General features: G+C 38.4%; 50 protein-coding genes, 3 tRNA genes and 1 riboswitch (2 of these 54 cut by a window edge). Of the genes, 31 read left to right on the forward strand and 22 right to left on the reverse strand.

Annotated elements, in window-relative coordinates; genetic code table 11:
* On the forward strand, window positions 1-1836 hold the 3' portion of the coding sequence (gene dnaE, locus H4K35_RS00265) for a DNA polymerase III subunit alpha (protein WP_182625394.1). 2706 nt of this gene lie to the left of the window's left edge; only the last 1836 of its 4542 coding nucleotides appear in the window; its start codon lies beyond the left edge, outside the window; its stop codon occupies window positions 1834-1836.
* Between the two features lie 51 nt (window positions 1837-1887).
* Here the strand turns inward: dnaE and H4K35_RS00270 are convergent, their stop codons facing one another.
* Window positions 1888-2397, reverse strand: a complete 510-nt coding sequence (locus H4K35_RS00270; protein ID WP_182625395.1) for a MepB family protein — start codon at window positions 2395-2397, stop codon at window positions 1888-1890.
* A gap of 238 nt (window positions 2398-2635) precedes the next feature.
* Between H4K35_RS00270 and trxA the strand changes: the two genes are divergently transcribed.
* The 8 genes from trxA (at window position 2636) to H4K35_RS00310 (ending at window position 10534) form a co-directional block, all read left to right on the forward strand.
* Window positions 2636-2953: a thioredoxin gene (trxA, locus tag H4K35_RS00275; protein WP_158961697.1), complete on the forward strand. Its 318-nt coding sequence runs from the start codon at window positions 2636-2638 to the stop codon at window positions 2951-2953.
* 378 nt (window positions 2954-3331) lie between these two features.
* Window positions 3332-3405: transfer RNA gene (locus H4K35_RS00280), tRNA-Asp, on the forward strand.
* A 113-nt stretch (window positions 3406-3518) separates the two neighbouring features.
* Window positions 3519-3595: transfer RNA gene (locus H4K35_RS00285), tRNA-Asp, on the forward strand.
* Window positions 3596-3804: 209 nt separating this feature from the next.
* Window positions 3805-3986, forward strand: a riboswitch (cobalamin riboswitch).
* Window positions 3987-4088: 102 nt separating this feature from the next.
* A complete protein-coding gene (locus tag H4K35_RS00290) occupies window positions 4089-6161 on the forward strand; it encodes a TonB-dependent receptor (protein ID WP_220497634.1) in 2073 nt (690 codons plus the stop codon).
* A 4-nt stretch (window positions 6162-6165) separates the two neighbouring features.
* Entirely contained in the window at window positions 6166-7344 is a 1179-nt protein-coding gene (locus H4K35_RS00295) for a YncE family protein (protein ID WP_182625396.1), read from the forward strand.
* A 1-nt stretch (window position 7345) separates the two neighbouring features.
* On the forward strand, window positions 7346-8275 hold the full coding sequence (locus tag H4K35_RS00300) for a PKD domain-containing protein (protein ID WP_182625397.1): 930 nt from the start codon (window positions 7346-7348) through the stop codon (window positions 8273-8275).
* 26 nt (window positions 8276-8301) lie between these two features.
* Window positions 8302-9399 carry a DUF4465 domain-containing protein gene (locus H4K35_RS00305; protein WP_182625398.1) on the forward strand — a complete coding sequence of 366 codons (1098 nt, stop codon included), beginning with the start codon at window positions 8302-8304 and terminating at the stop codon, window positions 9397-9399.
* 262 nt (window positions 9400-9661) lie between these two features.
* Complete coding sequence (locus tag H4K35_RS00310) at window positions 9662-10534, forward strand: DMT family transporter (RefSeq protein WP_182625791.1); 873 nt, start codon at window positions 9662-9664, stop codon at window positions 10532-10534.
* On the opposite strand, the gene H4K35_RS00315 is transcribed toward H4K35_RS00310, so the two are convergent.
* Window positions 10526-11032 (reverse strand): DUF456 domain-containing protein, encoded by a 507-nt coding sequence (locus H4K35_RS00315; protein ID WP_182625399.1) that lies wholly within the window; start codon window positions 11030-11032, stop codon window positions 10526-10528. The genes H4K35_RS00310 and H4K35_RS00315 overlap by 9 nt on opposite strands.
* A gap of 51 nt (window positions 11033-11083) precedes the next feature.
* Between H4K35_RS00315 and H4K35_RS00320 the strand changes: the two genes are divergently transcribed.
* Window positions 11084-11563, forward strand: a complete 480-nt coding sequence (locus tag H4K35_RS00320) for a hypothetical protein (RefSeq protein ID WP_182625400.1) — start codon at window positions 11084-11086, stop codon at window positions 11561-11563.
* Window positions 11564-11657: 94 nt separating this feature from the next.
* On the opposite strand, the gene H4K35_RS00325 is transcribed toward H4K35_RS00320, so the two are convergent.
* Window positions 11658-12596, reverse strand: coding sequence for a hypothetical protein (locus H4K35_RS00325; protein WP_182625401.1), 939 nt, complete (start codon window positions 12594-12596; stop codon window positions 11658-11660).
* A 58-nt stretch (window positions 12597-12654) separates the two neighbouring features.
* Here H4K35_RS00325 and ruvC point away from each other — a divergent pair, with 58 nt between their 5' ends.
* The 4 genes from ruvC to H4K35_RS00345 are packed head-to-tail and all read left to right on the forward strand — an operon-like array spanning window position 12655 to window position 15487.
* A complete protein-coding gene (gene ruvC / locus H4K35_RS00330; RefSeq protein ID WP_182625402.1) occupies window positions 12655-13209 on the forward strand; it encodes a crossover junction endodeoxyribonuclease RuvC in 555 nt (184 codons plus the stop codon).
* Window positions 13209-14342 carry a radical SAM family heme chaperone HemW gene (gene hemW / locus H4K35_RS00335; protein WP_182625403.1) on the forward strand — a complete coding sequence of 378 codons (1134 nt, stop codon included), beginning with the start codon at window positions 13209-13211 and terminating at the stop codon, window positions 14340-14342. Before ruvC ends, hemW begins: the two co-directional genes overlap by 1 nt.
* A 4-nt stretch (window positions 14343-14346) precedes the next feature.
* Complete coding sequence (locus H4K35_RS00340; protein WP_182625404.1) at window positions 14347-15117, forward strand: cyclase family protein; 771 nt, start codon at window positions 14347-14349, stop codon at window positions 15115-15117.
* A gap of 10 nt (window positions 15118-15127) precedes the next feature.
* On the forward strand, window positions 15128-15487 hold the full coding sequence (locus H4K35_RS00345; RefSeq protein ID WP_182625405.1) for an MmcQ/YjbR family DNA-binding protein: 360 nt from the start codon (window positions 15128-15130) through the stop codon (window positions 15485-15487).
* An 81-nt stretch (window positions 15488-15568) separates the two neighbouring features.
* Here H4K35_RS00345 and H4K35_RS00350 read toward each other — a convergent pair whose 3' ends face one another.
* From H4K35_RS00350 to H4K35_RS00360, 3 genes are read right to left on the reverse strand one after another with little or no spacing between them, the layout of a single operon-like run.
* Window positions 15569-16348 carry a hypothetical protein gene (locus H4K35_RS00350; RefSeq protein WP_182625406.1) on the reverse strand — a complete coding sequence of 260 codons (780 nt, stop codon included), beginning with the start codon at window positions 16346-16348 and terminating at the stop codon, window positions 15569-15571.
* A 19-nt stretch (window positions 16349-16367) separates the two neighbouring features.
* Window positions 16368-17618 (reverse strand): M56 family metallopeptidase, encoded by a 1251-nt coding sequence (locus tag H4K35_RS00355; protein ID WP_182625407.1) that lies wholly within the window; start codon window positions 17616-17618, stop codon window positions 16368-16370.
* A 4-nt stretch (window positions 17619-17622) separates the two neighbouring features.
* Entirely contained in the window at window positions 17623-17988 is a 366-nt protein-coding gene (locus H4K35_RS00360; RefSeq protein ID WP_182625408.1) for a BlaI/MecI/CopY family transcriptional regulator, read from the reverse strand.
* Window positions 17989-18246: 258 nt separating this feature from the next.
* Here H4K35_RS00360 and H4K35_RS00365 point away from each other — a divergent pair, with 258 nt between their 5' ends.
* Window positions 18247-18780 carry a hypothetical protein gene (locus H4K35_RS00365; RefSeq protein WP_182625409.1) on the forward strand — a complete coding sequence of 178 codons (534 nt, stop codon included), beginning with the start codon at window positions 18247-18249 and terminating at the stop codon, window positions 18778-18780.
* 31 nt (window positions 18781-18811) lie between these two features.
* Here H4K35_RS00365 and H4K35_RS00370 read toward each other — a convergent pair whose 3' ends face one another.
* On the reverse strand, window positions 18812-19393 hold the full coding sequence (locus H4K35_RS00370; protein WP_182625410.1) for a tRNA-(ms[2]io[6]A)-hydroxylase: 582 nt from the start codon (window positions 19391-19393) through the stop codon (window positions 18812-18814).
* Window positions 19394-19483: 90 nt separating this feature from the next.
* Between H4K35_RS00370 and H4K35_RS00375 the strand changes: the two genes are divergently transcribed.
* Window positions 19484-20746, forward strand: a complete 1263-nt coding sequence (locus H4K35_RS00375) for a glycosyltransferase family 4 protein (RefSeq protein ID WP_182625411.1) — start codon at window positions 19484-19486, stop codon at window positions 20744-20746.
* A gap of 29 nt (window positions 20747-20775) precedes the next feature.
* On the opposite strand, the gene H4K35_RS00380 is transcribed toward H4K35_RS00375, so the two are convergent.
* Window positions 20776-22164: a dipeptidase gene (locus H4K35_RS00380; RefSeq protein WP_182625412.1), complete on the reverse strand. Its 1389-nt coding sequence runs from the start codon at window positions 22162-22164 to the stop codon at window positions 20776-20778.
* A gap of 148 nt (window positions 22165-22312) precedes the next feature.
* Between H4K35_RS00380 and H4K35_RS00385 the strand changes: the two genes are divergently transcribed.
* Window positions 22313-22394: transfer RNA gene (locus tag H4K35_RS00385), tRNA-Leu, on the forward strand.
* A 262-nt stretch (window positions 22395-22656) separates the two neighbouring features.
* Here the strand turns inward: H4K35_RS00385 and H4K35_RS00390 are convergent.
* Window positions 22657-23466, reverse strand: coding sequence for a hypothetical protein (locus H4K35_RS00390; protein WP_182625413.1), 810 nt, complete (start codon window positions 23464-23466; stop codon window positions 22657-22659).
* A 243-nt stretch (window positions 23467-23709) separates the two neighbouring features.
* Here H4K35_RS00390 and H4K35_RS00395 point away from each other — a divergent pair, with 243 nt between their 5' ends.
* Window positions 23710-25020, forward strand: coding sequence for a DEAD/DEAH box helicase (locus H4K35_RS00395; protein WP_182625414.1), 1311 nt, complete (start codon window positions 23710-23712; stop codon window positions 25018-25020).
* A 71-nt stretch (window positions 25021-25091) separates the two neighbouring features.
* Here H4K35_RS00395 and putP read toward each other — a convergent pair whose 3' ends face one another.
* Together putP and H4K35_RS00405 are read right to left on the reverse strand one after the other, a co-directional pair.
* Entirely contained in the window at window positions 25092-26621 is a 1530-nt protein-coding gene (gene putP / locus H4K35_RS00400; protein ID WP_182625415.1) for a sodium/proline symporter PutP, read from the reverse strand.
* A 201-nt stretch (window positions 26622-26822) separates the two neighbouring features.
* Complete coding sequence (locus H4K35_RS00405; RefSeq protein ID WP_182625416.1) at window positions 26823-28610, reverse strand: hypothetical protein; 1788 nt, start codon at window positions 28608-28610, stop codon at window positions 26823-26825.
* A 342-nt stretch (window positions 28611-28952) separates the two neighbouring features.
* Between H4K35_RS00405 and H4K35_RS00410 the strand changes: the two genes are divergently transcribed.
* The gene (locus H4K35_RS00410; RefSeq protein ID WP_182625417.1) at window positions 28953-29789 is read left to right on the forward strand and encodes a mechanosensitive ion channel family protein; all 837 of its coding nucleotides are present in this window, start codon (window positions 28953-28955) and stop codon (window positions 29787-29789) included.
* A 52-nt stretch (window positions 29790-29841) separates the two neighbouring features.
* A complete protein-coding gene (locus H4K35_RS00415) occupies window positions 29842-30741 on the forward strand; it encodes a glycoside hydrolase family 25 protein (protein ID WP_182625418.1) in 900 nt (299 codons plus the stop codon).
* A 5-nt stretch (window positions 30742-30746) separates the two neighbouring features.
* Here H4K35_RS00415 and H4K35_RS00420 read toward each other — a convergent pair whose 3' ends face one another.
* Entirely contained in the window at window positions 30747-31832 is a 1086-nt protein-coding gene (locus H4K35_RS00420) for an ABC transporter permease (protein WP_182625419.1), read from the reverse strand.
* Window positions 31833-31844: 12 nt separating this feature from the next.
* Window positions 31845-34073 carry a carboxy terminal-processing peptidase gene (locus tag H4K35_RS00425; protein ID WP_182625420.1) on the reverse strand — a complete coding sequence of 743 codons (2229 nt, stop codon included), beginning with the start codon at window positions 34071-34073 and terminating at the stop codon, window positions 31845-31847.
* Between the two features lie 183 nt (window positions 34074-34256).
* Here H4K35_RS00425 and surE point away from each other — a divergent pair, with 183 nt between their 5' ends.
* From surE to H4K35_RS00450, 5 genes are read left to right on the forward strand one after another with little or no spacing between them, the layout of a single operon-like run.
* Complete coding sequence (gene surE, locus H4K35_RS00430) at window positions 34257-35027, forward strand: 5'/3'-nucleotidase SurE (protein WP_182625792.1); 771 nt, start codon at window positions 34257-34259, stop codon at window positions 35025-35027.
* Window positions 35028-35306, forward strand: coding sequence for a hypothetical protein (locus H4K35_RS00435; protein WP_182625421.1), 279 nt, complete (start codon window positions 35028-35030; stop codon window positions 35304-35306).
* A complete protein-coding gene (gene lpxB, locus H4K35_RS00440; RefSeq protein ID WP_182625422.1) occupies window positions 35307-36419 on the forward strand; it encodes a lipid-A-disaccharide synthase in 1113 nt (370 codons plus the stop codon).
* Window positions 36420-36447: 28 nt separating this feature from the next.
* On the forward strand, window positions 36448-37053 hold the full coding sequence (locus H4K35_RS00445; RefSeq protein WP_182625423.1) for a C40 family peptidase: 606 nt from the start codon (window positions 36448-36450) through the stop codon (window positions 37051-37053).
* A gap of 48 nt (window positions 37054-37101) precedes the next feature.
* Window positions 37102-39114: a ComEC/Rec2 family competence protein gene (locus H4K35_RS00450; RefSeq protein WP_182625424.1), complete on the forward strand. Its 2013-nt coding sequence runs from the start codon at window positions 37102-37104 to the stop codon at window positions 39112-39114.
* 2 nt (window positions 39115-39116) lie between these two features.
* On the opposite strand, the gene H4K35_RS00455 is transcribed toward H4K35_RS00450, so the two are convergent.
* The 6 genes from H4K35_RS00455 to H4K35_RS00480 all read right to left on the reverse strand — a co-directional run bounded on the left by H4K35_RS00455 (window position 39117) and on the right by H4K35_RS00480 (window position 49166).
* Entirely contained in the window at window positions 39117-39569 is a 453-nt protein-coding gene (locus tag H4K35_RS00455; RefSeq protein ID WP_182625425.1) for a thioredoxin fold domain-containing protein, read from the reverse strand.
* A gap of 18 nt (window positions 39570-39587) precedes the next feature.
* Window positions 39588-41696: a peptide MFS transporter gene (locus tag H4K35_RS00460; protein ID WP_182625426.1), complete on the reverse strand. Its 2109-nt coding sequence runs from the start codon at window positions 41694-41696 to the stop codon at window positions 39588-39590.
* A gap of 102 nt (window positions 41697-41798) precedes the next feature.
* Window positions 41799-43433 carry an MFS transporter gene (locus tag H4K35_RS00465; RefSeq protein WP_182625427.1) on the reverse strand — a complete coding sequence of 545 codons (1635 nt, stop codon included), beginning with the start codon at window positions 43431-43433 and terminating at the stop codon, window positions 41799-41801.
* Window positions 43434-43582: 149 nt separating this feature from the next.
* Window positions 43583-45121 (reverse strand): peptide MFS transporter, encoded by a 1539-nt coding sequence (locus H4K35_RS00470; protein ID WP_182625428.1) that lies wholly within the window; start codon window positions 45119-45121, stop codon window positions 43583-43585.
* A 38-nt stretch (window positions 45122-45159) separates the two neighbouring features.
* A complete protein-coding gene (locus tag H4K35_RS00475) occupies window positions 45160-46932 on the reverse strand; it encodes a peptide MFS transporter (protein WP_182625429.1) in 1773 nt (590 codons plus the stop codon).
* Between the two features lie 68 nt (window positions 46933-47000).
* Complete coding sequence (locus H4K35_RS00480; protein ID WP_182625430.1) at window positions 47001-49166, reverse strand: S9 family peptidase; 2166 nt, start codon at window positions 49164-49166, stop codon at window positions 47001-47003.
* A gap of 606 nt (window positions 49167-49772) precedes the next feature.
* Here H4K35_RS00480 and H4K35_RS00485 point away from each other — a divergent pair.
* A complete protein-coding gene (locus H4K35_RS00485; protein ID WP_182625431.1) occupies window positions 49773-51089 on the forward strand; it encodes a hydroxymethylglutaryl-CoA reductase, degradative in 1317 nt (438 codons plus the stop codon).
* Between the two features lie 5 nt (window positions 51090-51094).
* Window positions 51095-52006 carry a GYDIA family GHMP kinase gene (locus H4K35_RS00490; protein ID WP_182625432.1) on the forward strand — a complete coding sequence of 304 codons (912 nt, stop codon included), beginning with the start codon at window positions 51095-51097 and terminating at the stop codon, window positions 52004-52006.
* A 530-nt stretch (window positions 52007-52536) separates the two neighbouring features.
* Here the strand turns inward: H4K35_RS00490 and H4K35_RS00495 are convergent.
* Together H4K35_RS00495 and H4K35_RS00500 are read right to left on the reverse strand one after the other, a co-directional pair.
* Entirely contained in the window at window positions 52537-52938 is a 402-nt protein-coding gene (locus H4K35_RS00495; RefSeq protein WP_182625433.1) for a hypothetical protein, read from the reverse strand.
* Entirely contained in the window at window positions 52938-53528 is a 591-nt protein-coding gene (locus H4K35_RS00500; RefSeq protein ID WP_182625434.1) for a hypothetical protein, read from the reverse strand. The genes H4K35_RS00495 and H4K35_RS00500 overlap by 1 nt, the downstream gene beginning before the upstream one ends.
* Window positions 53529-53647: 119 nt before the next feature.
* Between H4K35_RS00500 and H4K35_RS00505 the strand changes: the two genes are divergently transcribed.
* A complete protein-coding gene (locus H4K35_RS00505) occupies window positions 53648-54862 on the forward strand; it encodes an NAD(P)/FAD-dependent oxidoreductase (protein ID WP_182625793.1) in 1215 nt (404 codons plus the stop codon).
* Between the two features lie 10 nt (window positions 54863-54872).
* Window positions 54873-55358, forward strand: a complete 486-nt coding sequence (locus H4K35_RS00510) for a PH domain-containing protein (RefSeq protein ID WP_182625435.1) — start codon at window positions 54873-54875, stop codon at window positions 55356-55358.
* 194 nt (window positions 55359-55552) lie between these two features.
* On the opposite strand, the gene H4K35_RS00515 is transcribed toward H4K35_RS00510, so the two are convergent.
* Window positions 55553-56170 carry a hypothetical protein gene (locus H4K35_RS00515; RefSeq protein ID WP_182625436.1) on the reverse strand — a complete coding sequence of 206 codons (618 nt, stop codon included), beginning with the start codon at window positions 56168-56170 and terminating at the stop codon, window positions 55553-55555.
* A gap of 225 nt (window positions 56171-56395) precedes the next feature.
* On the opposite strand from H4K35_RS00515, the gene mvaD reads away from it, so the two are divergent.
* The gene (mvaD, locus tag H4K35_RS00520; protein ID WP_182625437.1) at window positions 56396-57487 is read left to right on the forward strand and encodes a diphosphomevalonate decarboxylase; all 1092 of its coding nucleotides are present in this window, start codon (window positions 56396-56398) and stop codon (window positions 57485-57487) included.
* Window positions 57488-57540: 53 nt separating this feature from the next.
* Window positions 57541-57671, forward strand: partial view of a hypothetical protein gene (locus tag H4K35_RS00525; protein WP_182625438.1) — the 5' end (the start) only. It continues 268 nt past the right edge of the window; 131 of the gene's 399 nt are visible here — the first part of the coding sequence; the start codon lies at window positions 57541-57543; the stop codon falls past the right edge of the window.

The following is a 57671-nucleotide window of genomic DNA, read 5'->3' on the forward strand; positions in this document are numbered from 1 at the left end:
CAACGAGGGGAAACCATTGGAGTGTTCCAATACGAATCGGCGGGGATGCAAAAATACATGCGTGAACTGAAACCTACGGTTTTTGCGGATTTGATTGCAATGAACGCCTTGTATCGTCCAGGGCCTTTGGAGTATATCCCTTCCTTTATTCGTCGAAAAAATGGAGAAGAACCTATTGTGTACGATTTGGATGCCTGCGAGGAGTACTTACAGGAGACCTATGGAATTACCGTATACCAAGAGCAGGTGATGTTGCTATCGCAAAAATTAGCGGGATTCACTAAAGGTGAGGCCGACGTTTTGCGTAAGGCAATGGGTAAAAAACAAAAGGATGTCTTAGATAAAATGAAACCTAAGTTTGTGGATCAAGCGGCACAAAAAGGACATGATCCTGTTGTGTTAGAAAAGATTTGGAAAGACTGGGAAGCTTTTGCATCTTATGCATTTAACAAGTCACACTCAACCTGCTATGCTTGGATTGCCTATCAGACGGCTTATCTGAAAGCACATTATCCCGCAGAATACATGGCAGCTGTGCTGTCTAATAATATGAATGATATCAAGCAAGTTACCTTCTTTATGGAGGAGTGTAAACGCATGGGATTGCACGTATTAGGACCCGATGTTAATGAGTCGTTTTATAAGTTTACGGTAAACAACGAATATGCGATTCGATTTGGGATGGGAGCTATAAAAGGCGTTGGACAAGGAGCGGTAAAAACAATTGTCGATAATCGTGCAAACGGCCGTTATCGCTCTATTTTTGACTTAGCGAAGAAAATTGATTTGAGAGCAGCCAATAAAAAAGCATTTGAAAACTTAGCGCTTGCTGGAGGATTCGACTGTTTTGAAAATACACATCGCGCTCAATATTTCTATACTGATCCAACGGATCCCAATACATTCCTGGAGAAAGCAATCAAGTATGGAGCTAAAACCCAAGAAAGCGAAAATTCAGCACAAGTGAGTTTATTTGGGGATAGCAGTGAGGTGCAAATCCCTGAACCCCTATTACCAGCTTGTGAAGAATGGAGTACGATGGAAAAATTAGCCAAAGAGAAAGAGGTGGTGGGAATCTATATTTCAGGACACCCGCTAGATGACTTCCGCTTTGAATTGAAAAGCTTTTGTAATGTACGTGTGGAAGAATTGGCGCGTTTAGAGAATTTTACAGGACGCGTGGTGAGTTTTGGAGGAATGATTAGCGATGTTCAATTTAGAACTTCGGCAAAAGGGAAGGACTGGGCTGCCTTTACGATTGAAGGATATGATGAGTCTTTTGAATTTCGCTTGTTTAACGAAGAATTTTTAAAGTTCAGGCATTTTCTGTTGATCAATACTTTCGTGTTTGTACGCGTACAAGTAAACGAAGGTTGGATTCGAAAAGATACAGGTGAACGCGGTGAACCTCGTTTACAATTTATGGAAATGAAATTACTACACGAAGTTATTCCGTCTTTTGCTAAACAGTTAATCGTGCAAATGAATGTGAAGGAATTGAGTGAGCGTAAGTTGAATGAAATTAAGGCAACACTGGATAAATACAATGGGGATAAACAAGTGTTCTTTGATATATACGAATTGGAAAAAGTAGCCATAGAGGAAGACAGTAAGCCAATACCGATACCAACTCTTCCTATATCAATGAATGAGGATGGCGAAGTTAGTGAGGATATGATGGTTGAAGAGGAGATGGCTTTCGAATTTGAAGAGAAAAAAGAAGAATTTAGAGTCGTTAACCGCATTGAGATGTCGAGTAGAAACAGTCGCATTACCATTAGTGCAGATCTTCTCGAAGAGTTAGAACGCCAGCAAATTATGTTTAAATTGAATTAACTCATCTTATATAGTAAAAACGCCTTGTTGTTGCAACAACAAGGCGTTTTTTTATTTTGTGTCAGCTAAGCGTAAAATAGATTGAGCAAGAGCCTGTGTTTGATTATTCCATGCTGTGAGCGATATAAAATACTGCTGTTGCCATTGTTGTGTTTTTAAGGCTTGTTTGCTTGTCGGTGTATCCCAAGAAGGATAGACGCGAAATCCTCGTTTTCCTTCCTTTGCATCCGTAGTTATGATACCGTGTTGTTCCAATACAGCCTTGGGGAAAATAAAACATCCGCTTTGATGCTGATCCTCCGTTAAAATGATGAAAAAATCAATAGTATCCGCTGTACTAAAAGGCGCTGTAATCCCTGCTTCATTGCGTTTCCATACCGTTACAAACTGACCAATTTTCTTAGGTGTAATTTTTGCTTTGCGATAAATAATGCGATGAGAGGCGATGGTACAGCTACAACCAGAATACTCTTGACATTCGGGATCTATGGCATAAGTAGTACATACTATATTCAGTCGTTGGAGTAAAAGTTTGTCCAGTGTTTGTAATTCGTCAGGCATTTTTTTGTAAAAGTAGTAAAAAATAGGTTTTACTATATAAGGTATAAAAATGTATAAGCAATGGAGTAGTGGAGTCCAATAAAGCAAAAACAGAGGAAGTGGCAATTTGAGAGTTTAAATAAACAAAGAAAAAGAATCGGCTTTGTAAATTCACAAATAGATAAAATTGATTAAAAAGGATGAGGTAAGTATAATAATTTTAGTAGTTTTGTCTTATAACGTAAAAAAAAGTATTACCATGGCATTAGAAATAACAGACGCTACATTTGAAGAAGTAGTATTAAAATCAGACAAACCCGTTTTAGTAGATTTTTGGGCGGTATGGTGTGGACCATGTAAGATGTTAGCTCCAGTTGTATCTGAGTTAAGTGCAGATTTCGAAGGAAAAGCAGTAGTAGGAAAAGTTGACGTAGACAACAATCAAGAATTTGCTTCTAAATATGGAATCCGCAACATCCCTACAGTATTAGTATTCAAAAATGGAGAAGTTGTAGGCCGTCAAGTAGGAGTTGCTCCTAAAAAAGCATACGAAGATTTAATCAACGAAGCGTTATAAGTCGACTTTGAACGATTAAAAAAATAAAAAAAACAGTGATAAATCATTTTATCACTGTTTTTTTTTGTGTCTCTACTCCATTTTTTGTTGGATCTACGTATAAAATAAGAAGAAAAAAGGTGAGGAGATGCATAAAAAAAATGAAATATAGGGTGGATTAGGAACGAATGGGAGCGAGTGGAGAAGGTGAAAAGCAGGTTTAGAATCAAAAACGCGTCAATAATTAAAAAAAAAAGTTCTTTTTTTTTCGTCTTTTAGTTTGTTGAAACTCAGGTGTATTCTGGATTTGATGAAAAAAAGATGATTTTTTTTTACTGCTAGATTTGGAAGTGTAGAAAATGGTCGTATATTTGCACCGCATTACAGCAATAAAGACAAGGTTTGGTAGTTCAGTTGGTTAGAATACATGCCTGTCACGCATGGGGTCGCGGGTTCGAGTCCCGTCCAGACCGCAAAGCTCAAGAGAAATTTGAGTAAGCGAAAAAGATAAAGAAAAAAATATTTTTCTTTGTGGTTTTTAAAAAAAGTCTATCTTTGTCGCTGTAATGATTTTATGGTTAATACTGGTTTGGTAGTTCAGTTGGTTAGAATACATGCCTGTCACGCATGGGGTCGCGGGTTCGAGTCCCGTCCAGACCGCCAGTAAAAAAGAAGCCTCTCATTTCGTGGGAGGCTTTTTTTGCCCTCTAATAATCACTGATTATTAGGTTGTAAAATTTAGTTGTGTTGTTAAGTGCGCAAGCACTAGGTTTAGTAGTTAGACCAATGAAAAGCTTTCCTGAAATTCACGGAGAGCTTTTTTGTTTTATAGGAAACCCATATCCGCCTACCGTTTGCTTTTTTAGCTATATTTGCACCAAGAATAAAATGGTTTATCTGAAGAGATAATCAAAAGGGAATGGAGTGAAAATCTCCAACAGGCCCGCTGCTGTAAGCTCAATGGTTTAGCAAGCCTAGTTGTCCACTGTTGTTTAATGGGAAGGACGCTTGTTAAGAGTAAGTCAGAATACCTGCCATTTTAGGATTTGTTTTATGTTTTCGATGCCAAGACAATAAACGCAGTAGAACAGTTTTACTTGTAATACAAGTAAAGCCTTTGCATGCGTCTGTGTAAGCTTGTAAAAGTATTAGAAGTATGCGTATATCACCTGTTTCTGTTCTATTAGGATGTTTGGGAAGTCTCTATGTTCATTTGGGGTTTGCTCAACAGCCTGCTGATAGTATAACGGCATTGAAAGAAATTGTCGTCCACAAAGAAATCCCCATCGACCTTATCCCTCCACAAACCTTAACAGCAACTTCTTTGGAACGGTTAAGCCAAGCAAGTGTTGCCGATGCCTTGCGGTATTTCGCAGGGGTAAAGGTCAAAGACTACGGCGGTATGGGAGGTATGAAAACCGTAGATGTTCGAAACATGGGGACCCATCATGTTGGGGTGTATTACAATGGTATTCAAGTAGGGAATGCGCAGAATGGAATTGTTGATTTGGGCAAATTTACCTTGGAAAATGTAGAACAAATCGACTTGTATAATGGACAACGCACAACAGTACTGCAATCAGCACGGGAATTTGCTTCAGCCTCAGCAGTTTACATCCAAACCAAACGACCTGTTTTTGAAGAAAACGAAAATGCACACGCCTATGTGAAGTATACCCTAGGCTCCATTCAATGGGTTAATCCCTCCGCAGGACTAGAACTAAAGATTAACGATAAAGTGAGTACGAGTATTCACGCCTCTTATCTCCATTCAAACGGAGTGTATAAATTCAGGCAAAAGCGATTAAATCTCGATGGATCAATTGCCTATGACCTCAGTAGTTATCGAAAGAATAGTGGTATTGAATCCTACCGCATTGAAAACAATTGGTTTGGCAAAGACCACCGCAATACGTGGCAGGCATTAGTCTATTACTACCAATCCCAACGCGAACTCCCTAGTGCAATTATCAAGAAAAGTGATATTACCCTTCAAACAGAACGCGCAAATGAACAACAAGGAGATAAGAATCTACTCATGCAAGCGGAATGGACCAGCAGCGTATCACCTGCGTATCAGTTCATCGTCAAAGGAAAATTTGCCTATGATCAACTGCATTATACCTCGAGAAAAACCGTTGATTTTGAAGGGGAAGAAGTAACGTACAACCCCCAATTTGACAATACGTATCACCAGCAAGAGTGGTATTTGTCAGCTGCTCATGCCGTTGCACTAACACCTTCTTGGAAGGTGGCTTTGGCAACAGATGCACAGTATAATATAGTAAGAGCTACACGACTAGGGCAAGGCTCTCCTTTTTCAGATCCTGAACGCTATTCTTTTTATTCCGCTTTATCGACTACCTATACCCATGGAGCCTTTAAGGCCCAAGCAGCTGTACTCGGTAGTTTTATAAAAGAGAAAGCACAATATCATGCCCCTGCGGCTGATCGGTCGTTTATAACTCCTTCGGTTTTTGTCAACTATCAACCTTGGCACGATCGAGAATTTACTCTACATGCTTTTTATAAGCACACGTATCGACTGCCCTCTTTTACCGATTTATATTATACCCAAGTGGGAACGGCAAACGTAAAACCAGAATATGTTCGTCAGGTCAATGTAGGTTTTTCTCACCAGCAACCTTTGTCTTTAGGATCCTGGAAAGCCGTGAGTGTTTCACTTGATGCATACTATGCCCGTGTTACTGATAAGATTATCGCTTCTCCTACTTCAAGTATGATGAGGTGGATGATGTCGAATTTGGGCAAAGTAGAAAATTATGGACTAGAGGGACAGATTCAATCGCTTTGGGAGCCCTTGGCAGGTGTCAAAGCACAGGTTGGGTTAACCTATGAATATACGGTTGCTAGAGATCTCAGTGTACTTCCCGCAGGAAAACCCTCCTATTACGGCGATCAGATTCCCTATGCGCCTTGGCACTCAGCTTCCTCTATTGTTGGTGTAGATTATCGCAATTGGAGCTTGAATTACAGCTTTATCTATGTAGGAAAACGCTATAATGGCAACAAAAATAACAACAAACGAAATGAATTACAACCGTGGTATACCCATGATGTTGCACTACAAAAGCAAGTGAAATGGAAGGATTGCCAACTAACTTTTCGCTTAGAAGCAAATAATCTAGCCAATCAGCACTATGAAGTTGTAACTAATTTTCCCATGCCAGGAAGAAATTTTCGCTTATCCATGCGCTTAGCTATTTAATGAAATGAGAGTATTTGTTTTTTTATTACTAGGACTTAGCTTGCTTTGTAGCAGTTGTCGAAAGGAAGAATTAATCTTCGTTTCGGATAGCTCTGTCGTATCCATTCCTGTTCTAGTAGAAGAGTATCAGGGATTTTATTTGTTGAATGAGGGAAATATGGGGATGAACCGTGCAACTATTGACTGGTTTGACTATGAGCAAGGGGTGTATACCCGCGATATTTTCTCAGAACGCAACCCAACACTGCCCCGTGAATTAGGAGATGTAGGAAATGATCTTAAAATCTATGGCAAAAAAGCCTATGCTACTATCAATGCCTCCAATTTTGTAGAAGTTTTTGATGTAGCAACAGCTAAACATATCAAGCAAATTCACGTTCCCAATTGCCGATACCTAACTTTTGATCAGGGCAAGGTGTACGTGAGTTCTTTTTCTGGGAAAATAGAAGTTGATCCCAATGCCGAAATTGGCTTTGTAGCAGAGATTGATACTGTTTCTCTAACGATTACCCGAAAAGTGAATGTGGGTTATCAACCAGAGGAAATGGCGGTATACCGCAATAAATTATATGTGGCAAACTCAGGAGGCTATCGTGAACCCAATTATGATACGACAGTTTCTGTGGTGGACTTAACCACTTTTACGGAGATAAAAAAAATAGAAGTAGCACCAAATTTACACCGTATGCAGGTAGATAAAAACGGCGATGTATATGTTAGCGCACGTGGAAATTACAACGATATCTCTCCTAGCTTGTATGTGATTGACTCAGCAGTGGATCAAGTCAAACAAAAATTAGACATACCCGTAGCAAACATGACTATTGATGATGCTATTTTATATTATTATACAGCTAATTATCAGACAGGTGGGGGGAAGACAACGTCTTATGGGATGTTAGATATCCATACAAAACAACTAATCCGAACTTCAATAAGTACGGATGGAACAGATCAACAGCTGTTTATGCCTTATGGTATTGCAGTTAATCCTGAATCAAAAGATATTTTCATAACAGATGCACAAGACTATATAGGTAATGGCTATGTGTATTGTTATTCTGCGGAAGGATTGTTGAAGTGGAAAGCAATGTCAGGCAATGTACCAGCACATATAGCATTTGTTAAGAAAGATAGTTGGAGGAACAAACAAGAAATTAGGAAAGATAAAAAGGATAAATAAAATGAAAAATATAAAAAGAAATAGTGGAATAGCAATGTTAGCCAGTATTGCGATCGTTGCTTTCAACAGCTGTTCGAGTGATACTACTTCACAGCCAGATGATCCAAAGGTATACAAAGCAAATGTTACTAAAGTATTGGAATATGCGCCTGCGTTTGGCCAATTTGTTAATACACTACCGCCATATGAAGAAGGTGATACGGTTGAAAGCATGAGAATCAAGGCAGAAAAAGCTTTACAAAATAATGCTGTTATTACGCTAGGAGGGTTTGGCGGTTATGTTGTTTTTGGTTTTGATCATACCATAGCCAATATTCCTGGAAAACGCGATGTTAGAATTCTAGGCAATGCATTTGCCAATAATGCTGAGCCTGGTGTAATTTTAGTGGCCTATGACGCAAATAAAAATGGGATTCCCGATGAGGAAGAATGGTTTGAAATTGCAGGAAGTGAACATGAGAAAGGAAGCGTTCAATCAGGGTATGAAATTGTGTATTACAGACCTGCTAAAGCACTTGATGATAGCCAAGAAGAAATAGAACAATACATCCAATGGGAAGATAACCTCGGGAATAAAGGATGGAAAAAGAAAAATAGTTTCCACCATCAAAGCTATTATCCTCAATGGGTAACCTCGGATGTTTTGCGATTCAAAGGTACCCTATTGCCCGCTAATGCAACAAAGGTGAATGAAACCGAATCGGGATGGAAGTTACAACCTTTTGCTTGGGGCTATGCTGATAATTATCCCAATAAACATGAGGGATCAACAATAGATATTGACTGGGCAGTTGACAAAAACGGAAACAAAGCCAACCTCCCAGGTATAGATTTTATCAAAGTCTACACAGGACTTAATCAAGAAGCAGGTTGGTTGGGTGAAACATCAACCGAAGTAGGTGGCGCTATCGACTTACATCTTGACGAATAATACGAATAACACTTATACATATAAATATGAAAAAACAATTAGTTAGAATTAGTACCTTATTGGTTTTAGGGTTGAGCTTTTCAGCCATTACACTCACAAGCTGTTCAAATGACGATAGTAGTGTATATAATATTAACGTTGATAAAGGTCGATTAACGGCAGTTACCTTTGAAGAAACTGTAATCGATCCAGGAATTACTATTGAAGGAGCCTCTTATTCTTGGTTTGATCATACAACCAATACCAGACTATCTAATGAGGCTGTCTTACGCCATGCGTTTACTACGCCAGGGGAGCACCAAGTTTCAATAAAAATAGAAAAAGGCAGCCAAATTGAGTTTTACACCTATTATGTAGATGTTGCAAAATCTGCTAATTATGACCACATCCGTTTAGATCTTTCTGCTTTTGATTTAAGTGAAGGGATCGAAACAACAGGAGGGAAAATTTGGAAAGAAACTTTTACAGAGGATGCTCCATTAGCCTCTTCGATTTTCTCGTTCAGTCATAATGCTATGACAGACTGGAATGTATGGTACGGATTTACAGTATCAAATAGTTCGGATAACACCAACCATGCGGATAGTGAAGGAGGATGGATTAAAAACCAATGGGGATCTATGGCTCAAGGTGGAGTAGCAGGAAAGGGAAAACCGTTTTTAGTAGCCTATGCCGATCATAAACCTGATCCGAGCGTATTACAACCAGGAGCAGAAATCGATGTGGAGAATTTCAGTTCAGTGGTTGCGTTAGATAATGAAAACAGATATCAAGCGGTTAGTACTGCAATTGCCCTAAGTCCATGGAGCTATTATGGTATTGCGGAAGGAGATGATTTTGCGACAAAATTTGAAGCAGGAGATTCTTTTGCACTTAAAGTATATGGAGTAGGAGCGGATATGAAGTTAACCTCGGCAGAACCAGTAACTCATTATTTGGTCGATTTTAGAAATGGAGTTCAAGCAATTGATAAGGGCTGGAAAACAGTAGATTTATCTTCATTAGGTGAAGTGAAATACTTATTGTTTTTCTTGGAAACAACAGATGTAAATGCACAGGGATATGCCAATACGGCCCTGTATTTTACTATGGATAGACTTACAGTTAATCCTATTTTAAATTAAGGAATACTTATTCAATACTAAAAAAGCCTTACAAGATTTCTTGTAAGGCTTTTTTGTTTGGGATTTACAGCTAAAGTAATAAGTGATTCTAAAAAAATGCAGCGTGATAAGATTGTATTTTTAATGCTTTAAGCGGTAAACGATGTATCAAGCCTTTGAAGGAGGAATGAACAATAGAAAAAAGAAATAAGAAAGAATAAAAGCGTGGATTTAACCCAAAAATCGGCGTATTTTGCAGCGCAAATTTAAAGTGTATAGTCTGATGGGATCAAAGCCTAGAATAGCCTTATTTATTGGGATTTTGTGTATTTCTATTTTTCCGGTGTTGGTCAAGATGGCTCTTGTTCCGGGATTAATTTCTGCCTTTTATCGCATGGCAATTGCTGCTTTATTCATCGTTCCCTATGCCTTATTGACCAAAAAACTCAAAGTGTACGATCGCAAAACAATGACGTTGATTGTTTTGTGTGGGATGTGCTTTGGATTGGATATTGGTGTGTGGAATATCGCTATCCAAGGATCTACCGCTACACAAGCAACTCTATTGGGTAATTTAGCTCCTGTGTGGGTGGGAATAGGTAGCTACTTCTTCCTCCAGATCAAACCTTCTGTTAATTTTTGGATTGGAACGGTACTCGCCTTAATCGGCATGGTAACGCTTGTTGGTGTTGAGGTATTTGTCAATCTATCGTTTGATATCCCCTTTCTCTTTAGTATTCTATCTGGATTGCTTTATGCTACGTATATTTTGATGAGTAAGAAAGTCTTGGAGCAAGTAGAAGTGGTTCCTTTTATGTCGTATAGCATTCTAGTATCGACGATTTTCCTTGCTCTTCTAAACTTCGTGATGGGATCAGCTTTTACTGGTTTTTCTACAGAAGGATGGATGACCTTAGTTGTACAAGGGATTGTCTGTCAACTATTGGCGTGGTTACTTATTAGTTATGCGACGCAAAATATGCGTGCAACTCGCGTGTCACTCAGCTTGTTAAGTCAAGCATTAGTTGCCGCCTTGTTGGCATGGTATTTCTTAGACGAGGCTATTTCCCTACAAATGATTGCAGGAGGATGTATTATTTTATTGGGAATTGCACTTACTTTTGTCAATAAACCATTAATTGGCCGATCAGATTAAAACGGCTGCGGAGAACTTTTGAACTAGTAACACAATCCCCCATATAAGCAACACAAGGCCAAAAACCACTTTTAAAAAGGTGGAGGCTAAGAAACCAATAAACGAACCAATAGCAGCTTTTAAGGCACGTGAAATATCTCGACTGTCATAGAGAAGTTCGCCAATCAAAGCCCCTAGAAATGGACCTATAATAAAGCCTAAAGGGATAGGTGTAATCAAGCCGAGAACTAATCCAATATTCGTGCCCCATACCCCATAGGTACTGCCGCCAAATCGCTTAGTTCCCTGAGCGGGAATGACGTAATCCAAGACGGAAATCACAACGGTAACCACTAAACTGCCCCACAAGGCTAGACTGCTGATTTCCATGCCCTCAACAAAAGACAAGCACAAAATACCCAACCAACTCACCGGTGGCCCTGGTAAGGCAGGAAGTACACTGCCAATTATTCCGCCAATTAATAGTAAAAAACCTAAGATTAATAAGAAATAGTCCATCTCTTTTTTTTTTGTATTTTTGATTAACTAAAATTACAACAATATTGTTTCATGAAACCGAGTTGGATAGTTTTCTTTTTTCCCGTTTTATTCACTTCTTGTCAGTGGATGTCCTCCCGACTTCCCGATGAGCAACAATTGCTTGAAGAAGAATTGAATAAAATTGATTGGACTAAAGTCGACCTCTATCCCAGCGTAGCAAGTTGTGATTCTATTTTTGATGAAGAAACCCGCAAAGAGTGTTTCTTTACCTATGTTACTCAAGAGCTCGAGGCCAACCTTCACCTAGATACCCTTCGCGGTACCTTTGCCCATATGGATACCCTAAACGTACTCGTTACTATACAACCCGATGCCCGTGTTTCTTTGGCTTTATACCAAGTGAATGACAGCCTTAAACAACAGGTGAACAGCGTAGATAGCCTCTTGCAAGAAAAGAGTAAAATCTTTCAAAACCTTTCTCCAGCAATGAAAAGAGGTGTTCCCGTTACCAGCCAATTCGTATTGCCTTTGGTCTTACACAAACAATAAGCAGATGAAGCTATTTTGTCTGTGATCCTGCTATTTGTATCAAAGCTAAAACCTTATTGCGCAAATAAATTCCTACCATACGACATGAGTCAATCTATTTTTTTACGCTAAACGTCAGCACGAAAAAACTACCTATGGAAATTGGTAGAACTATGTTCAACAACCAAATCAAGGTAGCAACTAAAGCAACAACCCATTGGTTGACATCCAATGCTGTAAAAATAAATAGGGCAATACTGCCTTTTACTGCAAATTCTAAAAACTGAAAATTGGGCAAAGAAGAGGCTAATAGATAAATAGCAGCTACTGCACATAGTAGATCAAAGTAGGGGATATCAACGTCAAAGAGATAGTATAGAATGACGTATTGATGGGTAAAAGAAGCATAGCGCAACAGTGCGAGAAAAAGGTTTTTTCGATGTATCCCTTTCGGAATCTCTCGAAGCATCTGAACAACAGTCTGAATGGAATATCCCTTGATGCTCAAATGACGCAGGGAGAAGATCAGCAAAAGAAGAGCCAATGCAATGCCATATAGAATCCACAAGTAGTAGGGCGGGATAAAATGATGGGTATAGTTGAGTATCGTTAAGCCTAGTAAACCAAATAAAATCGCGTAAATTACTTGTACACCGTTACACAGCATATTGAGAAAAATAACTCGGCCAGTATCTTTTTTGGGAAAGTAAAGCGCCTTACCTGCATATTCTCCAATACCATTAGGAGTGAAAATTCCCAGTGTCAACGCACTCAGTACCTGTTTCGTCGCTTGCCCAACACTGATGGGGTGAATCAACGAAGCTAGATTTTGCCACTTTAGGATTTCGACAAAGCGATTGGAAAAAGTTAAAAAAAGTAAAGCAAGTATAGCCCAAGTATGCTGAGGATTAACAAAAACTTCTTTGAGCAAAGCCAAATCTAACGTATTGTCACTTGACAGTTTGTTATAGATATAATAAAAAGCGCTACTTACGACAATTATCTTAAGTAGAAGTACAAGGAATTGCTTAGTTTTGTTGGATATAATTTTCATCAACACAAAGTAAATCATATTTTTTGGGTTGGTGAGCACAAAAGAAAAAAAAGAGAATTTGACAATAGATAGAATTATATTAGGTATTGATCCAGGAACAACTATTATGGGGTTTGGACTTATTCGCGTTGTAAATAAGCAAATGGAATTTATTCAACTAAATGAATTGCAATTGAATAAGTACGACGATCACTATACTAAATTACGTCGAATTTTTGAGCGTACTATAGAGTTAATCGAAACACATTGTCCAGATGAGATTGCCATTGAGGCTCCTTTTTTTGGAAAAAATGTACAGTCGATGCTCAAATTGGGACGCGCCCAAGGCGTTGCAATGGCTGCTGGACTTTCTCGCGGGATTCCCATTACAGAATATGAGCCAAAGAAAATTAAAATGGCAATTACAGGTAATGGAAATGCAAGTAAAGAGCAGGTAGCAAAAATGCTACAACAATTGTTGGGGTTAAAAGAATTGCCCAAAAACTTGGACAGTACTGATGGATTAGCCGCCGCCGTTTGTCATTTCTTCAATTCAGGAAAAGCGGTAGTAGGTAAATCCTATAGCGGTTGGGATGCTTTTATTAAACAAAATCAAGATCGAGTAAAAAAATAATGGCAGGTATCTACATTCACATTCCCTTCTGTAAGCAAGCCTGTCATTACTGTGATTTTCATTTTTCGACCTCTTTAAAGAAGAAGGAAGATATGCTAAAAGCGCTAAAATCAGAACTCGTCTTGCGTAAGGAAGAGCTAAACAACGAAACCATTGAAACCATTTACTTCGGAGGAGGGACGCCGAGTATTCTTGCTGTCGAAGAGATAAATGCATTGATCGAAAAGGTCTATGAATTGTTTGTGGTGGTGGATCAACCCGAGATTACGTTAGAAGCCAATCCCGATGATCTAGATCCCTTGACAATACAACGCCTAGCTCAGTCCAAAGTCAATCGACTGAGTATTGGCATCCAATCTTTTGGAGAAGATGATCTCAAAATGATGAATCGCGCCCATAACGCAGAAGAGGCCGTAGTATGTTTACAAGAAGCCACGCAATATTTTGACAATATTTCTATCGATTTGATTTACGGTATTCCCGATTTGTCCAACACGCGTTGGTTAGCAAATATTCAGCGTATTTTAGATTTGGGAATTCCACATATTTCGTGCTATGCTTTAACGGTAGAGGAACGTACTGCTTTGAATAAACTCATTCAAAAAGGAGTTGTGCCTAGTCCTAAGGAAGAAGTGGCTCATGCGCATTTTATGCTATTGATTGACAAGTTAAAACAAGAGGGATATATTCATTATGAATTGTCCAATTTTGCTAAACCTGGTTATTTCTCTAAAAATAACTCCGCCTATTGGTTGGGAAAAAAGTACTTGGGTATCGGGCCTTCAGCCCATAGTTTTGACGGCAAGTACCGCAGCTGGAATATCGCTAATAATCCCTTGTATATCAAAGCTATTGAAGCAGGAGAATTGCCTTCTGAAATTGAAGAGCTCTCTCTCTCAGATCGATACAATGAATACGTTATGACGGGCTTACGCACAATTTGGGGGGTAGACCTAGATCGCATTCTACGCGAATTTGGATCGGATTATCACAACTATGTGCTAGCTGAATCAGCTTCTTTTATTGCAGATGGATTGATGAAACAACAAGAGGGAATCTTAACGATCACAGACAAAGGAAAATTTTTAAGCGATGGTATTGCATCTGATTTATTTTGGTTAGATTTGAAATAAAACCTTGAAAGCAACCCTATCTATTCACGATCAAAACTATACGGTGGATTTTTCACAACCGATTGATCTCTCTATTCCACTCACGAATACCGATGATAATCCCATTGCGTGGTATTTAGACAAGCCGTCGATTGAACCAGTTCGAATGGGAGATTGGGTCGGTAAAGTCAGTGAAGGACAATCGTCTACCAATTTTAATACCATTGCGTTTAACCCTCATGGACACGGGACTCATACAGAGTGTTTAGGACATATTACCCGCGATTTTTACAGTATTAATGATACGTTGAAGACGTTTGTTTTTTACGCTCAAGTTCTTACGATTGAACCTCAAAGACAAGCCAATGGTGATGCAATCATAACGGTAGAACAGCTGCGTGCACTGTGGATTAACCAACAGCAAACAGCCGTAATCATCCGCACCTTACCCAATGCAACAGCGAAGAAGCACAGCAAGTATTCCCATACTAATCCACCTTATTTGGATGCTGCCGCGGCCTTGTTTTTACGCGAGCAAGGCATCAAACATTTGTTGATCGACTTGCCTAGTGTGGACAAAGAAAAAGACGAAGGCAAGCTACTGGCGCATAAAGCGTTTTGGAATGTGAAAGACATCAATAATGTCAATGAAGACGCACAATTCGATGCGACAATAACCGAGATGATCTATGTGCCAGACTGGGTACACGATGGCTTTTATCTCCTGAATATGCAGATCGCCTCTTTTGTCAATGATGCTTCGCCTAGTAAACCTATTCTATATCAAATACTTTAATAGCTATCTCATGGATTTACATATTATTTACGATTACTGCCTAAACAAATTAGGCACCACAGAGGATTTTCCCTTTGACGAGGAAACCCTGACGTTTAAAGTGGGAGGAAAAATCTATTTGCTACTCAATTTGACGAAATGGGAGCAAGGCAATTGCTTCGTCAATTTAAAGTGTGATCCAGAAAAGGCAGAAGAACTACGCGCAGATTACAGTGAAATTGTTCCAGGGTATCACATGAGCAAAAAGCATTGGAATAGCGTACATCTCGGTGGATCAGTTCAATGGAATTTGTTACAGCAATTGATCGATCATTCCTATGAATTAGTTTATGCTAGTTTGACCAAAAAGGTAAAAGAAAGCTTGGGTTAACTATAATTTCCTACTTGAAAAGATGTTATTCCTACAATAAAAAAAGACAAAAGAGCGAGTATTCGCTCTTTTGTCTTTTTTTTAGCTGGATCTTAAAACGAAAGGCAAAATATCTTTCTTGCGTTCGTATTCATCTTTTAGTAGTTGCTGTAGATCGGTTGAATCCAACATCTGGATAAATAATGCTCCTTGGGCACGAAGCAATTGATCTTGGTCATTCGTTCCTAAGTTTAACTTGTAAATCTTTTGTATCGCTTTAATATAATAGTCGTAAAAGGGATAAGTTTCACTGCGTAAGTTGTTGATAATAGCATCAAAAGCAAAAGCTTCTAAATAGGGTGAACGCGTTCTCTCTGTATTTTTTAAAGGGTTGATCCCTACACAAACTCTTGCACTATAAGCTCCTTCAGCTGTGACTCCAGTAAGGTTAAAGAACTTAACTGCTACGTTGAGTATTTTATCCATATGAACCGTGTCTTTGGCTTGCGTATGATCAACTACCTTGGCGCGGTAGTTCTGTACTAAAGGAGCAAAAGTAGCATCTGATTCCAGGTGCTGAATTACTTTTTGGCTCACTACAATACTATCGTTGATCTGAGCTAAAGCATCATAGTCCAAACGAGCAGAGTGATTGATAATCAAAAAATCCCAAAAGCTCGGTTGTCTGTTGACAGCAGTCGCTCCAGGTAGTGCTAAATCAACCTCTTTGATCACTACATATGGTGAGGAATCATAGAACTTTACGTCTAAAAACTGGTTGTACTCTTGGAATACTGACGAAGCTTGTTGCGCCACTACCTTTGTTTGACCACTCACTAGTAGAAATAGTAAAATAAAAAGCGAAGAATAAATCTTTCTCATATTTCTTTAGTTTTGGTGGTTAACTGTTTTCCTTTTCTGTTGGGGGATAAGCTAGCGTAATAGGTAAGGTAAATTGACTGCGAACCACTTTTTCATGATATTGTGCAGGAATCCATTTTTTTGTTCTTGACAAAGCTTCTATGGCCGCCTCTCCAATACCATAACCTGGATCTTTCACGATTTTAACTTCGTTTAAGCTTCCGTCTTTTTCAACGACGAACATCAGAATCACTCGCGCTGTTGTTAGCTCTGTTTCAGGTAGTTTAAAGTTCGCAATAAAATCTTTATTAAACTCTTCCATACCACCAGGATAAGTCGCTGGTTTGGTCACTGCAATATATACTTCGTCAGAATTTGATGATTGATTTTCTTTTCCAACACGGGTTGTTTCTGTGTTTTCCTTTTTGCGCTCTTGTGCAAATACTGTCGTTGCGCCTAGAATACAAATGAAGGCGAATGTACCCAATACCGCTAGGGTATTGTGCAGAGGTTTGTTTACTTTTGTTAGCATAATGAACCGTTTTTTAGTTAAGTTAAAGTTGAATGAACTACTCATAGGTTGTTCATTGTTTTGATAGGTTTGGGTTAATAGTAATTGTAAATAGGCTTGGGTTTCTTCTTTAGAAGTATTTAGGGTATCATCTGCCAAAAACTCGTGATTTAAGGCAATATGCTGTTGATACCAATATAATAATGGCTGAAACCAAAAGACTATTTTTAATATCTCAATGAATAAAATATCGCGGGAATGATGTTGCTTTACATGGTTGTATTCATGTAAGATAATTTTGTTGGTCCAATCAATGGGAATGTAAAGCGGAAGGTAAATGGTATCTCGAAAGGTAAAAGCTGTATCGATATGGTCTACCAAAACAAATCGCTGTCCGCGGTCGTAAACAAGACTTCCTCGTTGTTCTAGTTTTTTGTACTGCTGTATTGACTTAAAAAAGCGAATCAACATGATGAGAACTCCAAGGCTATAGAGTAGAAGTAAAACAGTGGATGGAGTGATGTATGAATAAACGGCATCCGCTGTGGATGAAGTTGTAGGCGAAATAATTATTTCATTTAGTTCCTGTAACTTGCTATTGGCTATAGTTAATGGACTAGTAGATGGAATTTTTACCAAAGGCAAGATCAGCGCAAGTACCAAGGCCGCAAGAAGATAATAGCGTTTAAATTCATGTATCTTGGTCTGCTCTAGAAAAAGCTTGTATATCCCAAGTGTCATAAACAATAAAACTGTGGTTTGGATGAGGTATAATAGCATGTGATTAATCTTTTAGTTGATCTTCTACAATTTTTTTGAGTGCTTCCAATTCCTTTTTACTCATCTTGCTTTTTTGGGTAAAAAATGAAGCAAAAGAAAAAGCAGAGTTATTAAAGTGTTGCTCTACTAAAGTATTTAAGTGGGTTTCAAAGTAATCTTCCTTTTTAACTAAGGGAGTATAGGCTCTTGAATTACCAAATGTTTCATAGGTAATAAACTCTTTCTCTGTTAACCGTTTTAACAAGGTAGCCAAAGTGGTCTGTGCTGGTTTAGGATTAGGATATTTCTCCAATAAGTCCTTGGAAAAAGCCTGCTTTAAATCCCAAATGTATTCCATTAACTGTTCTTCTGTTTGCGGTAATTTTATCATTGTTCTCGTTTTTTGTTAGGCGTGGTTCTTGTTAAATGCATGCCTGCTATTCGCTCTTTTCCTCTGACCTTACTTTGTTTTGCAAACAAAGTAAGAATAATAGGTTAAATGCGTAGGTATCTATCTGTGTAGATCTTGTTCTACAAATATAGAATAAGAAATGGAAAAAACAATTATTATTTTTAATAAATAGAAAAAAAACGGAGTATATTTACCAATACAATGCTTTTATATTGAGCAGTATAAGCGATTTATGCTATGATTTATAAGATTTTATCCAAAGGAAATACAAGCTTAGCAAGCAGAAAAAAAATACGAGAAGACATCGAAAAACAACCGAATGTACTGTCAACTTTAGTCGAATTTACGTTTGATCCCACGAGTAAAGTAAATGTATTAGCGAGTATTGTTTTAGACGATTTGGTTCAAGTGAATCCTCACTTATTAGATGATTATATTGTCTTTTTTATTGAAAATTTACCGCGTGTAACAGATGAGAGTGTCAAGCGCTTGACAAGTAAAATGGCAGTTCTATTGTTGGAAAAGCGAGGGCATCTATTGACTGTTCAGCAAGAAGAACAATTGGTTGATCAAAGTTTGGTGTGGTTAACTACGGAAACCAAAGTAGCGACAGAAGCCAATGCCATGCAGATGATCGTATTGTTGTGTAAGAAATTTCCCACCCAAGCCAAATTGATTGCTGAATTAATCGAAGTTAACTATACAGCAAAAACTCCGGCCTATCAGAGTATGGCCCGAAAATTATTGAAATGCGTTCAAAAGTTGGAATAAAAAATGCGAGTCTTTACTCGCATATTATAGTTTATCCGTGGATATGTTCCTTTGTACCATAGCTCTGAATTAAGTTACCTTCAAATTCAAGCCATTCTTTCCAGCGCTTATCTACGTCAACACGTTCGCTGTATTTGCGTGCAAATTTTAAGAATGTCGTATAGTGATTGGCTTCAGAAACCATTAAATCATAGTAGAACTTAGCGAGTTCTTCGTCTTTAATGTTTTGAGATAGTACGCGAAAGCGCTCACAACTTCTAGCTTCAATCATGGCAGCGAATAATAAACGATCAATAAAAGCATCGTTTCGGCTTCCATCTTTTTTGCAAAACTTAACGAGTTGGTTGACATAATCATCTTTGCGTTCACGTCCTAAAGTGTATCCTCTCTCCTTAATGATTTCGTGAACCATTTTGAAATGCTCCATTTCTTCAATGGCAATATCCGTTAATTCGGTTACAAGGTCCTCGTATTCCGAGTTGTATGTGATTAGTGTAATGGCGTTAGTTGCTGCTTTTTGTTCGCACCAACAGTGATCAGTCAAGATTTCCTCAAGATTTGATTCCGCAATATTGGCCCATCTTGGATCGGTTAAAAGTTTTAGTCCTAACATAATTCCTTTTCGTTTTCAGCAAAAATACTAAATATAATAGAGATTAAAAATTAAGGAGTGATACTGCTTTAGAAGCTGTACTTTTGTAAGATGGAGCATTCGTTAAAAGGAAAAAAGATAGTAGTGATTGGTCAGGTATGGCCTGAATCACGTTCATCTGCAGCAGGCAAGCGCATGTTGCAATTATTAGCTGTTTTTCAATCGTGGGAGATGGAGATTTATTTCGGATCTACCGCACAGCAAACGCCTTATAGCGATGACTTATCTCCTTTTGGGGTAAAGGAAGTTGCAATTTACCTCAATGATGAACGCACGGATCAGATTTTAGCTAATATACAACCTGATTGGGTAATGTACGACCGGTTTATGATCGAAGAACAGTTTGGTTGGCGTATCACTGCCCAATGCCCTGATGCACGAACGATTCTCGATACGGAGGATTTACACTTTTTGCGTTATGCGCGTCAAGAGTTAGTTAAAAAAGGAGGGGGTACAATAGCGGACTATTGGTATAGTGATCGCACCAAACGCGAGTTAGCCAGTATCATGCGCTGTGATTTAACCTTGTTGATTTCTCCGGTTGAATACAATTTGTTGGTAGAGCATTTTCACTTGCCAGCAGAAGTACTTTGGGTCCTTCCATTCTTAGAGCCCGAGATTTCACAAGAAGAGCAAAACAGCTGGTTGACTTTTGATCAAAGAGAGGGATTTGTCTTTATTGGAAACTTCATTCACGAGCCCAATTGGCATACGGTTCTGCGTTTAAAAACCGAGATTTGGCCGCTGATTCGAAAACAACTCCCCCAAGTAAAACTGCATATATACGGGGCGTATCCCTCAGCTAAAGTGATGCAATTACACAAACCAACGGAAAACTTTTGGGTACATGGCAGAGCAGCAGATGCATTAGCGGTCATAGGACAAGCTAGAGTACTATTAGCACCTATCGCCTTTGGAGCAGGAATAAAAGGAAAGTTTATCGACGGCATGCGCGTGGGAACACCCAATGTTACAACGCCAGTGGGTATTGAAGCCATGGCAGAAGTAGAAGAATGGCCAGGCTTTGTTGCTGAAGAGGTAGATCAACTGGTTGAAAAAGCAATCGAACTGTATCAAACAGAAGCAGTTTGGCAGGAAAAACAACTAAAAGGAATTGAATTAATTCGAAAGAAATATAATAAAACAGCTTGTATTCAGGCGTTTAAATCTAAATTGATTGGCATTGATACCACAATAGATGCGTATAGAAAAAGCCATTTTTTACATGAAGTATTCAAATATCACAGTGCACAAAGCACAAAATATATGGCACTGTGGATCGAAGAAAAAAACAAACATAAAAAAAGCGAGTAACCTCAGGTTCTCGCTTTTTTAAGTTGCTATTATTTACTTAATTCCATGTAGTATTTGTAGAACAATGGAATGGTTTCAATTCCCTTTAAGTAGTTAAAAATACCAAAGTGTTCATTTGGTGAGTGGATCGCATCTGAATCCAATCCGAATCCCATCATAATTGATTTAGAACCTAATTCCTCCTCAAATAAAGCCACAATAGGAATACTTCCTCCTGAGCGTACTGGAATTGGTGTAACACCAAACGTATCTTCATACGCTTTTGCAGCCGCTTGATAGCCAATTGAATCGATAGGCGTTACATAACCTTGACCACCATGATGAGGTTTTACTTCTACTTTTACACCTGCAGGCGCAATGCTTTCAAAGTGTTTTTTGAATAGTTCCGTTATTTCTTCCCAATCTTGGTTTGGTACTAAACGCATAGAGATTTTTGCGAATGCTTTACTAGCGATAACAGTCTTAGCTCCTTCACCAGTATAACCTCCCCAAATTCCATTGACGTCTAAGGTAGGACGAATTGAGTTGCGCTCGTTAGTTGTATACCCAGCTTCTCCGTATACCTCGTCAATATCCAATGCTTTTTTGTACTCGTCTAAAGAGAAAGGACGTTTTGCCATTTCATCTCGCTCCTCACGTGAAAGCTCTTCTACTTTGTCGTAGAATCCTGGAACCGTGATATGATTGTTTTCATCGTGTAAGTAAGCAATCATCTTCGTTAATACGTTGATTGGGTTGGCAACCGCTCCACCGTATAATCCAGAGTGTAAATCTCTGTTTGGTCCAGTCACTTCAACTTCAACATAGCTCAATCCTCTCAATCCCGTCGTGATCGAAGGCTGTTGATTAGAAATCATGCCCGTGTCAGAAATTAAAATAACATCGTTTTTCAATTTGTCATGGTTTCTTTTGACAAACCATCCTAAACTCACAGATCCAACTTCTTCCTCTCCTTCAATCATGAATTTCACATTACATGGTAAGGTATTTGTTGCAATCATATATTCAACCGCTTTCACATGCATGAACATTTGACCTTTGTCGTCACATGCTCCACGAGCAAAGATTGCTCCTTCAGGGTGAATCGGTGTAGTTTTAATCACTGGTTCAAACGGGGGAGAAGTCCAAAGTTCGATTGGATCTGCTGGTTGTACATCGTAATGTCCGTAAACCAATACCGTTGGTAGCGCAGGATCGATGATTTTTTCTCCATATACAATAGGATATCCTGGAGTTTCGCACAATTCTACATTGTCGCAACCTGCTTTTATTAAATTTTCTTTTACCGCCTCAGCCGTGTTAATTACGTCCTGTGAGTACGCACTATCCGCGCTGATAGAAGGCTTTTTAAGTAGTTCAATTAACTCATCTATAAGACGTTGCTTGTTTTCTTGAACAAATTGTTTTGAATCTTTCATAGTATGTATAGATACAGTTATATTATTCCTTACAAACATAAGAATAAAAAAAAATTATTTTTTTCTTGCAGATTAAAAAACAGGTTGTATATTTGCAACGTCTTAAAAGAACAACAGTACACAAGTGTACAGCGGTTCTAAGCCACCTGCGGGTGTGGTGAAATTGGTAGACACGCCAGACTTAGGATCTGGTGCCGCAAGGTGTGTAGGTTCGAGTCCTATCACCCGCACTAAAGCCTCTTCAAACGAAGAGGCTTTTTTTATGGTTTTGGGTGAACTGGGATCAGGTGCAAAAGTTGGGGACTATGTAATGAAAGCGTTTTTTTCTATCTGACTTTTCCAGCACGTATGTCACCCTAAAAGGCATTTTTAGCCCTGACTACGAAACTATTGTTCGGTCAATCTAAAAATGATAAAGGACTTGGGGGCAAAAAAAAGAAGGCAACCTAGTACAGGTGCCCTCATGCCTATTGCAACTAAAATGATAAGCTGTTATAGTGTTTCTTCATTATCTGGATCAAAACGACCACTAAAAATACGCCCAGAAGCCTCAATATCTGAACGATCTTGGACAATGCCGCGGAAGTTCCAATATACCTTTTCTCCCTTTTCTTTATTTTTCCAGTTAAATACCTTTGTTATAGAGTTGTGGGTAGTGGTCAAAATGACTATAGAGGTCGATTTGTCATCCTGTATAGTTGTGCCTGTTTTACAGATCAATACCGAGGCTACATTTGGCATGAAATTGTTCGAAGCCACATAAAGTGATGTGTAAACTTCATCTTTCGCATACACCTCAATAGGTTTAGGTTGTTGTTTGGAAGGCAAAAATTTAATATGACCAACAAGAGAATTGGTTATTTGTTGACTTTTCGCTGTTTTTTTCATCGGTACTAAACTCGGAGTGTCGCTAAGTTGTCGAGTATGTGAATCACGACTAGTCTCCATAACTACATAGTCCGCTTTATTTTTAGTTTGTTCACGGATGAAAGTATTTAGTTTCTCCAATTCATCGACAAATTGCTTTTTATGAGCTGCAGAAATTTGTTGAGTTTGTTCCACTACCTTTTTGGAAATAGCAGCTGTTTGTTGATCTTTTGTTTCTAAATCCAAATAGTATCGGTTATTCACTTTGTCAATGCGAACAAATTCCTGTAAAAGTTTTGCATCTGCTTGATACTGCTGTGAAGTTAGACCTTGTACTTCTCTTTTTGAAACCAATTCTTTGGTTTCTTCTTTTTGACAACTGTAGGTTAATAGAACCAACAACATAATGAAGACCTTGTATATTGTCTTGCGCATAATTTTTAAAATTTAAATTAAATAAAATGTATAATACTCTAGACAGGGGTTTAATTCGGATTCAAAATTATATTAAAATAACTTCTTGTTCATAATTTTATTTGATATTAGTAATTAATAGCTTATTATAATGTTTATTTTCTAATAAAATATTAATTGTGTTGTGTTTTGTGTATACTCTATTTCGATTAGAATCTGATTTTAATTCCATTTCTTTTCATACAAATCAACTACCTTTGTCGCATGAATCAAGCAGATATCCTTAAAAAATTGGAGATTGCAGCACTCAATGAGATGCAGCTTCAAACCCTTCAAACCGCGCAGGCGAAAAACAGTATGGTTTTATTATCCCCTACAGGATCGGGTAAAACATTGGCTTTTCTGTTGCCTATCGTTCAACGATTAAATCCTGCAGTAAAAGGTGTACAAGCCGTTATTCTTGTACCTACACGTGAGTTGGCTTTACAGATTGAAGCGGTGTTTAAGAAGATGGGGACTGCTTTTAAAATCAATGCATGTTATGGTGGACATTCCACGCGTACTGAATTAAATAATCTCTCGTCTCCACCAGCTGTTCTAGTAGGAACGCCAGGGCGTGTGGCTTTTCATATTGAAGAGAATTCCTTTGATACAGCAAATGTACACAGCTATGTGATTGATGAATTCGACAAAGCATTAGAAATGGGGTTTCAAGATGATATGGATTACATCATCCAATCTTTCGATCGACTTGAGTTTCGCATGCTGACTTCTGCTACGGCATTGAAGAAAATTCCCGAATTTACCGGTATTGAAAATCCCACTATCTTAAAGTTTTTGAAATCGGAAGCCATCCAACCCCAATTGACATTTAGCAAAGTGGTTTGTCCTGCGGAGGAGAAATTAGAGGCTGTTATTCAATTGATTGGAAAAATTGGCAAGGATACGATTTTAGTTTTCTGTAACCATCGAGATGCAGTAGCGCGAATCAGTGAAACATTGACAAAAAAAGGAGTTGCTAATGGCGCTTTTCACGGAGGATTGTTACAAGAGGACCGAGAGCGCGCATTGATGAAGTTTCGCAATAGGAGTTGTCATATCCTAATCTCAACGGATTTAGCTGCTAGAGGATTGGATATCCCTGAAATTGGGCATGTGATTCACTACCAGATTCCAGAAAAAGAAGATGCCTTTATTCATCGCAATGGACGAACGGCGCGTATGAAGGCGAAAGGAAAAGTCTATATCATGGTCACTGATGAGGAACAGTATAGCTTTATTGATCCTGAAATGCCCATCGAACAACTCAAAGGAACTTATACCATTGACAATACTACAGATTTTAAAACGATTTATATCAGTGCTGGAAAAAAGGACAAAGTCAATAAAGTAGATATCGTTGGTTATTTAATTAAAACAGGAGGTCTTCAAAAGGAAGATATCGGACTAATTGATGTACGCGATACCCAGGCTTTTGTCGCCGTTCAAACAGCGAAGGTTAAGCCTTTGTTGCAAAAGCTGAGGGACACAAGATTGAAAAATAAAAAGGTAAAAATTGCAATTGCCAAGGATTAATCTACTTTCTCCTGCGTGTCAAGTTGTCTTTTCTTGTTTACCTACAGAGTAAACAAGAAAAGGCGAAACTACTATCTTTCATTGCGATAAATCGCATTGGCTGTGTCAAATTTTACTTGTACCACCCTTGAAGCTGGTGGTCCATAGGTAGAAACGAGATAAATGCTCAAGGCACTCAAGATAAACCCAGGAATCATCTCGTATAGGGGTTCATGGTAGCCAAAAATTACACCGTGTAAAACTTTTTCTTGAAAGATTGGCCAAAAAATAACGGTTAACCCGCCAATGAGGATACCCGTCAACGCCCCTTTACCTGTTGTTTTCTTCCAAAATAAAGCAAAGAGAATGAGCGGACCAAAAGCCGCGCCAAAACCTGCCCATGCATGTGCAACCAAAGCCAGTATGCTGTTGTTTTCTTCTGAGGCAATCCCCATAGCAATTATTGAAATAAGCAATACAGCTAAGCGACTAACCCAAACGAGTTCTGACTGCCGGGCATCCCGTCTAAAAAAAGAGTGATAAAAATCTTGTGTTAGCGTGCTAGAAGCCATTAATAGTTGGGCGCTCAACGTACTCATAACTGCCGCTAATATAGCAGATAGCAACAGGCCAATAATCCAAGGATTAAATAGATTGTGTAGTAAAGCGATAAAGATGAGCTCGCTGTTTTTCTGTACGCTAGCCGCTTGCTCTGGATGCAATTGAAAATACCCAATGCCTAAATATCCAATAACAACGGCACCTCCTAAACAAAGAAACATCCACGTCATACCAATACGACGTGCTTTTTTCATGGTTTTTACGCTTTCAGCAGCCATAAAACGCGCCAAAATATGCGGTTGTCCAAAGTATCCCAATCCCCAGGCTAGTGCACTGATAATCGATACAAAACTGATATCGTGAATGAGGTTGGAATAGGAGATGTGGTGGAGTGTACTCGCAACTTGGATTTGGACTAGGGCAAGGTCCCAAGACCCTAAGTGTACAACAAGCATAATGGGCGTGAGGAGCAAGGCAAATAACATCAACGTCGCTTGTAAAGTATCACACCAACTAATGGCTAAAAAGCCACCTATAAACGTATAGATAATTGTGGCTAAAGCGCTCAGTATTAAAGCTTGACTATACGGGAGCTCAAAAATAACTGCAAATAGTTGTGCGCCAGCAACCATGCCAGAGGCACAATACAAAGTAAAGAAAACGAGTATGGCAAGCGCAGCAATCGTTTTAACTCCTCGGCCGTCTTTTCCAAATCGATACAGGAAAAAATCAGGTAAGGTCAAGGCATTGTTACTTAGCTCTGTATGTGTGCGCAATCGATCTGCTACGAGTTTCCAATTCAAGTAAGCACCAACTAACAAGCCAATCGCAATCCAACTCTGGGATAATCCCAAGGCGAAAATACTGCCCGGCAATCCCATTAACAACCAACCCGACATATCTGAGGCACCAGCGGACAAAGCTGTTACAACGGCACCCAAACGCCTACCGCCTAAAATGTAATCTGAGAAATTTTTTGTCTTTACATAAGCAATAAACCCGATGCCGAAAATTAATATCAGGTAAATAGAAAAGGTCAAAAGGGTAGGATTTAACTGCATTTTTCTTTTAAAAATAGCCAAAAAATTTTCCGAGAGAATCAGGGGTGTTTGATTTGTATAAGCAATTATAGGTTTGTGTTTTAATTCTATACGTAAAAACTGAAAAAGCACTTGAGCTAATGCATTATCTCGACAAAACAGTTAAAAAAAGTCAGGTTCTCCAAAAAGAGAACCTGACTACATAAAAACTAATTAGAGGGGCTATGCATGTAACAATGCTATTTTGATGTGAGCTAATTCATTGAGAATAGCTCCTTTAGTTGCTGTGAAATACGTTTGATCTCTTTCGAATAAAGCGCTGTAGTAATCAATACCTGTGATCAAATTAGCCTTTGTCTTATCTAATTTTTTGAGCTGTATTGCCGTGGCATCTCCTTTGATTTGACGCTTTTCTTCCTTAAAGTGATCCAAATACATACGAAGTTCCTTGATGAAAAAATGAGGACGATGTGTAGCATCGATCACATTGTCTCGACCATAAATGTGCTGTACCATCTGTTTGAGTGAAACTTCTTTGGTAAAATAGGCTATGTTTGGTCCTGGACAGATTACAACGCCTTGGGCTTCTCCTTTTATTTGGAGGTTGTTTTCGATAAAAGAGGCATTAGCCAAACCAATGCACAAACACGCTTTCTCGGTTATGGCGTGAAATTGCTGCTGGTATTCTTCTGCACTCATCTCCTTTTTTCTTTGGGCTAAAGCAGCGATTTCAATAGTTTGATACTTGCGTGAAGCGGTACATATTCCCTCGTTATCGTGCATTTTGTTTAATGCTAAATACTTGCGAGGACATGAACTACCAGCTTTGTTCTTGGCAATGCGAGCCGCTTTATACTCCTCATTCGTTGTTCCTTTGATGTTGTTGAAGGGAATGCCTAAAGGGGAAACATGACTCAAGTATAAGTCTTCTTCCTTGGCATTAGCTAAGAGTTCTCGCGTTGCGGTATCAACCGACGTTGCCTCAGGTACAAGCAAGAAAGGCGATCCCCATCCCACAGAATCAACCTGATAGTGATCCAATAAAAATTGATGTTCAGCTGCCGTTCCTACACCGCCTTGTGCTGTTACTTTTAGGGGTAGGGGTTGTTCTGGAACGTATTTGCCTTTTTGTGTAAGTGCTTTAACCATTAATTCATGGGTCGTTGCTATTAGCTCTTCGCGTTTGTCTTTAAATTCTTCTAAGATTACCCCCAATAAATAACCATCCGTAGCAAAGGCATGTCCACCACAGTTTAATCCTGATTCAATGCGGTATTCCGAAACCCAAAGCCCTTTTTTAGCTAAAAAACTCCCTTGTATTAAGGCGGATCTATAGTCACTCACTTTTAAAATAATTTTTTTCGCTAAAGGTTGATCGGGTTGGGGATAGAAAGCATCAAATTCTTCAAAGTAGCTAAAGAGCTTGGGGTTCATCCCCGCAGATAAAACCACAGATGATTGCAAGGTGCTGTTGTGAAATCCGCGTAAGGCAGCATGTGCATCATTAAAGATGGCCGGCAAGGGTTCTTTTTTGTCAAACTGTTCTCGATCTACTTTAGTCATAATGTTGACGTCAATATCTCCGGGTATTAGGTATGTATCGAGGATGTGCTTGAAGTTTTCTACCGAAATTTTATCGTCTAAATAGGTCTGTAATTGCTTGCGAATATCTGATACCGTAGGCAACATTTCGATATAGTCTTCTACGCTTTGCTTGCTTTTTAGCAAGTCTTGTTTTAGGGATTCGAATTTTGTTTTTACAATGGTATCCAAGGTGTTGAGGTAGGCGGTAATGCGCTTGGCTCTGAAATCTTCAATCTTTTTCGTAATCTCTTGGTAAGGTAATTCGAATTTCTCACAGTAGAATTTATTCATGCGTTCAATTAGCTCATCGTCCATAACAGATAAGGTGGAAGCTAATCCATATTGTGCCACACGTATAGGACTGTCAATAGTATAAGCGAGTCCCATCACAGGAATGTGAAAGGAATGCAAAGGTGTTACTTTCATTTGGTTTTGGTTTAGTTGTAAAGGCGAAAAATAATGCTTTTATTCAGTCCAAGGGGTGATAATTATCATGCTTTAACATCGTGATTCACAGAAGTTAACCGCTTTAGTACTCCGCATTAGATCCATGGTTAAAACGATGAGTGAAAAAACGGGTTTTCTAAAATTTGGTTAAGTAGAGAAAGATTGGTGAAATTGACAAGACATATAGGTGATTAGTTGTCATTTCTCTTTTAATATTTGTTATATTTCTTTAAATTTATCAATTGAATTGTTCGTAAAAAGTGACTTTTTCACCATTAACGAGTCCAAATGCTATAGACCCACTTAATAACAGAGATTATTTTGAATTTAAAACTACTCCTTTCCAAGTTTTTAGAATATGAGCTTTACGCCAGTAAATCATTGAGTATAACCATAGGTACGATTTTATTTATTGTTTTTACCTTGATGATTACGCGCTATGGATTGACGTTTTTGCGGAAAGCATTTATTAAAAACTCGCCACCAGATGTTGCGTTGCGCTTGCGCAGCGTTTTTAATTTTGTCAATTACTTTATCTATGTAATCATGTTCTTCTTTATACTGAACGTGGTTGGATTAAACATTAGCATGTTTTTGACTACATCTGCGGCTTTGTTCGTGGGGTTGGGGTTTGCCTTACAAGATATTTTTCGCGATATCATCGCGGGGATTTATATTTTATTCGACAAAACACTGAATATGGGGGATGTAATTGAGATTAATGGACAAGTGGCTCGTGTAAAGGCCATCCACTTGCGTTGTACGATTGTGGAAACGCGAAACCTCAAAGATATTGTGATTCCCAACCGCAAATTAATTGATGATATTGTGTACAACTGGACGCATGAAGATCCTGTTATTCGTGCGCGAATTGACGTTGGAGTCTATATAGGTACCGATGTTGAGTTGGTCAAAGCTGTTTTACTTTCCGCTGTAGAAGATAATACAGACGTATTGAAACACCCACATCCTATTGTATTTATCGATCAGTTTGGCGATTCTTCTATTCGCTTTATTTTGTACTACTTTATTGAAAATGCCTTTGATAATGATCGCATATCGAGTGATATTCGCTTTGCCATCGACAAGAAGTTTAAGCTGAATAATATTGCCTTGCCTGTGCCTGTATTAAAAGTGGATCAAACTCCAGTAGTGTAATTAGTTGAAGGAGTTCATGTAAATTGCGTATTTTTGCTTTTTTACTATAAGTATGGCTTCTACGAAATACGGAACTGGGAAAAATTCTCCAATTGCAGTGGTGAATAATAGGCAATCTGCGAAGAGAAAACCTACTCCTCGACGTCCAAAAAAGAAAAAAGGATCAACAACATTCACGCGGTTGAAGTGGATTTGTATTGTAGTCGTTCTGCTAGGAGCAGGAGTTTGGTTTGGTATTACCTTTCAAGAGGGAATCAAGTATTTCTTTAGCGCTCAGCGCAAGGAAGCAGATGAAAAATCTTTTTTTGACTTTCGTACGGTAGAGGTATTACAACGTCATTCCGATCGTATGATTGGGTTTGATGTATCCCATTATCAAGGAGTAATTGATTGGAAAGTGGTGGATTCTGTTGCGCAACATGCTCCGCTAGAATTTGTTTTTGTGCGCGCTACCATGGGCGATGATGGAAAAGATAAAGCCTTTGCACTAAATTGGAAAGGAGCACGTGCCAATCACTTTATTCGCGGCGCTTATCACTATTATCGTCCAGATGAAAATTCAGGTAAACAGGCCGAGAATTTTATTGCTACCGTAAAGCTCTCTGAAGGCGATTTTCCTCCTGTATTAGATATCGAAGATTTACCCAAACAACAATCCATGGAAAACTTGATCCTAGGACTCAAACGATGGATGGAAATTGTCGAGAAACACTATGGCGTTCGGCCAATTCTATATTCTGGAGAACACTACTATACAACGCATTTAAAGAAGTGGTTTCCCGATCATATTGTTTGGATTGCGAATTACAACTTTTTTGTTGAGGAAATTAAACCGGAATGGCATTTTTGGCAATTCACAGAAAAAGGTGTGGTAAAGGGGATCGATGGCAAGGTAGACCTAAATATTTACAACGGAACCAAATCGGATATCCGTCATATTCTCATCAAATAACTCTATTATTTTCTCACGTCAAAAGCGTCTCGAATGGCATTGCCCAGTTGCGTAAAACACATGACGATACAGAACATTGCTAAGCCTGGTAACAGGGCTAGGTAAGCTTTACCTACTAAAATATAGTTGTAGTTTTCTTTGATCATGGCCCCCCAACTCGGTGTGGGCACTTGAGTTCCAATTCCCAAAAAGCTCAATCCACTTTCTACTAAGATAGCCGATGCAAAATTTGCTGCTGAGATTACAATGACAGGAGCCATGCAATTGGGTAATATATGATGGGTGACAATTCTGTAATCGGAATACCCCAATGCTCTTGCGGCTGTTATGTATTGTTGCTGTTTGACGCTAATTACTTGGCCACGAACAACACGGGCAACTTCTACCCACATCGTCAGTCCAACAGCGAGGAAAACTTGCCAAAATCCTTTTCCTAAAGCCAAGGTGATAGCAATCACCAGGAGCAGCGTAGGGATAGACCAGAAAATGTTGATCACCCACAAGATAAAAGCGTCTATTTTACCCCCGTAATAGCCTGCAATAGCGCCTAAGCTTATCCCAATAAGCAAAGAGATGGAAACGGCTATAAATCCGATGGAAATTGATACGCGAGACCCTAAAACCAAGCGACTCAAATAATCTCTTCCCTGGCTGTCTGTACCTAGCCAATGCGTTTTTTGCTGGATCAACTGAGTTTGTTCTTGCGAACTAAATGCATGGAGTGCTAGCTTTTTTTCTTGTGCAGCGTCTTTTAATTCGGTATACGGAGTGTAAAACAAGGTGTCAGACGTAAATCGATAAGCGCTCAACGGAATCTGTTCAGCGGTTTGTTTTCGACCAAACCAGTATTCCGAAAATGTCGTTTTAGCCGTGTTGGGAAAAACTAATACAGGCGTACTGAAACCGGGTTGTTTTGACCGAATAGCTAAATCCCCCGCATTGGCGTGTTGCGATTGATCCGGAATGATAAAATAAGCAAATACACTGAGTAGTATAAAGAAGATGATCATCCAAAAACACAAAACGCCCCGAAAATCTTTTTTGAATTTTCGGAGCGCAATATGGGTGTTGCTATTCTTATTTCTAGCCATTAAACTAGCTGATTATAGTTTTTTATCAGAAAATTTTTTCGTATTCGTCGGCACTTTAGTTAGCTGTTGAATGTCTTTTAGAATGCGTATTCCTTCCTCAACATAAACATCGCTGTTTAAAGATTCATGCCATCTGTCTCTTTTTTGCTCTAAAATTGTATCGGTTTTTATGCGCTCAATTTCACTAGGCAAAGAGGTAAAGGTCAACTTGTTGTTGTATTTCGAAATGGCTTTAAATTTCTTTACTTTGGCGTCAACCTCTTTTTGTTTTTCTTCGTATTGTTTTAAGTTCAACGAAATTGATTTTTCATCTTTTCTCTCGTTGATCCACTGTGCATTTTCATCAATTAATTTGAATTGCTCATTTGCTGCAATTCTAGACTTACTTTTGTTGATTACAGAAGTGAAGTCATTGTTGTATGGCGTGTAATTAGCGCGATCAATCTTATCCCACGGCATAGCGTTGTCCATGTCGCGTTCTCCCATGTCAATGTAGGAATAGCGATCTGGTAAGATGATATCACTTAAAACTCCTTCGCGCTGCGTTGATCCTCCATTGATTCTGTAGAACTTCTGTAGGGTAATTTTCAACGCACCTAAATCGCCATACGGTTGTTTTTTCAACAATTCATTTAGGTCAACTAAGTTTTGAACCGTTCCTTTTCCGTAAGTGTGTTTACTACCTATAATCAATCCGCGCTTGTAATCTTGAATTGCCGCAGCGAAAATCTCAGATGCAGAAGCAGAGAAGTTGTTGACTAAGACAACAAGAGGTCCATCCCATACAATCGGCGTTCCTTTGTCATCCAAAACTTGTTGCTTTCCTCTCGATGATTTTACTTGGACAACAGGACCTTCTTTAGAGAATAACCCAAGCATATCCACTACCGTTTGAAGGGATCCACCACCGTTATTTCTCAAGTCCATGATAATGCCGCTCACATTTTGTTTCTTGAGTTCAATAATTTCCTTTTGAACATCCGTAAAGGCGTTGCGGTTGTCTTTATTTTCAAAGTTGATGTAGAATTTTGGCAATTGGATAATTCCAAAGCGGTTTTCTCCATCCTCAATAACACTCGATTTGGCAAAAGTTTCTTCAAATTCAATCACCTCACGGGTGATAGCAACTGTTTTAATAGTTCCCTCAATCTTCTTGATGGTCAAATAAACCGTTGTTCCCTTTTTACCTTTGATTAGTTTAACTACATTGTCAAGGCGTACACCCACAACATCAACAGGTTCTTCCTCTTTGCTTTGGGCAACTTTTAAGATCACATCACCTACTTCGATTTCTCTTCCTCTTGAAGCTGGTCCACCTGGTACTAATTCTGCAATTTCAACTCCTTCCGTTTTCTTTCTCAAGACAGCACCAATCCCTTCGATGCTTCCACTCATACTAGCGTCAAATTTCTCTTTGTTCTCTGGAGCATAGTAAAAAGAGTGTGGGTCAAAGCGTTCTACAATAGAATTTAAGTACACAGTAAACCAATCTTTGCGCTCTAAGTCCGTTACAACATCATAGTATTCGTCATAGGATTTTTTCGTTGTCTCACGAGCTTCTTTTTCTAATTGCTCGAACGATTTGATTTCTTTGGGTTTCTCCTCTTTTTTAGCTGGCTTTGCTTTTGCAATGGTATTTCCATACTCATCTGTTTCTTCCTCCTCTTCTTCTACCACATCTTTGCCCTCTTGGATCTTAATATTGTCCATAAGCGTTGATAAAGTATTCAATTTCATTTGCTTTCTCCAGCGATCTTTTAATTCTTCAGGCGTTTTAGCAAAGGGCATATTGTCGTAATCCGCATCAAAAGTTTCCATTTGCGTATAGTCAAAAGGAGCCTCTAAAACCTCGCTATAGATTGATTTTGTTTCATTCATTCGCTGGGTGATACGCTCATAGGTTAGATCAAAAAAAGATAGATCTTTTAATTGAATCATATCGTCAATTAAAAGTTCGTATTTGCTAAATTCATCGATGTCCGACTGAAGAAAATAACGCTTCATCGGATCGAGAGCTTTGATATATTCGCTATATACCTGCTGAGAAAATTTATCGTCTAACTTGGGTGGATCATAATGGGTACGCTCCATTAGATAGGTGACTAATTCTAGCAAGAGTTGGTCTTTCTCTGGATCCTGCGTTTCCTTTTTAGATCTAAAACTCCATAAAGCTGCAGAAACTGCAAGTAGAAGTATAATGACCTTATAATTTCTTTTCATAAATGCCCCAATAGTATTCATTAAATAGTTTTAAACTAAAGTAGTTAAAAAAGTAGAGTAATTAAGATGTAAGTCGATAATTATTTGTTAAATCACAAAATAAGATAGCTAGTCGCTGTAATTGACTGTTTATAAAGTCTGAAATAACAAAAGGGATTACATAATAATTCTTACTTTTACGAAAGTAATTAAAAATTTGAGATGATGCAAAAACCATTAATACTTGTTACGAATGACGATGGTATTACGGCTCCAGGAATCCGTGCTTTAATTGAAGTAATGAAAGAAATAGGCGATGTGGTTGTGGTCGCTCCTGACAGTGCGCAATCTGGAATGGGGCACGCAGTTACGATTAACAGTACACTCACACTCGAACGCGTCCATATTGATCCTGAGTTAGAACACGAATACGCTTGTTCAGGTACACCGGTTGACTGTGTAAAAATTGCTTTGGGTCAAATACTTGAACGCAAACCTGACCTTTGTGTATCGGGAATTAATCACGGATCGAATTCATCTATTAATGTGATCTATTCCGGAACCATGAGTGCAGCTTTAGAAGCGGGTATGAGTGGTATTCCGGCCATTGGATTTTCACTACAAGACTTTAGCTGGAATGCAGACTTTGATCAAATTCGCTCCTTTGTAAAAAAAATTACCTTGCAAGCTCTTGAAAAGGGGATTCCAAAAGAAGTGGTGTTGAATGTCAATTTTCCTAAACTTCCAAGCGAAGACATACAAGGCGTTAAAGTGTGTAGACAAGCTAAGGCTGTTTGGATCGAGGATTTTGATAAGAGAACAAGCCCTAATGGGAAGGAATACTATTGGTTGAAAGGAGAATTTGTCAATCAAGATAAAGGAGAAGACACCGATGAGTGGGCGTTGAGAAATGGTTTTATTTCGATTGTCCCAGTTCATTTTGACTTAACCGCACACCATGCTATCAATAGAATTAACAATTGGGAATTAGTATAGATGAGAAAGAGGATTATAGATATGTTACTGGGGTTCTTAATCGGTTCGATTTTAACCGTTATAGGAGCGGAGCTTTATTTGCGTTTTTTTACCAATTATGATTTATTTGTCAACTTCGATTTAATCCGCAAAGCAGGGCTGTTAGGCAGAATTGTTGCTATCGGGAGTTTATTGAATTTGGGAATATTCACTTTTTTCATCAACCGCAGAGAAGATTATAAAGCTAGAGGCTGTATTTTCGCCGTTATTATTATTACATTAATTACCCAGTTGTTGTAGATGAAGTACTATATTATAGCAGGAGAAGCGTCAGGTGATTTACACGGCGCCAATTTAATGAAATCCATTTTTGCCAAAGATCCTCAAGCAGAAGTTCGCTTTTGGGGCGGTGATTTGATGCAAAAAGTAGGAGGAACCTTGGTTAAACACTACAAAGATCTTGCCTTTATGGGGTTTGTTGAAGTGGTTCAAAATCTTCGCACCATATTGAAAAATATTGCGTTGTGTAAAAAAGATATTACTGCTTTTGCTCCAGATGTTTTGATCTTTATTGATTATCCTGGTTTTAATATGCGCATTGCACAATGGGCCAAACAACATCAAATTCCCACACATTATTATATCTCTCCTCAAATCTGGGCGTGGAAAGAAAACCGCATCAAAGCCATTAAGCGAGATGTGGATTTTATGTATGTGATTCTGCCTTTTGAAAAAGATTTTTACGAGAAAAAACACAAGTATCCCGTGACCTTTGTTGGGCATCCCTTAATTGATGAAATTGAGGAATTCCGCAGTAGGGAAAAAGTAGATTTTCGACAAAAATATCACTTGGATGACCGGCCTATTATTGCCTTACTACCAGGTAGTAGAAAACAAGAAATTAAACGCCTGTTAGGTGAAATGCTTTCGGTAGTACAGAATCACCCCGAATATCAATTTGTTATCGCAGGAGCTCCAGGACAAGAACCGGAGTTTTATGAACAATTCCTGAAAGGACAAAATATTTCCTTTATTACTAATGATACCTATGCGCTATTAGATGTGGCATATGCTGCACTTGTAACTTCGGGAACAGCTACATTGGAAACGGCTTTGTTTAAAGTGCCTCAGGTAGTACTGTATAAAGGAAATACTATCTCATACGAAATTGCCAAGCGAATTATTACCTTAAAATACATCTCTTTGGTTAATTTAATCATGGATGAAGAAGTCGTAGTCGAATTGATTCAACACGACTGTAATGCGAAAAGAATCGCATTAGAGTTCGAAAAAATTGTCAAAAGTGAAAAAAGAGATAAAATTTTATTGGATTATGAGAAATTAATTCATAATTTAGGCGGGCGAGGGGCTAGTGATTTAGCCGCCGAAGCGATTATTAAAAATTCTAATTGAAAATCTACTATGTAAAAACCCATTTGCTATGAAAAATAAAACAGTATTTTCCTCAATTTTATTAGGTCTGAGCGTTGTCTGCTCAAGTTATACACATGCCGCAACAACGAATAAAGAAAACCCCGGTAAAAAGAAAGAAACACTAGTTTTAAAAGAGAGCAAAAAGGAAGATGAAGAGATTCGAAATCAATTAGAATCCCTTTTAGAAGAAATGAGTACAACAAAAAGTGTTGATTCAAATTTGTCCGATATGGTGTTGAGCACAGCTTTTGACTTTGAAGGAGTGCGTTATCGCTTTGGAGGAACAACCCGAAGTGGGCTAGATTGTTCTGGACTTGTTGTCAATGCTTTTAACGATACGTCAGTGAACTTGCCACGAAACTCTAGCGCTATGGCTAAAGTAGGGGATAAAGTTTCAAAAAACGAAGCCCAAAAAGGAGATTTGATCTTCTTTAGAACGGGACGAGGACCTAGAATAAGCCATGTTGGAATTATCACTGAAGTCATAGATGACGAGATTAAATTTATACATTCTTCAACAAGTAAAGGCGTAATCGTTTCTTCAACAAATGAAGATTACTACAAAAGAAGATTTGTTCAAATAAACCGAGTTTTGATGGATCAAGATATCTAAATCAAAGCTTTTAACTTATAGTGGAGAGAATTTTGATGTACTCAGTTTATGAGGCCATTAAAATTCTCTTTTTTGTTTTATGCTACTGCGGTTATGCTCGGTATTGGGTGTAAACCGCACCTGAGTTTACAGCTGATTCTACCTGTTTTTTGTCTGCTGTTTCTACTGCTAGTTCTTAGTGTATACTGTAAGCGCGATTGGATGTATCAATCACGTGTATTTTATCTTTCAGTTTTGCTGTTGTATAGCTTGTGTTTTTGCGCTGGTTTTTTGGCCACTCAATTTTCTGATTGGCGCACCCAATACAAGAACTACGCGACGAGGGTGGTGGACCAAAAAAACTATGTCATCCAGTTTCGCATAGTGGAAAAGCAAAAAACACAAGAGAGTCAACAAGGAGGTAAAACGCGTTTTCTCGTTGAAGTTGAAGCTGTAGATTCGATTCGTACACGCGGATTCGCACATGTTTTACTAGTGGAGGATGCTGTTGAAATTGGAAGTACCTGGGCGACCGTTGGTTTTTTTCGATCATTTCGTTCCCCTGCCAATCGCGGACAAGTGGACTATGCTGCTGTGATGCAGCGAAAGGGAATTGGTAAACAGTTGTCTTGTAGTCAGATATATAAGGTGAGAGAGCAAAGCAGACTTGATTTTATCCTACCCCATATACGGAGTAGTTTACTAAAACGCATCCAAACTCCGACTCAGTTGTCTCCGCAAACTAAGGCGATTCTTCGAGCTATTATACTAGGTGATCGCACCCAATTAGCCGGATCTCTTGTTTCTTCATTTCAGTATTTGGGCGTCATGCATGTCCTCGCTATTTCAGGCTTGCATATCGGTATTCTCTATGTTTTCCTCAACCAACTAACCTCTTTTGTAAAGCCAACCTATCGTTACCTCATAATTATTGGTTTGCTCTGGCTATTTGTCTTTCTCTCGGGTTTCGCACTGTCCGTTTTTCGCGCTGTTTTTATGTTTTCACTCTTGTCTGTCGCTGTGGCTTGGCGACGTAAACAAAAGACTATAGAAATAGTGGGAATTACCTTATTTTTAAGCTTGCTCTTTGAACCCGATTGGCTATATGATGTCGGGTTTCAACTGAGTTATACTGCCGTGTTGGGAATCGTTTGGCTCATGCCTTTGTTTACTAAATGCTATACGCAAAACAAAGTTATCAATTATTTTTTGGGCTTGATCTACGTCTCTTTTGTAGCACAATGTAGTGTCCTTCCCCTTCAGCTATATTATTTTCATTCCTTTTCACTTACGTTCTTGTTGAGCAATCTCGTGGTTGTACCTCTACTTACTGTGTTGCTCCTTTTGGGTTTGTTATTTTTGTGTTTGGGTTGGATATTGCCCTGGATTGAGGAGAACATGGGTCTAGTCATTGAGTATTGGACGCGTTTTGTTTTTTGGGTGTTGGACTTGCTGTCGAAAGCAAATGTTTCCCTGTCTGACTTATATCTAACAACCGGAAAGGTTGCCTTGCTCTTTGTAGGGCTTTTTGCCTTGGGCGTTTTGTTGAAGCGTCCGCGTATTAAGGGAATAGGAGCGACATGGCTAGTTTCTGTATTGCTTATGTTCTCCTGGGTGTATCCTACAATATTCGAAAAGAAAATACCGGAGCTTATTCTTGCGTCCACAACCAAAAAGGAAGCATTTGTGTTGCATTATTCCAACGAAAGACTATTTGTTTTTAGTGATAGTGTAGTTGGTCATTCTATTGTGGCAGGGTATCAGCGGTACTTTCAAGCAAAAGAAGTAGTGTACAATACGCCTCAACTAATGTATCAAATCGACGACAATCACCGGCTATTGGTCTTATCTTCCTCTATGCCACATTATGCCCTATCGCAGCGTTTTGAGGTAGTGTATTTCCAAGAGCACTGCAAGGTAAACATCAATCGCGTTTTGGAGTGGCACCATCCCCAATACGTCATTTTAGGTAAGGGGTTGCGTATGGGGTTTAAGGAACGCATAATTTCAAGTTGCCGCAAAAAAAATATCCCTTTTCACGATATAAGTGAAAAGGGATATTGGTCCTCTCAATTCCTTTGAGATTATATTTTGCTCAACAACTGTGTAGCTGTATGATAACCAACAATCGATTGATCTATGTTTCCTTTTTTATCCAAGATAACCATCGTTGGGTAACCAGGTACGCGTAAGAATAACGTTAATTCATGCGTTGCATTTCTTCCTTTACGATTCGCATCATAATTTGGATTGCTGTATTTCTTACCGTTATAGGTAACCGTTTCATTTCCTTCAGCATTGAATTTTACAGCATAGTAGTTCTTTGTAATATAGTCTGCAAATTTTGCATCACTGAATGTATTGCTATCTAGCATTTTACATGGACCACACCAATCGGTATAAACATCCATAAAAATAGGTTTTGGATCTTTTTTTTGGGCAGCTAATGCATCATTTAGCGTCATCCATTTAATTTCTTGTGCTTGTGCACTAATGCCTATAAATAATAGGGCAAATAAGAATGCGATTTTTTTCATGAGTATTTAAGTTTGTTTTTATTTAACACCGTGCATTAGACGTTTCATAACGGGATTTAATGCAATGACTAAAATACCGGCAACAATTGGAACTATAGTAAAAATGAGGAAGAACCCAGATAAGGAGTATTTTTCCGTAATATTTTCAATTTGACCTCCAAGTTTAGCTGCTAAGTTATTACCAATTGCGATGGCTAAATACCACATACCAAACATAAATGCAATCATTCTCGCAGGAACAAGCTTAGATACATAAGAAAGTCCCACAGGTGATGAGAATAACTCCCCTAAGGTATGAAATAAATAGGCAAAAACAAGCCACATCATCGAAACTCTGTTTCCTTCCGTAATTCCGTTTGCACCATAAGCGAGTACGCCAAACCCTAAAGCCATAATGATTAACCCTAATCCGTATTTAATTGAAGCTGGAGGGTTGTATTTTGAATCCCATAGTTTAGATACTAAGGAAGCAAAGGCGATAATAAAGAAAGAGTTTAGGATCGAAAACCAAGAGGCAGTAATTTCTACCTGATTGTCTTTAATTTCTTTTACTTCTGCTTGAACAATTGGAGCTGCTTCATTTTTCGTTCCATAGGCTGCAATTAATTTGGCTTCCATTTCCTCATCTAAAATATGATACGTACCTAATTCTTCATAAATCTTAACTGAGGTACCTACTTCATATTCTGCGCGATTGGAAATGATCGTGTGTTGTTCAACGATTTTGTCTCCTTCGTTGGCTTGGAAAGCTGATGAAAGAGGTTGGTATTTAAATGTCGCGTTGTTGTTTTCGTCGTATTTTGCTGTTCCATCTTCATTTAGTGCAGGTGTTTCTACTGTTTGGAAGTGTACTTGGTAGGCGTGAGACGACCAATCACGGTCTAACATCCAAACAACGGCTCCCCAAACGCCTAAGAACGTAAGACCTAGAATAATGTTGGAAATCAATGCTTTTTTATAGGTACGCTTAGCTAAGATGATTAGCACCCATGAGATTAGAGCTAACGGAATAATGGTTAGTAGCGTATTGAATATCTTAAACAGTAAAGCGGTATCTCCTGATAGGACGCGTTGTGTATTATCACGGGCAAAAATAACCAAAGAAGTTGCACCTTGTTCGAAACTCATCCAGAAGAAAATCGTAAAGAATGCGAAGATAATTACGGCAATCATTCGATCGCGCACCACTTTAGCGTAACGGGCGATACGCCAAATAACGAGTATTAAGAATACAATTAGACCAAAGGCGATACCCACTGTAGCTCCATCTTGGCCTAAGATTGTTTCTGGGAATAGGTTTATACCACCCACAATGCGAAATACATCGTCAAAGGCATACATTAATCCGATTACAGTTGTAATAGCGATTAAGATATAGTCAATCGTTGTAAAAGGGTTGCGTTTTAAAGAATCTTTTTCTTCCGGAGTCAAGTTCGTCGTATCGACCACTTCTTCTTTATCGCTTCTCGCTTCTTTTGAAGGTATATCACCAATATTTCCAAAGATAGGCTTAGCTAACCAGAATTGAAGTGTTCCCAATAGCATGAAGATTCCGGCTAATCCAAATCCCCAATGCCATCCAACGCGTTCTCCTAAGTACCCACAAAGCATCATACCAAAGAAAGCACCTGCATTCACTCCCATGTAGAAGATGGTATAAGCACCGTCTTTTTTCTCAGGGAAGGATTTGTACATTTCCGATAGGATTGAAGTCATATTCGGTTTGAAAAAACCAGTTCCGATAACCAAACATCCCAAACCTATGTACATAAAAGTTTCTCCTTCTAGTGCCATCGCAGCGTGTCCTAAGGTCATAATCAATGAACCTACCACAACTGCCCAGCGATATCCCATGTATTTATCCGCTAGAATACCCCCAAAAATAGGCGTAATATAAAGTAACATAGCATATGTAGCAAACAAAGCTCCCGCATCTGCAACGTTCCAACCCCAACCTGTGTTGATTCCAATCACGGACATGGTTAAGAATTGAATTAATAACACTCTCATCCCATAGAATGAGAATCGTTCCCACATTTCTGTGAAGAATAACACAAATAAACCAGCCGGATGTCCAAGCACTTTCGTGTCAAAAAAGTTCGGCTGCGTAGTCGAGCTTGTCTGCATAAATTGTTGTTTTTTAAATTGGTTGAGAAAGATAACCATTTTTATTTATTATAAAAGGCTATTTTTTTTTACTCTCAATAATTTTAACCTAAAAACAGTTGATTATTTTTTGTTTTCGATCGGTTTAATCACCAATTTGTCATAGATCATTAAGGTGATAACGGAAAAAATTCCAATCCCAACGATTACATACCAAATTTTGTTTGGGTTGTACGTATTCCAAAGCATATCCACCATATCCCAATGCGACATCCCTAGTTTTTGCTCTGCTAAGGCAAAATATTCATTTTTAGAGAATGGGAAGTGTACTTGGCTAATGTCAATACTCTTAGATAAGGCAAAGTCTTTAAAAGATTGTATTACAGTCGGCCAATCTACAGATTCAGCTTTGAGATTAAACTGTTTTTCAAAAGCATTTATCGACATGTTTAGCGTTTTCGCTCCTTGTTCTATAAATTGTTCGTGGCTAACTACTTCTGGCATTGGAAGGTTACGTGTTGCCATCTCTGTTTTTAATAGGGATAACTTATCAGACCACGATTGGTATAAGTTTCCTGAGATGTAATCCGTAACAAAGTAACTTGCTGCTACAGGTAAGAAGTATGTCCCTTGGTACAAGCCATCTTTTCCTTTAGGCGTGATTAATGAAATAAACGAAGATACGGTTGGACTTGACATCATTTCTCCAATAGAGAAGATCATGGTTCCTAAAATAGTGAAAAGGGGATTGTTTGTATAGAAAGTTAGTCCAACTCCAATACTTGCAATAACGGCTCCGCGGATTACGGCATTGATATGACGCATTTTCGTTACAAAATAGGAAATAGTTACCTGACAGATAATAATCATAAACGAGTCAATATTGGTAAACCATTCGGGTTTCACTTGTCCATCTTGTGTCAATAAAGTTCCTAAGAAAGGTAGATTTTCATTGATCCATTCACTGATTACTGCAGAGTTGACCCAGTCCTCAATAAAGTTTGGTAGTGTATTGAACAATTGATTAAACATGGTCCAAAACCCGATCATTAACAACAATAAAATACCTAAACGGACGTCTTTTAAAGCTTCAAAGATACCTCGTATAGAGTCTTCAATGGCTTTTACGATAGAGTCTTTCGGTTTTTCTACTTTTACTTCTTTATAGAAAAACAAAACGACAATTAAGTTAATGGCTATTACCACAGCGGCTTGGATGAAGATGATGTTCCAACCATAGGTCGTGCGCAATCCTGATGACATCGCTGGACCAATAAATCCACCGATATTTACCATCATGTAAAAGATACCAAAACCTAAGGTACCCGTAGATTCATCAGTGTTACTTGCAATAATGGCTGATGCTACAGGTTTAAAGAAAGCTGCTCCTACTGCAACTAATAAAAAGGCAGCATAGACATTAGAGAACGCAGTTACTTCCCCTAAAAGGTAGTAACCAACAATCATGATAACAAAAGATATAATCAATGAAATTTTATAACCGATACGGTCAGCGATAACGCCAAAAAACAGAGGTAAGAAGTACAAGATACCAACGATACCCCCCATAATACTTCCTTTTTGCACATGGTCAAAACCAAGACCACCGGTGTCGGTCGATCCAACAAGATAAAGACCTAATAAGGTATAGATTCCATACCAAGCCCAACGTTCCATGAGTTCCATGAAGCTGGCAATCCAGAAGTTTTTATTGAACGATCGCAAAGTCTGTCCAAAGGTTTTATTATTTTGTGACATGAAGATAAAAGATTGTTAAAATTAAGGAGTGTAATTTAGTCTCTATATTTTATATAGCCATGCGTTTGATGTTAAAAAAAACAGGTAAAAACGAAAAAGCGACCCAGGGGTCGCTTTTGTCTTGTTTGATATATAAAAGTGTAGTGTTATTACTTCACTTCTTGCATTAATTTTTTCATTAGTGGTGAAAGAGCAATCAAGATTACTCCTGCAATAACTGCATAAAGCCCTAAGTCTTTATATCCGTCAGTATAAGAGAGGAGAGCATCGTAGTTGGGGTGATTTCCTGTCACAGCTTCTGTATGTCCTTTAGACATTGCTGCACCGATAATACCTGCTACATATTGTCCGTATGCACTAGCCAAGAACCACATTCCCATCATCATTCCCTGTAGGTTTGCCGTAGATAACTTGGTCATAATCGACAATCCAATTGGCGATAAACACAGCTCTCCAAGCGTAATGATTAACAAGGCGAAGGTAAAGAAGTCTAAGGAAGTCATACCTGCTGCATCAGCGAAGAATCTAGTTCCAAATAAGGCGTAGTAACCCGCTCCTAACAAGATAAAACCTAAACCAAATTTCATTACAGTATTTGGTTCAATTTTTTTCTTAGCCATCCAAATCCAAAGCAATCCTAATAAGGGTGCAATGAAGATAATAAAGAAAGCTCCTCCCGAGTTATTTACTCCATTTGGATCTAAGTGAATACCCAATAGTTCCGAATTTAAGTTTTTCGCTGCGAAGATACTTAGTGATCCACCTGCTTGTTCATAAATACCGAAGAATAGAATCGAGAAGAAGATAAATACTAACGCAGCAATAATCTTTTTGCGTTCTGCACTTGTCAATTTCGTCATTTCATAGAACAAATAAGCTAAAGCTAAAGGACCAACGGTGTACATGAAGTAAGCAGTATAGTCTGTATTGTCAATCATGAATACGATTACAGGAACCATAGCAAAAGTCAAAACATAAGTACCTACTTCTTTCCAAAGTGGCATTCTTACTTGTTCGCCGTTTGCATTAGTTTGCATCGGTTGAAGTCCAATTGGGCCTAAATGTCTTTTCGTAAAGATAAAGTTGACTAAACTCACTAACATTACAAAAGCAGCTAATCCAAAAGCAACACTCCAACGGTTTTCTACTGCAATAGAATCTTCGAATAAGTGTCCTTTTCCGATAGCGATACACAAGTATCCTCCGATAAGAGCTCCTAAGTTAATTCCTGCGTAGAATAAAGAGAAACCAGCATCTGTACGCTCATCTCCTTTTTTGTACAATTTACCAACCATCGTTGAGATGTTTGGTTTAAAGAATCCTGTTCCAATTACAGTAAAGGCAATTCCAATGAAAAAGTAGGCATGTGGATCAATCGCTAGGATTAAACTACCTAAAATCATCATAGCTCCACCCCAAAACAGAGACTTGCGGAAACCTAAAATTTTATCTGCAAAAATACCCCCTAAGAAGGTAAAGGCGTATACGAAAGCTTGTGTAGCTCCGTATTGTAAGTTGGCTTGTGCTTCTTCAAATTTAAGTTGGTCAATCATAAAGAAAACCAACATTCCTCTCATCCCATAGAAGCTGAAACGCTCCCACATTTCTGAGAAGAATAAGCTCCAAATTTGCTTCGGGTATTTACCAGAGAAATTTTGAATCTCTTCTAATGTCTGTGTTTGACTCATTGTATATAGTTTTTATTTATTGTGCAATGCACGGTGGGTTAACGAACACCGTGCATTAGTTTTTTCAATAATGGGTTTACTAACATCACCAATACGGCAGCTGCAGCAGGGATTAAAGTAAATAAGAAGAAGAAGTGACTCAAGGAATATTCTTCTTTAATGTTTTCAATTTGACCTCCTAGAATAGCCGCAAATTTTTGTGCAATTGCCAAAGCTAAATACCACATACCGAACATAAATGCAAGCATCTTTCCTGGTACTAATTTAGATACATACGATAATCCAACAGGTGAAATAAATAATTCCCCTAAAGTATGGAATAAGTATGTTAAAACTAGAAATATCATCGACATTTTTACACCATCTCCTAAGCCCATTGAGCCTAAGCCTAAGATTAAGAAACCAATGGCAACTAACAATAGACCAATTCCGTACTTGAATGCTGCTGGCGGATTGTATTTCGAATCCCATAGTTTGGATACCGATGACGCCAAAGCAATAATGAAGAACGAGTTTAAGATGGAGAACCACGATACTGTAATCTGAGAAACTTCTCTTGAAAATTCAGCATTTAACATATAAATCGCCATCGCCCAAATTCCCGCAAAACAGATGAATAAGATCACATTAGATAAAGCAATTTTTTTCCATGTTGCTTTGGCTAATAAAATCAATACCCATGAAATAATCAGTAAAGGAATAATGGTTAAACACGTATTGACGATGTTGAAAATAGTTAGCGTTGTTCCTTCTAAGGTTCGATCTACATAATCTCTTGCTACGAGCACCAATGAAGTTGCTCCTTGCTCAAAACTCATAAAGAAGAACATCAAGAAAAATGCCAATAAGATCACGGCGAACATTCTATCTCTAATAATTTTTCCATAGCGTAAAATACGCGATATCACCAGGTATAAAAAGGCTACTAAAGCCAAGATTGCCATGATGTTTTGTCCGCGTAAGAAAGGCGTATCTATGCTTTCGAAGATATCTAATACCCCATTTTTAGATAGGGGATCGTTGAAGGCATACAATAAACCAATGACAGAAACTAAACCAATTAGGATGTAATCTACAAGGGTGTACGGATTCTTTGTTTCTTCTTCCTCTTTGATTTGCTCTTCTGTTTTTACTACAGTAGTATCTTCTTTTTTCAATTCTCCTAAATTGCCAAGTAAAGGCTTAGCTAACCAGAACTGAATCGTACCCAAAAGCATGAAAATACCTGCTAATCCGAATCCATAGTGCCATCCTTGTGTTTCAGCCAAGTATCCACAAAGCATCATCCCGAAGAATGCCCCTGAGTTTACCCCCATATAGAAGATCGTATAAGCACCGTCCTTTTTCTCTGGAAGTGTTTTATACATTTCTCCTAATATCGAAGGCATATTGGGTTTAAAGAACCCCGTTCCGATTACCAAACAAGCTAATCCAACGAAGAACCATATTTTAGAGATTCCCTCTGCAGCCATGGAAGCGTGACCTAAGGTCATGATTATCGCTCCTACAATTACTGCCCAGCGAGATCCGATATATTTATCGGCGATTACTCCTCCTAAAATTGGAGTAAGATAAAGAAGCATGGCATACGTACCGTATAAGGCGCCGGCTTGTTCTGCTGACCAACCCCAACCAGAAAACTCACTGCCAAAAAGCACTTGAGCGGTTAAGAATTGAATCAATAAGACTCTCATCCCATAGAATGAGAAACGTTCCCACATTTCCGTAAAGAAAAGAACGAAAAGACCTGCTGGATGTCCTAAGACATTCGACTTAAACAGGTCTGAATTAGTAGCTGTTTCTGCTGCCATTTAAGTTATGTTTATTATAGTTTGTTTTATTTTATAAACTACGGTTTCGTAGCCGATCGTAAGTCGTATTATAGGTTGTTTAAGATGAAGTTAGTCATCTTGGTGTACAGTTGTAAGCGCGTGTTTCCTCCGTAAATACCGTGATTTTTGTCTGGGTAGATCAACCAATCAAAATCCTTGTTGTGTTGGACAAGTGTTTCGATCATCGCCATGGCATTCTGAACGTGTACGTTGTCGTCGGCACTCCCGTGTACTAACAAATAACGTCCTTTGAGTTGATTGGCGTAGAAATACGGTGAGTTGTCATCATAGCCCGAAGGGTTTTCTTGTGGGGTTTTCATGTAGCGCTCGGTATAGATCGAATCGTAAAACCTCCAGTTGATTACTGGTGCCACTGCGATAGCCATTTTGAACACATCATTGCCTTTTAACAAGCAGTTCGTCGACATAAATCCACCGTAACTCCATCCCCAAATACCAATGCGATCTGCGTCTACATAGCTTTGTTTACCTAAGTATTTCGCTGCTTCGATTTGATCTTCAACCTCGTATTTACCCAATTCGTATTGGGTTGTCTTTTTGAATGCTGCCCCGCGGAATCCTGTTCCTCTACCATCTACCGTCACTACGATATACCCTTTTTGGGTCAACATCGCATGCCAGTAATCGTTCGAGTCAAACCATTTGTCCGCCACTTGTTGTGATCCTGGTCCGCTGTATTGATACATGAACACCGGATACGTCTTAGTCGCATCAAAATTCGCTGGCTTCATCACCCAAGCATTGAGCATCGTACCGTCCACTGTTGGAATTTGAGTAAATTCCTTTTGCGGGAGTTGGTATGCCTTTAGCTTGTCTGTCAATGCAGTGTTATTCAATATTTCTTTGACAACTTTACCTGTTTTACTTTGTTGTAAGGTGTAAATTGGAGCCGTTGTCGTAGAAGAATAAACGTTGATGAATAAATCGAATTTAGGACTGAAAATAGCTGTATTCGTTCCTAATTGTTGGGAAAGTAATTTTTTATTCTTGCCATTTAAGTCGATGGAGTAGATGTCGCGGTAGATTGAACCGCGTTCTACTGATTGGAAGAATAATCTTTTGTTTTTCAGATCTATCCCATAGTAATCAGTAACTTCCCAATTCCCTTTGGTGATCTGGTTTAGTAGCTTGCCGTCTTTGTTGTAGTGATATAAATGGTTGTAACCATCGCGTTCACTCATCCAAATAAAGTCATTATTATCCAAAAAAGAAAGGGTGTGTACATCGACATAGGCCTCGTCTTTTTCGTTTAAAATTAGTTTTTTCGCTTGGGTGTTTGCCTCGACAAAAAATACGTTCAAATCATTTTGATGTCTGTTGATCACTTGAACACTCAGCTGATTTGGATCCTGGGTCCACTTAATTCGCGGAATGTAGAAATCCGAGAATTCAGATAGATCTACGCTGCTGTTTTTCGCTTGAGCTACATCGTAAATATACAAGGAGACAATTGCGTTTTTTTCTCCAGCTTTCGGATATTTGAATTTATCCTGCGTTGGATATAATCCCGTTCCGTACACATCCATTGAATATTCGGGAACCTCTGTTTCGTCAAACTTGACATAAGCCAATTGATTGCTCGCCTTGTTCCAGTCAAACATGCGCACAACGCTAAACTCCTCTTCATATACCCAATCTGAAATACCATTAATAATGTGGTTTTTCTGACCGTCTTGGGTTAGTTGCGTAGTTTGTTTGGTGGCAATATCGTAAATAAATAAATTGTTTGCGTAAGCGTAGGCTATTTTGGTTCCGTCTGGTGAAAATAGCGGCTCCATTATGGGGTGATTCGCAATTTTACTGGTGCTATTGGTCTTAGGATTAAATAGGTAGTAATCCGCTAAAAATGAACGACGGAAAATGGGTGTTGTATTCGTTCCAATTAGAATTTGTTCCTCTTTAGCGTCAAAAACATAGCTGTCGATAGATTTTATTGCGGGAAATTGTTCATTGCTGAAGACCGTTTTTGTTTTTTCTAGCGTTTCGAAGTTGTATAAATTGATGGCTTGATACTGCTCGGAAATGCGCTCAATACGCGCGTATTGATTTTGGGTGTTAAGCGTGTTGACCGCTTGCATAGCCTCTGTTTTAAAGGTGGCATTCCAAATTTCCGATAGCTCAATGTTCTTTTGTGCTAGACCAATCTGCGTGGCAATCACACAAATTAGCGAGGTGAATTTAATGTATTTCATTATCTAATTAGTCGAAAAAACTTCCAATTTTACTGAAAAAATCTGATTTATGCCAATTTTCATTGAGATTAAACAATAAAAACTTAAAATTATTGACGCGATTTTGGTAGTTAAAATCTTAATACCTTGAACAAATGGTATGGATTGATTGTTTTTTACTTTTTTTACCTCCTCTTGTTTGGATTATTCTTGCAACATAAATAATTTAATTATAACACAGTTTGACGTGGAAAAAGAAGAAGAACGTTTTTGGATGAAAAAAAGTTCTTTTTTAAAGGTATACTATTAGGGGAGACTTGTTTACACAAAGAAGCATTAGTAGACGCTATCGGTTGTATTTGCTGTGGTGTTGGTCTTGTGTACTAGTTTTCTAGCTTCTTTTTCTGCGTCCCCTTCGACTGTTCTTCGAGTCTTCTTCGACTATTAGTCGTAAAATGGGGTTTTTGTCGAAGGATTGTTGGAGGAGACTCAAAGAGGATACAAGGGAAAGGTATAGCAATATAGTAGATGAATAGTTCTGTAGTATGAGTTTTTTTGAGAAGATGTCGAGGGGGAGTTTAACGACTAAGTAGAATGATGTATCTTTGTCGTTAAAAGTAATACATCATGATAGGGAGTATAAATGGGTTTTCTAAACTAAACAAGCAAGAGAAAATCAATTGGATAGCAAAAACATATTTAAACAACCAAGAAGCGGTCGTGGATTTGATCAAGCAGTACTGGAATTCCGATGAAGAATTACAAAAATTGCACGATGAATTTATTGAGAATACAATCACTAATTTTTATTTACCGCTTGGTGTAGCTCCTAACTTTTTAATTAATGACACGTGGTACACCATTCCGATGGTTATCGAAGAGAGTTCGGTTGTTGCAGCAGCATCCAAAGCGGCCAAGTTTTGGGCAGATCGCGGGGGATTTAAAGCCACCATTTTAAATACAGAAAAAATAGGGCAGGTTCACTTTATCTATAAAGGAGATAAAGCAAAGCTCGAACAGTTTATACAAGAAATTCAACCCGCTTTCTTCGAAGATACACTTTCGATAACGCAAAATATGCAGAAGCGTGGAGGTGGAATTTTAGCTATTCATTTGCGCGACAAAACACAAGAGATTGAGGATTACTACCAGTTGCACGTTACGTTTGAAACGAAAGACAGCATGGGGGCGAATTTTATAAACTCTTGTTTGGAGCAAATGGCGACTACTTTAAAACAACAAGCGTTGGCCTATGCCGCTTTTTCGGAAGAAGAAAAAACAATTGACGTTGTGATGAGTATTTTGTCTAATTACGTACCTAATTGCGTAGTTCGTGCAGAAGTTTCTTGTCCCGTAGAAGCATTGAAATCAAGTGAAATTCAAGATCCTGTACTCTTTGCAGAGAAATTTGTGCAAGCCGTGCGCATTGCAGAAATTGAACCGTTTAGAGCCGTAACTCATAATAAAGGTGTAATGAATGGTGTGGATGCCGTAGTTTTAGCGACGGGCAATGACTTTAGAGCGATTGAAGCAGGTGTACATGCCTATGCATCAAGAGATGGACAGTATCGCAGTTTATCACATGCTTCTTTAAGTGAGGGCGTTTTTAAATTTTGGATTGATCTACCTTTGGCTGTTGGAACAGTAGGTGGATTAACTTCATTACACCCTATGGTGAAAATTGCCTTGCAGATGTTGCAAAAACCCTCGGCAACCCAATTGATGCAAATCATCGCCGTAGCTGGGTTAGCACAAAATTTCGCTGCCGTTAAATCCCTGACTACAACGGGAATCCAACAAGGACATATGAAAATGCACTTGATGAATATCTTGAATCAATTTAAAGCAACAGATGAAGAACGCGCAAAAGTAGTGGCTCATTTTGAGAAAAATGTAGTGTCACACAGTGCAGTGGTTGAATTGCTTGAAACATTAAGAAAATAAGTTGCATGGATTTTTTCAGCCAGGGAAAACTGTTGATTGCAGGAGAATATGTAGTGCTAGATGGAGCGATGGCTTTCGCACTGCCTACCGTTCAAGGACAATCTTTACACGTTGAAACGATTGAAGAACCCGTATTGTATTGGACTAGTTATGACGTAGATGGAACGATTTGGATGCAAGAGAAAGTCTCTATCGAGCAACTATTGGCCGATGAGAATGTCGTGGGAACCGACTATCTACAAACACTGGTAAAGGTATTGAGAGCGGCGCATCGACAAAATCCAAATATTTTACAAACGAAGCAAGGGTTTAAAGTAGAAAGTAAATTAACTTTTCCGCGGTTGTGGGGATTGGGAACGTCATCAACATGGATCAATAACGTAGCCCAATGGTTTGAAATTAATCCTTATCAATTGTTACAAGAATCATTTGGCGGCAGTGGCTATGACATCGCCTGTGCACAATACCGCAGCCCCTTGTTTTATCAACTCACAGATCCTTATCATCCAAAAGTGGAATTGATTGATTTTAAACCTGCCTTTGCTCAACAGTTGTACTTTGTTTATCTCAATGAAAAACAGTCGAGCAAAGAAGCTATTGCGGCTTATCGCGCTAAAAAAGGATTGATCGACAACCAGGTTCAACGCATATCTGAAATAAGCCAGGCGCTGACCCAAGTTGAGGATGTTCAAGGATTTAAAACCTTAGTACGCGAACACGAAGTAATCTTGGGGAATATTCTAGATACTCAACCCATCCATGAGCGACTATTTGCCGATTTTGACGGGGCTATTAAAAGCCTAGGTGCTTGGGGCGGAGACTTTATCCTCGTCGTTTCCGCTACGAATCCAACAGCTTATTTCAGGGACAAAGGTTATACCACAGTAATCCCTTATCATCAGATGATCGCCCTTTAAGGCTAACATATAAAAAAAACACTTAGTTCAACTAGGTGTTTTTGTGTTTTATAGCAGTTGGACAATGCAATTTTGGGCTCAAAAGTAGGGAGAGGGAAGTGTTTTTATCCTTTTGCTAACGATATGTGTATGTATTGTTCATTTGTTCAATAGATTACTTGTTTTTTGATGTTTTCAATGCCTATTCCTGAAAAATAAGGGTTTGGACGAAGAGTGCAAGGTAATTTTAGTGGAATTTAGTATATTTATACTGTTTTAATTCGTTGATAACTGATTTAGTTTCCGAATGTGTTCAATTGTATGATAATAGCTTTTTAGGTATGAGCAATATAGGAAGGAGCTATTGAGAAAAAGGCATCTTAATCGGGTGCCTTTTTGCGTTCGATTAGCTTTTTTTATTTCTTTGAACAATTATCGGTTGTTTTCTATACTTACAAAGAGAGAGGAAAGAGAGTTACTTCTTGTCTAACGTAGAAATGAATTTCAGTTTAAGGTTCGACATAGGAATGACAAGGAGAAAAGAAAAAGGGTTATTGTTTTAAACGTGTTATTTTTGCTTCTCTTTCCCAATTATAGATCTGTGTTCTTTGATTAATTCCCTGATAGAGGCACAGTGCTAAACGTTGATATGCCTTAGCTATTTGTGGATTAGTTCTTTCTAGTTGTGCAGCTTTAGCGACAAGTAAATCTGCAACTAATTCTTGATTGGTAGCATCGAAAGAAGGGTGTGACTCAAAATAGGTTTGAATTTCCTCCGGACAGGTCAAAGTCAACAGAAAATCTAAATCTATTCCTAGTTTTGTTTTCAAGGTCGAAGAAAAATCAGCTAGTGCTAGTTCTCCTTTGTCTTCTAAAGGCAAGGTATTAAAAAAGGCCCTTAAAATAAGAGCCGTTTGTTCGATGAGTCGTAAAATTGTATCTCGTGTTTCCATTAACGCACTGGTCGTAAAGTATTACTAAAAGTTACCTTGAACGGATTGTCTTTACTGCTGTTTTTCATGATGTAAATAAACTTAAACATCTTGGCGTGGTCACTTTCAATGGTCACTTCGCTATTTGTGTAGGAATCAGTAACGGTAAAATCAGCTGTGTTTTCAACGCGAACTGATTTGGCAATTCCATTGGATAAATCGCTCATGGTCATTCCTTTGAAGAATGTTTTACTGTCGCTTTTTACTACGATGTTTTCTCCTTTAAATCCTTGAGTTAAAATAACAACACTATATTTTTCTCCTGTAGCCTGCATTCCTTGTAAATAGGCTTCTTTGGTTTTTTCTGTTACAGAACGGAAATCATCTCTTACCTGAGCATAGTCTGGTAAGTCTATCACGTCTTTGGCTTCGGGTAAACGATTTTCTTCTTTAATCTCTTCAATACGCTCTTCAATGGTTAGGTCCTTAGAAGGAGAATCCGTACTGCTACTGTTGCTACTAGTGCTACTACTAGTGCTACTGCTTCCGTGTGGAACAGATTTACACATAGCAAATAAAGCAATCAGGAATAAAAATGGCAATTTTTTCATAATCTTAATTTTACAATGATATGGATGCGATTGTAAGTAAGTATCTTTGTGGCTGTAAAGATAAAAGTTTCGACTAACATAAAAAAAGGAACTTTAGTAAATAGCTAAATATGGGGATTATGCATTATGATGTCATCATCGTAGGTGGGGGAGCCGCTGGTTTTTTTACGGCAATTAATTTGGGTGAACGCCATCCTAATTTAAAAATTGCGATTGTAGAGCGCGGAAAAGAAGTGCTTGCGAAAGTTAGAATATCAGGGGGTGGGCGCTGTAATGTTACACATGCTTGTTTCGATCCCAAAGAATTAGTGCACTATTATCCACGTGGGCAAAAAGAATTACTAGGCCCTTTTCATCAATTTTGTTGTGGTGATACCATTGAGTGGTTTTCAAAGTACGGCGTGGAGTTAAAAATTGAAGAGGATGGTCGTATGTTTCCCATTACCGATTCATCTCAAACCATTATTGATTGTTTTACCCGAGCCGCCGCCCAATACAAAGTTGACGTTTTGCTAGGAATCAGTGTTCAAGGGGTGTATCAAAGTGAAAATGGTTGGAAACTGGATACCTCAAAAGAGGGGCTTAGCTGCTCGCATCTAGTCTTTACAACGGGAAGTAATCCGAAAGTATGGCAAATGATGGCAGATCTAGGTCATCGTTTGGTAGAACCCGTTCCTTCTTTGTTTACCTTTAATATAAAAGATAAGCGAATTGCTGATTTAATGGGGGTAGCCACACCTGCTACCGCAAAGGTTAAAGGAAGCAAGCTAGAAGCAACCGGTCCTTTGCTTATAACCCATTGGGGAATGAGCGGACCCGGGATTTTACGCTTATCCGCTTGGGGTGCTCGTGTGTTGGCAATGAAAAATTATCAGTTTCAATTAGTGGTCAATTGGTTACCTCAATACGAAGGGGCCGATTTATTGGAACACTTGAGAGACTTTAAACTCGAACACGCTAAAAAAACTGTGGTGAAAAGAGGATTATTCGATTTTCCTACCCGACTATGGGAACGCTTAGTTCTTGCTGCAGGTATTAATGAAACACTAACTTGGGCGGATTTAAATAACAAACAAATGCAGGCTCTTGTCTCAGAGCTACAAGAAGGACAGTATCAGGTTAATGGAAAAAGTACATTTAAGGATGAATTCGTTACAGCAGGGGGAATTGATTTACGCGATGTCAATTTCAAAACCATGGAAAGCAAGTCTCACAATAATTTGTATTTCGCAGGTGAAATCCTCGATATAGACGCCATAACAGGTGGATTTAATTTTCAAAACGCATGGACAACTGGTTTTTTAGCAGCTCAAGCCATTGCATCTAAGTTTTAATACACTATACATGAAATTTAACTATTATAATCTAAGTAGTAGCCTCTTGCTCCTCCTTATTTGTTTAGGTCCTTTTTTAGCTACAGGTATTTTCTTTTTACTTGTTGGAGTGGGAGTGGTAAAACTTGTAGCCGTTATTTTGTTCTTTTTGTTTTTCGTGTTTCTGTATAAAATTATGTTTATAAAAGTGACTATTGACGAAAATGGCGTTTTGTACAAAAGCTTTTTTCGGGAGAAATTCTTACCGTGGACAGCTATAAGCGATGTTTTATTGGTGGTGCGCGAGCGAAGATCAATCCCTGATTATTATAAACTAAATGAATGGATTGCATCCGGACGAACTTCAAAAAGCTATTTTTTGCTCTTTAGAACCACAAGTGAATTCCCTGCAAATCCGATGTTTATGTTTAGTGCACCCATTGATGAGGACTATATAAGCGTACAAAGCAGGAAAGCAATTATTGAAAAAATAAACCAATATTACTATAAAGCTTAAACTTTTCTTAATTCATGCACAATTGGTGATAACATTGTTGATAAGTTTATTTTGTTTGGGTGGATTCCACAAGAATTTTGTGTTCCTTTGGCAAACACACAACTAAAAAATCAGAGGCTTCCTTTGGTTTAAAGATGTATGTAATTTTGTAAGTGCTAATAGAAATATGGAAGGTCTTGCCTTCCATATTTTTTTTATGGTTTTCCTACTGGTTGGTAGACTAAAGTAAGCGTGCGTTGGTAGCGTTTAATAAATAGCGTAATCACCGTTATGGTAGAAAGTCCAAGTAGTGTTTTCAACGTCCAGTTTTCAAAAGGAATCAACAAGAAAACCAATAGTAAAGCACTGATGGCGGAAAACATGCGTAAATTGTACTGTTTGATGTGAATCGGATTTTTGTACAGCGTCATAAACAGTACAAGCACAATGATGGCACTTCCTAATATAAATAGCAATTCACTCCAATTTGACGTAGTGAAAAAGGAATAACTAATTGCTAATACTCCCGAACAAATGCCAAGAATTAAATTGGTGTGATCCAAGAGCTGTGTTTCTGGTAAAAGGCGGAGTTGAATCACTAGGTGATCGGCAAGCGCAATCTGGTGTATGTCTGATTGAGCTAGCTGATCTAGGGAAAAAGTCTGCTGTGTATTGCCGCATACAAATAGTAAAGTTGATGCATGGTCCTCTAGTTCAATCGTAGATGGAAAAGAGGTATTGATTTGCTTTAGCAAGGTATCATCTTTATAAATAAAAACAGAAGGTTGACCTTCCGATTTTGCGGCAATCGTTGTAAGGTGTAATTTTTTCATATTTTATTTGTTAGATCTGTTGTAAACCAAGGTAATATTTATTTATTTTTTTTACAACTTTTTATTTTTTTTTATGGTGAATCGGAACAAATATTGTGATTTAGTTAGTTATGATGGGATTAATTCGATAGAATGAAGAGGAGGAATTGTATTCTGCTATTAGTTGTAGAAGGGAGCTGTGGTTTATAATAAAAAGGTAGTATTTTTGTCAAAAAGAAGAAAGGAATGACAAACGCAACTGATTTTATATTTGATGTGCAGCACAAGGCAGCAACTACTGTAGCAAGTGGCACATTCACTTGGAGTGCACCTAGTAATATTGCTCTTGTTAAATACTGGGGTAAAAAGGAGAATCAAATTCCTGCGAATCCCTCCTTGAGTTTTACGTTGAGTAACTGCAAGACCATTACGACGTTAACTTTTACAAAGAAAGAAGAAAAGGGCATCCGATTTGATTTGCTGTTTGAGGGTAAGCCCAAAGAAGAGTTCAAACCTAAAATACAAAAATTCTTCGAGCGCATCTTGCCCTACTGTTCGTATATTGAAGATTATCATTTTACGATTGATACAACCAATACATTTCCGCACAGTTCAGGTATTGCCTCTTCTGCATCAGGAATGGCTGCTATGGCGATGAATATCATGGCATTGGAGCAAGCACTACATCCCGCTATGGAAACATCCTATTTTCATAAAAAAGCTTCTTTTTTAGCGCGTTTAGGTTCTGGCAGTGCGTGTAGAAGTGTTGTTGGCTCGATTGTTGTTTGGGGAGAACAAGCAGACGTTGAAGGAAGTTCAGATTTATATGGAATCGAAGCTCCTTTCGCTGTGCACCACAACTTTGAAAATTACCAAGATGTGATTTTGTTGGTCGACAAAGGTGAAAAACAAGTCTCCAGTACAGTAGGACACGATTTGATGCACAATCATCCCTTCGCAGCAGAACGCTTTAAACAAGCGCATCAAAATTTAAGTGCGCTTAAACAGATTCTTCAAACAGGAGATCTTACGCGTTTTATTGCTTTGGTTGAAAGCGAAGCACTAACGCTACACGCTATGATGATGACCTCTATGCCGTATTTCATTTTGATGAAACCCAATACCCTACAGATTATCGAGAAAATCTGGGCATTTAGAGCTAAAACAGCAATTCCTATTTGCTTTACTTTAGATGCAGGAGCTAATGTACACGTACTCTTTCCTGAATCAGTAAAAGCAGAAGTGCTCGAATTTATTCGTGCGGATTTGAGCGTATTTTGTCAGAATGAACATTTTATTGAGGATAAAATGGGAAATGGAGCGTTATTAATTAAATAAAAAATGCTAAATTTACAGTAGAAAAATAATATTTACTATAAAAACTTCAAGCTATGAAAAATATTATAAAATTACTAGGACTAGTGATGTGTAGCTTGTTTACATATCAAGCAAGCGCACAAACTCCAATCGAAGATCAAAATCCCAACTATCGTGTCAGTATGGAAAAATACATGATACTGAA

The organism is Myroides sp. NP-2, from assembly GCF_014145665.1.
In the GTDB taxonomy this organism is placed as follows: domain Bacteria; phylum Bacteroidota; class Bacteroidia; order Flavobacteriales; family Flavobacteriaceae; genus Flavobacterium.

Coding starts and splice junctions, on each gene's coding strand:
- H4K35_RS00270 (WP_182625395.1), bottom strand. CDS start 2,397: ATGCCTGACGAATTACAAACACTGGACAAACTTTTACTCCAACGACTG.
- trxA (WP_158961697.1), top strand. CDS start 2,636: ATGGCATTAGAAATAACAGACGCTACATTTGAAGAAGTAGTATTAAAA.
- H4K35_RS00290 (WP_220497634.1), top strand. CDS start 4,089: ATGCGTATATCACCTGTTTCTGTTCTATTAGGATGTTTGGGAAGTCTC.
- H4K35_RS00295 (WP_182625396.1), top strand. CDS start 6,166: ATGAGAGTATTTGTTTTTTTATTACTAGGACTTAGCTTGCTTTGTAGC.
- H4K35_RS00300 (WP_182625397.1), top strand. CDS start 7,346: ATGAAAAATATAAAAAGAAATAGTGGAATAGCAATGTTAGCCAGTATT.
- H4K35_RS00305 (WP_182625398.1), top strand. CDS start 8,302: ATGAAAAAACAATTAGTTAGAATTAGTACCTTATTGGTTTTAGGGTTG.
- H4K35_RS00310 (WP_182625791.1), top strand. CDS start 9,662: ATGGGATCAAAGCCTAGAATAGCCTTATTTATTGGGATTTTGTGTATT.
- H4K35_RS00315 (WP_182625399.1), bottom strand. CDS start 11,032: ATGGACTATTTCTTATTAATCTTAGGTTTTTTACTATTAATTGGCGGA.
- H4K35_RS00320 (WP_182625400.1), top strand. CDS start 11,084: ATGAAACCGAGTTGGATAGTTTTCTTTTTTCCCGTTTTATTCACTTCT.
- H4K35_RS00325 (WP_182625401.1), bottom strand. CDS start 12,596: ATGAAAATTATATCCAACAAAACTAAGCAATTCCTTGTACTTCTACTT.
- hemW (WP_182625403.1), top strand. CDS start 13,209: ATGGCAGGTATCTACATTCACATTCCCTTCTGTAAGCAAGCCTGTCAT.
- H4K35_RS00345 (WP_182625405.1), top strand. CDS start 15,128: ATGGATTTACATATTATTTACGATTACTGCCTAAACAAATTAGGCACC.
- H4K35_RS00350 (WP_182625406.1), bottom strand. CDS start 16,348: ATGAGAAAGATTTATTCTTCGCTTTTTATTTTACTATTTCTACTAGTG.
- H4K35_RS00355 (WP_182625407.1), bottom strand. CDS start 17,618: ATGCTATTATACCTCATCCAAACCACAGTTTTATTGTTTATGACACTT.
- H4K35_RS00360 (WP_182625408.1), bottom strand. CDS start 17,988: ATGATAAAATTACCGCAAACAGAAGAACAGTTAATGGAATACATTTGG.
- H4K35_RS00365 (WP_182625409.1), top strand. CDS start 18,247: ATGATTTATAAGATTTTATCCAAAGGAAATACAAGCTTAGCAAGCAGA.
- H4K35_RS00370 (WP_182625410.1), bottom strand. CDS start 19,393: ATGTTAGGACTAAAACTTTTAACCGATCCAAGATGGGCCAATATTGCG.
- H4K35_RS00375 (WP_182625411.1), top strand. CDS start 19,484: ATGGAGCATTCGTTAAAAGGAAAAAAGATAGTAGTGATTGGTCAGGTA.
- H4K35_RS00380 (WP_182625412.1), bottom strand. CDS start 22,164: ATGAAAGATTCAAAACAATTTGTTCAAGAAAACAAGCAACGTCTTATA.
- H4K35_RS00390 (WP_182625413.1), bottom strand. CDS start 23,466: ATGCGCAAGACAATATACAAGGTCTTCATTATGTTGTTGGTTCTATTA.
- H4K35_RS00395 (WP_182625414.1), top strand. CDS start 23,710: ATGAATCAAGCAGATATCCTTAAAAAATTGGAGATTGCAGCACTCAAT.
- putP (WP_182625415.1), bottom strand. CDS start 26,621: ATGCAGTTAAATCCTACCCTTTTGACCTTTTCTATTTACCTGATATTA.
- H4K35_RS00405 (WP_182625416.1), bottom strand. CDS start 28,610: ATGAAAGTAACACCTTTGCATTCCTTTCACATTCCTGTGATGGGACTC.
- H4K35_RS00415 (WP_182625418.1), top strand. CDS start 29,842: ATGGCTTCTACGAAATACGGAACTGGGAAAAATTCTCCAATTGCAGTG.
- H4K35_RS00420 (WP_182625419.1), bottom strand. CDS start 31,832: ATGGCTAGAAATAAGAATAGCAACACCCATATTGCGCTCCGAAAATTC.
- H4K35_RS00425 (WP_182625420.1), bottom strand. CDS start 34,073: ATGAATACTATTGGGGCATTTATGAAAAGAAATTATAAGGTCATTATA.
- surE (WP_182625792.1), top strand. CDS start 34,257: ATGCAAAAACCATTAATACTTGTTACGAATGACGATGGTATTACGGCT.
- H4K35_RS00435 (WP_182625421.1), top strand. CDS start 35,028: ATGAGAAAGAGGATTATAGATATGTTACTGGGGTTCTTAATCGGTTCG.
- lpxB (WP_182625422.1), top strand. CDS start 35,307: ATGAAGTACTATATTATAGCAGGAGAAGCGTCAGGTGATTTACACGGC.
- H4K35_RS00445 (WP_182625423.1), top strand. CDS start 36,448: ATGAAAAATAAAACAGTATTTTCCTCAATTTTATTAGGTCTGAGCGTT.
- H4K35_RS00450 (WP_182625424.1), top strand. CDS start 37,102: ATGAGGCCATTAAAATTCTCTTTTTTGTTTTATGCTACTGCGGTTATG.
- H4K35_RS00455 (WP_182625425.1), bottom strand. CDS start 39,569: ATGAAAAAAATCGCATTCTTATTTGCCCTATTATTTATAGGCATTAGT.
- H4K35_RS00460 (WP_182625426.1), bottom strand. CDS start 41,696: ATGCAGACAAGCTCGACTACGCAGCCGAACTTTTTTGACACGAAAGTG.
- H4K35_RS00465 (WP_182625427.1), bottom strand. CDS start 43,433: ATGTCACAAAATAATAAAACCTTTGGACAGACTTTGCGATCGTTCAAT.
- H4K35_RS00470 (WP_182625428.1), bottom strand. CDS start 45,121: ATGAGTCAAACACAGACATTAGAAGAGATTCAAAATTTCTCTGGTAAA.
- H4K35_RS00475 (WP_182625429.1), bottom strand. CDS start 46,932: ATGGCAGCAGAAACAGCTACTAATTCAGACCTGTTTAAGTCGAATGTC.
- H4K35_RS00480 (WP_182625430.1), bottom strand. CDS start 49,166: ATGAAATACATTAAATTCACCTCGCTAATTTGTGTGATTGCCACGCAG.
- H4K35_RS00485 (WP_182625431.1), top strand. CDS start 49,773: ATGATAGGGAGTATAAATGGGTTTTCTAAACTAAACAAGCAAGAGAAA.
- H4K35_RS00490 (WP_182625432.1), top strand. CDS start 51,095: ATGGATTTTTTCAGCCAGGGAAAACTGTTGATTGCAGGAGAATATGTA.
- H4K35_RS00495 (WP_182625433.1), bottom strand. CDS start 52,938: ATGGAAACACGAGATACAATTTTACGACTCATCGAACAAACGGCTCTT.
- H4K35_RS00500 (WP_182625434.1), bottom strand. CDS start 53,528: ATGAAAAAATTGCCATTTTTATTCCTGATTGCTTTATTTGCTATGTGT.
- H4K35_RS00505 (WP_182625793.1), top strand. CDS start 53,648: ATGCATTATGATGTCATCATCGTAGGTGGGGGAGCCGCTGGTTTTTTT.
- H4K35_RS00510 (WP_182625435.1), top strand. CDS start 54,873: ATGAAATTTAACTATTATAATCTAAGTAGTAGCCTCTTGCTCCTCCTT.
- H4K35_RS00515 (WP_182625436.1), bottom strand. CDS start 56,170: ATGAAAAAATTACACCTTACAACGATTGCCGCAAAATCGGAAGGTCAA.
- mvaD (WP_182625437.1), top strand. CDS start 56,396: ATGACAAACGCAACTGATTTTATATTTGATGTGCAGCACAAGGCAGCA.